The organism is Paraburkholderia sp. GAS32, from assembly GCF_050434225.1.
Lineage (GTDB): Bacteria > Pseudomonadota > Gammaproteobacteria > Burkholderiales > Burkholderiaceae > Paraburkholderia > Paraburkholderia madseniana.
On the sequence record NZ_JBNPVS010000010.1, the window covers coordinates 57,672 to 114,109 of the forward strand.

Genomic DNA, 56,438 nt, shown 5'->3' on the forward strand with positions numbered 1-56,438 from the left:
ATGCGCAGGACGCAACTCGCAACACGCCACCAGCCGCGCGTGAGTCTCTGCGCTCCGCGGATGACGCGCGCGTGTCCGCACAGAAAAATAATCCGCCGCGTGAGGCGCGCCGCGAAGCGGGCGCGCAGGCGCCGAAAGCTGCTCATGAGGGGCGGAAGCACACGCCACAGGGCGACGCTGCGCGCAGTCAGCCGACTTCCGGCGGCGCGGAGAAGCCCGCGCGCCGCGACGATGGACGCGCGCAGAACGCGCCTCGCGGCCAACGCCAGCAGCAGGGCGATGAACGGCGCGCGCAGTCCGAAAACACGCGAGCTCCAAATCAGCCGAGGCGTGGCGACGGACGTGCCAATCAGCAAAGCGGTGCGCCCGCGCAGAAATCGCCGCAAGCAGGCGATGCTCAAAACGGCCAGCCCCGTCGCGAGCCGCGGCCACCGCGCGTTCAACGCGTCGTCGAACCGAACCCGATTCCGCCGATTACTTTTCCTGAAGCGCTGCCGGTGTCCGGCCGTCGGGAAGAAATTGCGCGGGCCATCGCACAGAATCAGGTCGTGATCGTCTGCGGTGAGACCGGTTCGGGCAAGACGACCCAGTTGCCGAAAATCTGCCTCGAACTCGGGCGTGGTCTCGGCGCGGGCGGCTCCGGTTTGATCGGTCACACGCAGCCGCGCCGAATTGCGGCGTCGGCAACGGGCCGCCGCATAGCCGAAGAACTCGGCACGCCGTTTGGCGAAGTGGTCGGCTACAAGGTGCGGTTTACCGACAATCTGTCGCCGGGCGCGTCGGTCAAACTCATGACCGACGGTATTCTGCTCGCCGAAACGCAGACCGATCCGCTGCTAAAAGCCTACGACACGCTGATCATCGACGAAGCGCACGAGCGCAGCCTGAACATCGATTTTCTGCTCGGCTATCTGAAGGAAATCCTCGTCAAGCGGCCCGATCTGAAGCTGATCGTGACCTCGGCGACGATCGACGCGGACCGCTTCGCACGCCATTTCGGCCGCGACGACAAGCCTGCGCCGGTGATCGAAGTGAGCGGCCGTCTCTATCCGGTCGAGGTGCGCTACCGGCCGGTCGCTGAGGACAGCCCGGCGGTGAAGGCGGCGGAGGGCTCTTCCGCATCGTCTTCGCGTGAATCGCGTGACAGGCCGAGGACCCAGCGCGAAACGGATCGCGATCTGATGGAAGCGATTGTCGATGCGGTCGACGAACTGTGCCGCGAAGGCCCCGGCGACGTGCTGGTCTTCCTGCCCGGCGAGCGGGAAATTCGCGATGCCGCGGAGGCGCTGCGCAAGCACCACCCGCCGCACACGGAAATCTTGCCGCTGTTCGCCCGTTTGTCCGCTGCCGAACAGGAACGCGTGTTCCGCACCTCGAACGCGCGCCGTATCGTTTTGGCCACTAACGTCGCGGAAACCTCGCTGACGGTGCCCGGCATTCGCTATGTGGTCGATACGGGCTTGGCGCGCGTGAAGCGCTACTCGTATCGCAACAAGGTCGAGCAGTTGCAGGTCGAGTCGATCTCGCAGGCCGCCGCGAATCAGCGGGCAGGGCGTTGCGGCCGCGTCGCGGATGGCATCTGTATTCGTCTGTACGAGGAAAGCGACTATCAGGGCCGCGTGCGTTTTACCGACCCGGAGATTTTGCGTTCGTCGCTGGCGTCGGTGATTTTACGCATGAAGTCGCTGCATCTGACGGCGATCGAAACCTTTCCGTTCATCGAACCGCCGCCGGGCCGCGCCATCGCCGACGGCTATCAATTGCTCAACGAACTGGGCGCCGTCGACGACGACAACCAGCTCACGCCGCTCGGCCGCGAACTCGCGCGCTTGCCGCTCGACCCGCGCGTAGGCCGGATGATTCTCGCCGCGCGCGATCAGCAGGCGTTGAAGGAAGTGCTGATCATTGCCAGCGCATTGTCGGTGCAAGATCCGCGCGACCGGCCGATCGAAGCGCAGGAGCAGGCCGACCAGGCGCATCGCCGGTTCGCCGACGAGCGCTCCGAGTTCCTGCAATGGCTGAAGATCTGGAACTGGTTCGAAGAAGCGATCGCGCACAAGAAGTCGAACCGGCAATTGCAGGACGAGTGCCGCAAGAACTTCCTGTCGCAATTGCGCCTGCGTGAATGGCGCGATGTGCACTCGCAACTGCTGACCGTGGTGCGCGAGCACGGCTGGCGGCTGAACGAGGCCGAAGCGACTTTCGAGCAGATTCACCTCGCGTTGCTGACTGGCCTGCTCGGCAACATCGGCCTGAAAGCCGACGACGAACCGTATTTCCTCGGCGCGCGCAGCATCAAGTTCTACCTCTGGCCGGGCTCGGCGCTGGTGAAGAAAGCCGGGAAATGGGTGATGGCCGCCGAACTGGTTGAGACGAGCCGTTTGTACGCGCGTTGCATTGCGAAGATCGAGCCGGAGTGGATCGAAAAGATCGGTGAGCATTTGCTGAAGAAGTCGTTGTCCGAGCCGCATTGGGAGAAGCGCGCGGCGCAGGTGTCGGCGTTCGAGCGCGCGGTACTGTACGGTCTGCCGATTTACCACCGGCGGCGTGTGAGCTTCGGTAAACAGGACCCGGCGCGCGCCCGTGAACTATTCATTCGCGGCGCGCTGGTGGAAGGCGAGTTCGATACGAAGCTCGCGTTCTTCGCGCACAACCGCAAGCTGCTCGCCGACATCGAGCAACTGGAGCACAAGTCGCGCCGTCAGGACGTGCTGGTCGACGACGAACTGATTTTCGGCTTCTACGATCAGGCGCTGCCGAAAGGCATCTATACGGGCGCGTCGTTCGAGCGCTGGTATCGCGACGAGGTGAAGAAGAGCGGCCAGCCGGAAGACAAGCTGCGTCTGCTGTATCTCTCGCGCGACGATCTGATGCGGCACGAGGCTGCCGGCGTCACGACCGACCTGTTCCCGAAGCGGATGACGATGGCGGGCGTCGAGATGGCGCTCACTTACCACTTCGAGCCGGGTTCGCCGCGCGACGGCGTGACGCTCGCGGTGCCGCTGTATGCGCTGAATCAGGTCGACGCACGACGCTGCGAATGGCTTGTGACCGGCATGCTGAAAGAGAAGGCGCAACTTCTGCTGAAATCGTTACCGCAGAAGCTGCGGCGCCATTGCGTGCCGCTGCCCGAGTTCGCGGCGGGTTTCGTCGAACGGCATAGTGGTCCTCGCTTCGGCGCGGGCGGTTTGCTCGAATCGCTGATCGCCGACGTTCGCGAGCAGACTCAGGTCGCGATGAAGCAATCGGATTTCAAACTCGAAACGCTGACGCCGCATCTGTTCATGAACTTCAAGGTCGTCGACGAGCACGGGCGGCAGCTTGCGATGGGCCGGAATATGTCGCAACTGCGTGCTGAACTCGGCGGGCAGGCGCAGCAGCACTTCCAGAAGATCGCGTCGGGTGCGGCCGGGGTGGCGTTGGCGGATGCGGGCGGCGGTGGCGGCGTGGCCGCCGGCGCGCAAGCAGGCGGAGCAGTCGGCGCGGCAAACGGTGCGGCTTCGCGAGGCAAGAGCACTGCTGCGCCCGGACCGCTTGCGACGTCGCAAGAAGGCGCGCAAGGCACCGCGCTGTACGAAAAGCTGACAACGTGGAATTTCGGCAAGCTCCCCGAGTTGCTCGAAATTCGCCGTGGCGGTCAGACTTTGTTCGGTTATCCGGCGCTAGTGGATCGCGGCACGCATTGCGACGTCGAAGTGTTCGATTCACCCGATGAAGCCGCGCGCATCCATCGCGCAGGGCTGCGGCGCTTGTTCGCGTTGCAATTGAAGGAGCCGATCAAGTACCTGGAAAAGAATCTCCCGGGTTTGCGCGAAATGGCGATGCAGTTCATGCCCCGCGGCACCCAGGAAGAACTGCGCGATCAATTGATCGACACCGCGCTCGACCGCGCCTGTCTGCAAGACCCGCTGCCCGCCGATGATGTCAGTTTCCACACGCGCCGCGACGAAGGCCGCAGCCGTCTGACTTTGTTGGCTCAGGAAATCGCGCGGCTGGTAGGGCAGATTCTCAGCGAATACGCGACTGTGACGAAAAAGCTGGTGCAGGCGAAGGCGTTCACGGCCGCGCATGCGGACATGCAGAACCAACTGGATGGCCTGGTCAGCAAACGCTTCGTGGTCGATACACCGTATGCGCAGTTGGCGCACTTCCCGCGCTACCTGAAGGGCATTGCGCTGCGCATCGACAAGCTGAAGGCGGACTCCGCGCGCGACGCACGGCAGTTCGCAGAATTCCAGCCACTGTTGCAGAACTACCAGCGTGCGCTCGCGCAACGCGGCGGCGTGCTGGATCCGCGCTTGTCGGAATTCCGCTGGTTGCTCGAAGAATTGCGGATTTCGCTGTTCGCACAGGAGTTGCGTACACCGATGCCGGTCTCGGTGAAGCGTCTCTACAAAGTGTGGGAGTCGATGCAGCGTTGAGCGGTGAGAGGAGGGCGCGACGCGGCGCTGAGCGACACATGGAGTGGGGCGCCGCAGGTGCCCGCTTCGCTTGCCTAGCGCTAGCGGATTCGGTGCGGCACGTGGCGTCGAGCAAAAAAACGCGTGACACCATTCCTTTTGAGAATGACGTCACGCGTAAAGGGCGCGAGCGCTTTCGGACCCGCGCCTGCTCGCTGCCAGTACAGCAACGCGGATGACTTTGATGTGACTGGCTCAGATCGAACCGGTCATCTTTCTTGCCGACGTTTTACCAGTGCATGCCGGCGCCGATTGACGCGCCGAACTGGCCGCGCGAGTCAGAGGTGCCTTGTACCTTGTAGACCCACTTGCCGGTTTCCGACAATTGCGACACGCCGATGGCGATCGCCGACTGCCCGCCGTAGGTGCCGCCGGCCATGGCCACCATGCCGTGACCCGGCAAGACCGCTTGCGGCAAGCCTGCTGCTGCAAGTGCCGTTGCCGTGCCGCCGTAGGCATCGCGGCGGGCCGAGCGGATCTGGTCGTCGGTGTAGCTGTTAGCCTGGCCGACTGCGCCGCTCATGGATTGCTGCAACTGATTGACGTTGACTGCATCCGTGCCTTGCACGCCGGCCGCGACGTTGGTGATCTGACGCTCCTGACCTGCTGCGCCGACCGATACCGTGCTCGCGCGATCCGCGACCGAGCCTTGACCCAATGCCACCGAGTTGTCGGCGCTGGCGTTCGCCGCGGCACCGAGCGCGGTGGCGTTGTTGCCGCTTGCGACCGAGTTCGCGCCCATGGCGATGGCGTTCGTGCCGGTGGCGTTGGCGTTGGCGCCCACAGCGACCGAATGCGTGCCCGAGGCCTGTGCACCTTCTGTGCCGACATTGCCGTCGGCGCTGAAGAACGGCACGTTCGGATTCACCGTGATGTTCTGCACAGCGTTGCCGATTGCCGTGTTCAGTTGGCCGACGTTGACGGCATCGGTTGAGTCCACGCCGTCGGCGACGTTGTGGATGATCGTGCCACCACTGGATGCATCGCCGCCGAGCGTGACGCTGTTCTTGTTGACGCTGCCGTCGGCGTTCTTGTCATACATCACGGCGCCGTCGAGCTTGGCGTCGGTCTGCGACGTAACTTCTTTCAACTGGGCAACGTTGACGGCGTCGGTGTCGGCGGTGCCGGCTGCAACGTTGGTGATCTGGCGTTCTGCGCCCGCTGAACCGACCGATACGGTGTTGATGCGATCGGCGATCGAGCCGTTGCCCAGGGCGACCGAGTTGGCGGAGCTGGCATTTGCCTGATAGCCGAGGGCCGTTGAATTGTCGCCTGCTGCCGTGGCGAGGGTGCCGACGGCCGTGCTGTTGTCTCCCTGTGCCCATGAGGAGGTGCCGGCTGCAAATGACGCGTAGCCGGAAGCGTTGGCGTACGCGCCGATCGCGACCGAGTGGTCGCCGTTTGCAGTGGCGTCGTCCGAGCCGTCATTGGCCCCGCCTGCCTTGAAATAGCGCGAGGCGTCAGCGGCAGCCGCATTCAGTTGGCTCAGGTTGACGGCGTCCGTAGCTTCTGTGCCGGCTGCGACGTTGGTGATTTGACGTTCTGCACCGCTTGCACCGACAGAGACGGTGTTAGCACGATCGGCGACCGAGCCCTGGCCCAGCGCGACCGAATTGACCGCGACGGCATTCGCCTTGTAGCCGAGGGCCGTCGAGCCGTCGCCTGCTGCCGTGGCGAGGGTGCCGACGGCCGTGCTGCTGTCTCCCTGTGCCCACGAGGAGGTGCCGGCTGCAAATGACGCGTAGCCGGAAGCGTTGGCGTAGGCGCCGATCGCGACCGAGTGGTCGCCGTTTGCGGTGGCGTCGTCCGAGCCGTCATTGGCGCCGCCTGCCTTGAAATAGCGCGAGGCGTTAGCGGCGGCCGCATTCAGTTGGCTCAGGTTGACGGCGTCCGTAGCTTCAGTGCCGGCTGCGACGTTGGTGATTTGACGTTCTGCGCCGCTTGCACCGACAGAGACGGTGTTAGTACGATCGGCGATCGAACCTTGGCCCAATGCGACGGAGCCGTCGGCGCTAGCGTCGGCCATGTTGCCCAGCGCGATGCTGTTGTCGCTAGTGGCAGTGGCCTTATAGCCAATTGCAACGGAGTTGGCGCCGTCCACTTCCGAAAAGGCGCCGATGGATGTCGAGTTGATTCCCCTGACCGTGGATATGTTGCCGACGGCCGTACTGTATTCCGCCCCTGTGTCGACTAGCGCTCCATCGCCGGCAGCAAACGCTGCTTTGGCTTTAGCCTCTGCCATATAGCCGAACGCGCTGGCGCCGTTGACAGTCGCATTGGCCCCATAACCGAACGCGGAGGAGCCTGTACCCGACGCGACGGCATTCGCGCCTGCCGCGATAGCGCCTGGTTGACTAGCGCTTGCGTCGTGATCTCCAGCCGGGACTAGTGATGTGGCGTCGAAATAAATGTCAGCGTTCCCCGCATACGCTCCTGACACCCCTCCCAGCAAAACAGCACCAGCCAGCACAGCCTGTGCCAACGCCTGTTTCCGCGACGTCCCGCGTTTCGTCTTCCCCCGGGCCGTTTCCGACGTGGCCACCCACGTTCCCGTCGCTTCACACCAAACCGATTTGTAAATCTTGTTCATTATTTAAGTAACTCCGCGGTTATCGCATGCGCGGACTGCAGATGAAAGCGCGGCGATTCGAATAAGGCGTCATCGCCCTGGTATGTCGCGCACAAAATAAGAACATATAGGCCGCGGTTTCTCCGGTATCCGTTTTCCGTGTCCTGCTGATTTTTTCGCGCGTTCGAATCGCCGGCTTTACGCTCTTGAGTCCACAGGATTAAGTGCATGGGCGATGATCGGCGGGATTGTCAGGTGTGGCGGGGGAGAGGTGGAATAAGCCAATTCCTAAACGGTTGAAAATAAATAATTGTTTGTAATTTATTTTGATTAATTGATATCCAGATGTATAAAATTAGGAAATATAAAGAATCGTCTTGATTTGTCTTATTTGAATTTTAAAAATGTAAGAATGTAATGATCCATTGATTTGATTAAAATAATGGCGTTGTGAAAATCGAATGAGGATTTCCTACATGAAGCCGGCGTTATGTAGGCAGTGCGGCGGAATATGCTGACAGTGTCGTGCCCGCATCCCGCCTGGTTTCCGCTTTTCCGCGCGTCGCACCCGCATCCACGTCAACCGCTGGTCACAGCAAACGTTCTACAATGACGGTTGTTCTCCGAAGTGAGTTTTCATGCGTAAATTTTTTCTTCCCGGCTTGACTGCCACGTTCGCCGCGGGTGCAGCGCTGGTCGCCGCCGCAGGCTTTTTTTCTCCGGCGGCTCACGCCAACAACGTGATCGTGCTCAATTCCGGCGAAGCCACGCTGAGCCTGATCGACGAGACCACTCATCAAGTCGTTGGCACGGTGCCGACGGGTAAAGAACCCCACCACCTGATGGCCACGCCGGACAATTCGTCGCTGATCGTCGCCAACTCGGTGTCGAACAACCTGATGTTCGTCGATCCGAAATCGGGCCAGGTTCAGCGCTGGGTCGAGAACATCGAGGATCCGTACCAGATCGGTTTTTCGCCCGACCGCAAGTGGCTCGTCACCACCGGGCTGCGTCTGGACCGCCTCGACATCTATCATTACGACAGCCAGAAGAACCAGATGACGCTGGCCTCGCGTCTGCCGCTTGCGGTGATGCCGAGCCACATGGCGTTCACCAATGACAGCAAGACGGTTTTCGTCACGCTGCAGGTTTCGGGCGAGCTGGCCGCTATCGATCTGGCCACGCAAACCGTCAAGTGGAAGATGAAGGTCGGCAAGGTGCCGGCTGGCCTGTGGATGACACCGGGCGAGAAGTACCTGCTGATCGGCATGACCGGGGCGGACTACGTCGCCGTGGTCGACTGGCGCAATCAGAAGATCGTCAAGACGATCCCGACGGGCAAGGGCGCGCACAACTTCCGTTCGCTGGCTGACGGCAAACATGTGGCGGTGTCGAACCGCGTTGCGAGCACGATCAGCATCATCGACGAAGATACGCTCACCAACGTTGGCGACATCACCGGCTTGATGCCGGGGCCGGACGACATGGAACTGTCCGCCGACAAACGCTATCTGTGGGTGACCTTCCGTTTCGCGAAGCATATCGGCATCATCGACCTGAACACGCGTAAGCTGATCCAGACGATTGCCGTCGGCCGTTCGCCGCACGGTATCTATTTCTTCAATCGCGCGCCGGTCACGGCGCCGAACGGCGCTTGACGCTGTTATCAGCGAACCGCCAGGAATGAAGTAACAGGCCAGCACCATGTTCCATCTGATTTTTTCTTCTCTCGACAGCTTCGTCTCAACGGTGCAGACGTTGCTGTACGTCGACGTGGTGCAGCCGCTGCTGTTCCGCTTCAATCTGATGGACTACGACGAAGACACTTTCGACAGCCTGTATTGGGTGATCGTCGGCGTCTTCGAGGTGCTGGCGATGTACGCGGTGCTGCGCCCGCTCGAAGCGCTGCGCCCGGTCGAGCGGTGGGAAAACCGCAAGGCGGTGCGCGTCGACGTGATCTACACATGGATCGTCAAGCTCGGCATCCTGAACCTGTTCTTCTTCTTCGCCCTGCAGCCATTCTTCGACAACGTGCAGGCCTGGCTGCGTCTGCACAACATCGCGAATATCGAATTCGACAATCTGTGGCCAGGCGTCACTACGCAGCCGCTCGTCACGTTCGCGATGTATCTGCTCGTGCTCGATTTCGCCGGTTACTGGTACCACCGCTGGGAACATCGGTTCGGCGTCTGGTGGGAGCTGCACGCAGTGCATCACAGCCAGCAGCAGATGTCGCTATGGTCGGACGACCGTAACCATCTGCTCGACAGTTTGTTGCAGGCGTCGTTTTTCGCATCGATCGCGCTGGTGATCGGCGTGCCGCCGTCGCAATTCGTCGTGCTGGTGGCAATCACGAACCTCGCGCAGAGCGTGCAGCACGCGAACATCCGTCTGTACTTCGGCTGGCTCGGCGAGCGCCTGCTGGTCAGCCCGACCTTCCATCGCCGGCATCATGCAATCGGCTATGGCCACGAAGGGTTGAAGTACGGTTGCAACTTCGGCGTGCTGTTCCCATGGTGGGACATGCTGTTCCGAAGCGTATCGTGGAGCCGCGAAATGGAGCCCACTGGCATCCGCGATCAACTCGAAGGTCGCCGCTATGGCGATGGTTTCTGGGCGCAGCACTGGCTCGCTCTTGTGCGCATCGCCGGGCGACTTTCGCCGAAGCGCCGCGCCGAAGCCAACGACGCCGCTGCGGTCTGAGCATTCGTCTTCTTCTCATGCCGCCGGTTTCCCCGGCGGCGCGTCACGTGGTTTATCCTGTCCACGTTTGCGCGCACGTTCCTGAGTCGTTTTCCGGTCTGCATTTCGGTCTGTTCACCGGACCCTTCGCCGGTTCGCCGCGCTATTTCCTTTATTCCATCGTTTCGTTCACCGGCACTGGCTCGCATGAATGATCTGTTGCGCTCGTTCGGGCGCGCACTTGCAAGCGCGCTCCACCCGCGCATGCTCTGGCTGACTTTCCTGCCGTTTCTGGCGGCAACGGTCGGGTGGGGCGTGATCCTGTGGTTTTCCTGGCAGACGCTGATCGGCGCCACGCGCACGTGGCTCGAAAGCTGGTCGTTCACGGTCACGCTTTATCATCTGTTCGACTGGCTCGGCTTTTCGGCGCTGCACACGGCGATCGCGCCGTTCATCGTGATTGCGATGGCGATTCCGCTGATCGTCGTCACGGTGCTGCTGTTGATCGCCACGCTGTCGATGCCGGCGGTGATCCGCTTTCTGTCGGCGCGGCAATTCCCCGGCCTTGAAATGCGCCGCGGCGGAACGTGGTACGGTAGCTTGGGCCACGCATTGTGGACCACGGTGGTTTGTCTGGTGCTGCTGGTCGTCACGTTGCCACTCTGGCTGGTGCCGCCGTTCTTCGCGCTGATTCCGCCGCTGCTGTGGGGCTGGCTGACGTATCGCGTGATGAGTTACGACGCGCTCGCGCTGCATGCCACGCGTGACGAGCGGCGCGCGCTGGTGCGGCGCTTCCGGTTGCCGCTGCTATTGATCGGCATCGCGAGTGGGCTGCTGGGTTCGCTGCCGACGCTGCTGTGGGCGTCGTCGGTATGGCTGATCGTGCTGTTTCCCGTGATCACCGCGGTGACGATCTGGATCTACGCGTTCATCCTTGTATTTTCGGCGCTGTGGTTCGGCTACTACTGTCTGCGCGCACTGCAACGCATGCGCGCGGAAGAGCACGGCCCGCGGCACGCGGCGCCGGTTCCCTACTGATGAATTACTGACAAAGCGAAAGAGGCGGCAATGGCATTTGGCGTCATCATCATCGGCGACGAAATCCTGTCGGGCAGACGTATCGACAAGCATCTGCCGAAGGTCATCGAATTGCTGGGCGCGCGCGGGCTGGCGCTCGGCTGGGCGGAATACATCGGCGACGAGCCGGAGCGCATCACGGCGACGTTGCGACGCACGTTCGCCTCGGGCGACATCGTGTTCTCCACGGGCGGCATCGGCGCCACCCCGGACGACCACACCCGCCAGTGCGCGGCAGCCGCGCTCGGCGTGCCGCTCGAACTGCATCCGGAGGCCGCGAAGCTGATTCAGGAGCGCATCCGCGATATGTATCCGGCGAACGCCGCAACGCCGCTCGATCTGAATTCGGCTGAGAACCGGCATCGTCTGAACATGGGCACGTATCCGCAGGGCGCGTCGATCATTCCCAACGGCTACAACAAGATTCCTGGCTTCTCGATCAAGCAGCACTACTTCGTGCCGGGCTTTCCGGTGATGGCGTGGCCGATGATCGAGTGGGTGCTGGATACGCAGTATGCACATCTGCATCACGCGATGCCGCACGCGGAAAAGTCACTGCTGGTGTTCGAGCTGCCGGAGTCGCGGGTGACGCCGTTGATGGAAAAGATCGAACACGATTTTCCGGGTGTGCGGGTGTTCAGCCTGCCGAGCGTAGGCGATGCGGAGCGCGGCGGCGTGTATGCGCGGCATCACATTGATCTCGGTGTGAAGGGCGAACCGGAAGCGGTGGCGGCGGCTTTTGTGAAGCTGCGTGAAGGTGTGCACCTGCTGGGCGGCGATATCGTCGAGCCGGAGGCGGCTGCGGCTAAACCGCGCGCTTGAGTAGTGATTGAGCCTGGTCGTGCCGCCGTTTGATCGCCGCGCACGCCATCCTTCCTTCGGGCGCGCTTGCGCCCGTGCCTGACTGAAAACTCAACGCATCATCGGCCTGTCACATGCAGCGCGGACGATGCGTCTGATTGTCCCGCCCATCGCCCGAAGGCCCCTGCGAATCAGCAATCAGGCGCCGATCCACGGCAACCCGCGAAAGCACCAGCCCGACACCGTCTTCCGATGCCCCTGGCCGTCCTTGTCGCCTTCGAAGCCCTCCAGCAGGTCATACGCCTTGGTAAAGCCGGCTTGGGTAGCGGCGATCGCAGCGAGCTTCGAGCGCGCGGCGCTGCGACACAAAAACAGCACCGGCGTATCGGGCGAGGCGATGTGGCTCAGTTGCTGAAGGAATTCCTGGTTCGGTACGGCGCCGGGATAGCGCGTCCATTCCACGTGGGCGTATTGCCCGTCGCCGATAACCGGCCGGCCGACCCAATCGAGTTCGGCACGGGTGCGCACGTCGACGAGACGCGTGCGCGGATCGAGTTGCAGCAGTTCGAACGCCTCGGCGGGCGATATCGCGCCCGCATAGGGCAACTGGCTCTCGGTGCGGCGCTTGTCCGCCTGGGCGTACAACTGTTCGAGCGTGCTCATGAGCGCAAATCTCCGTCGGACCAAATGAACATTCTAGCGCGCGGCGTGCGACGCGCATGCGGTTCAGAGACGGCGTCCCGTCCGCACGAAGCAAGGAGACGTGCGCTCAATAGTGGTGCATATTCTCCAGAATGCACCAAAATAGAGGCGTCACCCGTTGCTGATTTTGTGAATGCACTAACTCGGTGCGTTGCGCAGTGTAAAGATTTGAGGGCTGCATGCTGTTCGGTGCGCCCATTCCCCGCAAACGCGCGCGCAGTGTGGTTCTGCGCCGGGTTGGCGCATACATGGCACAGAAGCTGCTTTATTGGTGCCGATCGATTTGTTCCAGCAGGCTTTTATGTTCATCCTCAATGATAGAGGGGTGGACGCGCCGGGACGGGTCAGCTAGATTGGGCGGCGGCTGAATCCGCCGAATTCGTTAATCAGGAGATAGGTTATGAGTAAATCCGTGGCCGACGTCGTTCAACTCGTCAAAGACGAGGACGTCAAGTTTGTCGACTTCCGCTTCACCGACACGCGCGGCAAAGAGCAACACGTTTCGGTGCCGGTGTCGGCATTCGATGAAGACAAGTTCGAAAGCGGCCATGCGTTTGACGGTTCGTCGATTGCCGGCTGGAAGGGCATCGAAGCATCGGACATGTTGCTGATCCCGGACGCGAACACCGCCTTCATCGACCCGTTCTACGAAGAGTCGACCCTCGTCCTGACCTGCGACGTCGTCGAACCGGCTGACGGCAAGGGCTATGAACGCGACCCGCGATCGCTGGCCAAGCGCGCTGAAGCGTACCTGAAGAGCACGGGCCTCGGCGACACGGCCTTCTTCGGTCCGGAACCGGAATTCTTCATTTTCGACTCGGTCAAGTGGGGCACGGACCAGTCGGGCACGTTCGTCAAGATCGGTTCGGAAGAAGCACCGTGGTCGTCGGCGATGGACTTCGAAGGCGGCAACACCGGCCACCGTCCGGGCACGAAGGGCGGCTACTTCCCGGTCGCTCCGGTCGACACGTTCCAGGACATCCGTTCGGAAATGTGTCTGTTGCTCGAACAGATCGGCATCCCGGTCGAAGTGCATCACCACGAAGTCGCGGGCCAGGGCCAGAACGAAATCGGCACGAAGTTCTCGACGCTGGTGCAACGCGCCGACTGGTTGCAGCAAATGAAGTACATCATCATGAACGTCGCGCACACGTACGGCAAGACGGCTACGTTCATGCCGAAGCCGGTGGTCGGCGATAACGGTTCGGGCATGCACGTTCACCAGTCGATCTGGAAAGACGGCACGAACCTGTTCGCAGGCAACGGTTACGCAGGTCTGTCGGAATTCGCGCTGTTCTACATCGGCGGCATCATCAAGCATGCTCGCGCGCTGAACGCGATCACGAACCCGTCGACGAACTCGTACAAGCGCCTCGTGCCGCACTTCGAAGCACCGGTGAAGCTGGCTTACTCGGCTCGCAACCGTTCGGCATCGATCCGTATTCCGCACGTGTCGAACCCGAAGGGCCGCCGTATCGAAACGCGTTTCCCGGATCCGATGGCGAATCCGTACCTGTGCTTCTCCGCGCTGATGATGGCGGGTCTGGACGGCGTGCAGAACAAGATTCACCCGGGCGAAGCGGCCGACAAGAACCTGTACGACCTGCCGCCGGAAGAGGATGCAAAGATCCCGACCGTGTGTGCCGGCCTCGACCAGGCGCTTGACGCACTCGACGCGGACCGCGAATTCCTGACGCGCGGTGGCGTGTTCACGGACTCGATGCTCGACGCGTACATCGAACTGAAGACGGGCGAGCTGCAACGCTATCGTCAGTCGGTGCACCCGATCGAATTCGAAATGTACTACTCGCTGTAAGCGGCAATGGCGCTTCGCCCTTCAAACGGCGAAGCGCTTTGCCCGACGCTCGCGATCGGTCACGAAGGGACGGCGGCGCCGTCCCTTTTTTGTTAGGCGCGAATGAGTCCATTCGCAGCGTTCGCGGCGCAGGGGCAATGAAGTAGCGCATCAGGCAGGACAATAAGCGGTACACCTGATTGATCACCATCTCCTATCGGCCAGACTGCAAGATGGTTCTGAAGAATCTGATGAAGGCAAGGAAAGGGCACGAGCAGACGCTGTCGGACGACGCTCAGCTTGTGGGTTCCGGTTTGCTGCCGGGCTTCGAGGCATTGCCGACGGTCGTGCTGGTGCTGGAGAAACGCACGTTGCGCGTGGTGTTTGCGAACCCGTCGGCGGAGTCGATGCTGGAGCTCTCGCGCAAGCAATTGACGCAGATGGCGTGGCCGGACATCTTCTCGAATGCGGACGAACTGCTCGCCACCATTTCGGCGATCGCCGCCCACCGTTTTCACGCGACGCATCTGGACGCCGTACTCGAGCGTCCGGGCCACGAGCCGCTGCATGTGCATGCGATCGTCGGCTTTCTGGAGAGCGTGCAAGACTACGTGCTGCTCGAACTGTTCGAGAACGAGCGGCATATCCGCACCGACCGCGAGGAACGCATCAACGACCTCACGGCGGTCAACAAACAACTGATCCGCAATCTCGCGCACGAGATCAAGAACCCGCTCGGCGGGATTCGCGGCGCGGCGCAACTGCTCGAATTCGAACTCGGCGAGCGTCAGCGCGACGAGTTGCGCGAGTACACGCAGGTCATCATCAAGGAATCGGACCGGCTGCAAACGCTGGTCGATCGCCTGCTGGAGCCACACCGTCATCCGCATATCGTCGGCGACGTGAATATTCATGAAGTGTGCGAGCGCGTGCGCCAGGTGATTCTCGCGGAGTTTCCGCGCGGTCTCACGATCGAGCGCGATTACGACGTGAGCGTGCCGGACCTGCGCGGCGACAAGGAGCAACTGATCCAGGCGTTGCTGAACATCGTGCGCAACGCTGCCGAAGCCTTGCGCGAACGCATCTCGCAAGGCGATGCGCGCATCGAATTGCGCACTCGCATTGCGCGCAAGATCACCGTGTCGAAACGTTTATGTAAGCTGGCACTGGACTTGCATATCACTGACAACGGGCCAGGCATTCCCGAAGAAATCCGTGACCGCATTTTCTATCCGCTCGTGTCGGGGCGCGAGGACGGCAGCGGTCTCGGCCTGACGCTCGCACAGACTTTCGTGCAACAGCACGACGGGCTGATCGAAGTGGAAAGCCGGCCGGGCCACACCGAGTTTCAGATTCTGCTGCCGCTCGACTGCTAAACATATGTATCTCAAGACTTCTGAACGACCTATATGAAGCCGATCTGGATAGTAGACGACGATCAATCGATTCGCTGGGTGCTTGAAAAAGCGCTCGCCCGCGAAAACTTCGCGACACGCAGCTTCGCGAACGTGCGCGAGGCATCGGCCGCGCTCGATCACGACAGCCCGCAGGTGCTGGTGTCCGACATCAGGATGCCTGGCGGCTCCGGCCTCGAATTGCTGCAAACCGTCCGCGACAAGGTGCCGGGCCTGCCCGTCATCATCATGACGGCGTTCTCGGACCTGGACAGTGCGGTCGCCGCATTCCAGGGCGGGGCATTCGAATACCTCGCCAAACCGTTCGACGTCGACAAGGCAGTCGAGCTGATCCGTCGCGCGGTGGACGAAAGCATGCGCGGCGAACAGACGTGGGACGACCGCGTTGCCGATGCACCGGAAATGCTCGGCCAGGCGCCGGCGATGCAGGACATGTTTCGCGCGATCGGCCGGCTGTCGCATTCCGCGGCCACCGTGCTCATTACCGGCGAATCAGGCACCGGAAAGGAACTGGTCGCGCGTGCGTTGCACCGACATAGCCCACGCGCGAACGGTCCCTTCATCGCGCTTAACACGGCGGCAATTCCGAAGGATCTGTTGGAATCCGAATTGTTCGGTCATGAGCGCGGAGCATTTACCGGCGCGCAGGCCATGCGCCAGGGGCGCTTCGAGCAGGCCGAGAACGGCACGCTGTTTCTCGATGAAATCGGCGACATGCCGTTCGATCTGCAGACGCGCCTGTTGCGGGTGCTGTCGGACGGGCAGTTCTATCGCGTCGGTGGTCACAATCCGTTGCGCGCCAATGTGCGCGTGATCGCCGCGACGCATCAGAACCTCGAATCGCGCGTGCGTCAGGGCTTGTTCCGCGAGGATTTGTATCACCGGCTCAATGTGATCCGCTTGCGTTTGCCGGCCTTGCGCGAGCGTAGCGAAGATATTCCGCTGCTTACGCGCCACTTCCTGCAAAAGAGTGCGCGCGATCTGGGCGTGGAGCCTAAGCGTGTGTCGGAAGAGGCGCTCGCTTATCTGGCATCGCTGCCGTTTCCGGGCAACGTGCGTCAACTGGAGAATCTTGCCAACTGGCTCACGGTGATGGCGCCGGCGCAGACCATCGAGATCAAGGACTTGCCGCCCGATCTGGGCCCCACGCAAGTCGGCGTGGCCGATCTCGCGGGCGGTGGCAACGGCGTGATCGGTGCGGGTGAAGCAGGGCTCGCCGGCGGCGCGCCGATCAACGGCATCAGCGCGGCCACTCATCCGGCCAGCGCTGCCGGCATGCCTGTCGCGACCACCGTCGCCGCTTGGGAAGGCGGCTTGCGCACCGAAGTCGCGCGGATGTTGCGCGAGAATGCGGCCGACGTCATGGATGAACTCGCGCGCCGCTTCGAAGCGGCGGTGATTCGCGAGGCGCTGGATTTCACGCGCGGACGCAAGGTAGAGGCGGCGGAGCGGCTCGGCATTGGCCGCAATACGATTACGCGCAAGATTCAGGAACTCAATCTCGAGCCCTGAGGTTTGCGCGGTTAGCCGGGGCGGTTTGTCAGCCGCCCCGGCAGTTGTTACTTAGGCTGCCCCGTTAGGTCGGCTCCTGGGCAATCCCGCAGGCACCGCCGCATGGACAGCTTCGTCGGCTGTACCGTCAGCCGCTCCGGCGCGCAGCGTCAAAGGCTCTCCGGCTCCCGCAAGGCATAATCGACGCTGTTTTCATTCGACAGCCGACGATGCCCGCTTCTCCCGCTCTTTTCTCCTGGCCGCTTTCTTCCGATCCCTTTCTGTCGCTCGAAGCGCTCGACGACCCTGACGCGCTCGCGTGGGTCGAATCGCAGAACGCCCGCACGCGTGCCGCGTGGTGCAGCAGCGCGGAATTCGAGTCGCTCAAACAGCGGCTTGCCGACGCTTATCTGCCGCGCGAGCGTCCGGTCGTCCCCGATCGCTGGAAGGAGTGGGCCTACGATCTGTGGCAGGACGAGCGCAATCCCAAAGGCATCTGGCGGCGCACGACGTGGGCGGCCTGGCGCAGTGGCGCACCCGTCTGGCAGAACCTGCTCGACTTCGACGCGCTTGGTGCAGCCGAAGGCACGCCATGGGTCTGCGCCGAACTCGACATTCTTTATCCGGATGGCGATCGCGCGCTGGTCACGCTGTCGCCGGGAGGCTCGGATGCGCTGGTGGTACGCGAGTTCGACATTGACGCGCGACGGTTTGTCGACGACGGCTTCGTGATTGCGAAGGCCGGCAAGCACACGGCCTCGTGGATCGATCGGGACACGCTTTATGTCGGCTGGGACAACGGCCGCAAGACGCTGACGCGCTCTGGCTATCCGCGCGAAGTGCGGCGTTGGACGCGAGGGAGCGCACTGACCGACGCGCCGGTGGTCTTCAAAGGGGCGTTTGGCGACATCGGTGTGGAGGCTCACTACGATCCGATCGAGCGGCGCCACACGGTGGTGAGCAGCGTCGATTTCTTCGATTCGTATACGTACCACCTCGATGGCACCGATGGCGCTGCGGACGCGACCCATGCCGCCGGTGTGACCCACGCGGCCAATGAGCGCAATCCCGCTAATGCGGTTAATGCAGGCAGCGTTACCAATAGCGCGAGCGCTTGGCTGCAGTACGACGTGCCGTCGCACGTCGCGGTCGGCGGCTGGCAAGGCTGGCTGCTGCTCGAGCCGCGCCTCGATTGGGACTGCAATGGCGTGCGCTATCCGGGCGGCGCGTTACTGGCGATCCGCGAAGCCGCATTCTTGCGTGGCGAGCGTGACGTGGTGCCGCTTTTCACACCGACATCGCAAACCTCCGCCTGCGAGTGGACACACACGCGCAATCACCTGATCGTGTCGTACCTGGAAGATGTGCAGAGCAAGACCTTGCTGTGGACCCCGTCGCAAGCGGCCGATCAAGCCTGGCAATGGCATCAACGCCTCTTTCCGTCGCGTGACGATGTGCAAGCCGACGTCTCACCGATCGAGCCGACGCTGAACGATGAAGTGTTTGTCGATACCGACGACTATTTGCAACCGCCTGCGTACTGGCTCACCGATCTTGCCCAGAATGACCTGACCGATTGGACGTTGCTCGACCGCTGGCCGACTCAGTTCGATGCGGCGCCGTTCGCGGTGACGCGTGGGCACGCGGTGTCCGCGGACGGCACGCGGGTGCCGTACACCGTGATCGGACCGCGGGTTGCGCAACAAACTGCGCAAGAGCAGACGACGCAGACCGCGCAGCAGACGCGCGATCAAGTGTACGAGCGGACGCATGAGCAAACGGACGAGCAAGCGCAGGAGCAAGCGCGCCCCTGCTTGCTCAACGGTTACGGCGGCTTCGCGATTCCGTTGCTGCCAGGTTATCTGACCGGGCCGGGCATCGGCTGGCTCGAGCGGGGTGGCGTGTACGTCGTGGCGCATATTCGCGGTGGCGGCGAGTTCGGTACGCAGTGGCATACGGCGGCGCAGGGCGAGCATCGGCAGCGCTCGTTCGACGATTTCATCGCGGTGGCCGAGGCGCTCATCAGCACAGGCGTGACCAGCGCCGCGCAACTCGGCATTCAGGGGGGCAGCAACGGCGGCCTGCTGGTCGCGGCGAGCATGGTGCAGCGACCCGAATTATTCGGCGCCGTGGTGTGCGAGGTGCCGCTGCTCGACATGAGCCGCTATCACCTGCTGCACGCGGGCGCGTCATGGATCGATGAATACGGCGATCCGGACGAACCCGACGCAGCACGCGTGCTGGCGGCTTACTCGCCCTATCATCGCGTGAGTGCGGACGTGGCGTATCCGCCGGTGCTGTTCACCACGTCGACTGCTGACGATCGTGTGCACCCCGGACACGCGCGCAAGATGGCCGCGCGCATGCAGGCGCTGGGCGCAGTGAAGGTCTGGTATCGGGAGAACACGGAAGGGGGCCACGGCGGCTCCGATGAGCTGGAGCAGGCCGGGCATGATGCGATGGTGTTCGAGTTCTTGTGGCGCTGTTTGAACGGGCCGGCGTAGGCTTTTGAAACAGAGGCCGGCTGCCGCTCCGCTCTGATCTTGCTGAGGCCCCGCTTGGGGCCGCGCGTTCAGTCGATCTGGGCGACCACCGGCGCGTGGTCCGACGGTTGCTCCCATTTGCGCGGCACCTTGTCGACATCGCAGGCCGAGCACGCTTCTGCAAGCGCTTTCGACAGCAGAATATGGTCGATACGCATCCCCGCGTTACGGCGGAACGCCATCATCCGGTAGTCCCACCACGAATAGATTTTCTCCGGCTGCTCGAACTGACGGAACGCATCGATGAGACCAAGTTCGACCAGCCGCACGAACTCGGCGCGCTCTTCGGGCGACACCAGATTCTGGCCTTCCCATGCTTTCGGATCGTGCACGTCGCGATCTTCCGGCGCGATGTTGTAGTCGCCGAGCAGCGCGAGTTTCGGATACACCGCCATTTCGCTCGCGATCCAGTCGTGCAGGGCGGAGAGCCAGCTCAGCTTGTAGGCGAATTTGTCGGTGCCCGGCGCCTGGCCGTTCGGGAAGTATGCGGAGATGATGCGCACGCCCTCGACGGTCGCGGCGATCACGCGTTGCTGCGGGTCCTCGAAGCCGGGGATATTGCGCACGATGCTGCTTTCGTCGACGTTCAGGCCTTCGCGCACGAGGATGCCGACGCCGTTATAGGTCTTCTGGCCCGCGAACCAGCTCCGGTAACCTTTTGCTTCGAGTTCGGCGCGAGGGAATTTGTCGTCGGTCAGCTTCAATTCCTGAAGGCACAGCACGTCCGCGTGACTGGTTTCGAGCCAGTCGGTGACGTGCTGCAGGCGGACTTTGAGGGAGTTGACGTTCCAGGTGGCTATCTTCACGAGAAATTCTCTTGCTTTTGTAATATGGGGTTTGGGCTTCTAGTGGCGGTTAATTTTGATCTAGCTACCCATTTAGCTACCCATCTTTGAGCTGGTAGGAGAGCCATGGTTCTGGGAGCAGAGTGCAGTGTGCCGCCGTTGAAACCACAGCATACTCGGCTAGGCAAATTGTTAACTTCCGGAGGTGTCCGAACTCTTGTCACGTTGCAGTCCACTCGGACTTTACCTGCCTTCGGACTGCTGGCGTCAGCCATTTTCTGTTGGCCAGATTGATAAACCGTTGGACACTCGAACTATCAGTTGCGCAGAGATCAGTGGTTAGCGACTGCGCAGCTAGCCTCTCAATGCAGTGGGGCGCTGGACGACTATTCCCGAATAGGGAAAGTATCCTAGGCGCCTGGTTATTCAGGGACACTTAGGGCATGACTCACCCCGTGGATACCGTCGCTTATGAATGATGCAGAAAAGAAATGTGCCAACGCCTGTATCAGTGTCGCTCCGTAACTTCTTCCCTGCGAGCTTTCTAGCGGGTCCTTTCTTGGAAAGCTGCCTTTTGGCCGCAGCTTTCTTGGCGGCTGGTTTTCGCGCGGCCATGGATGCTCCTTTTACGGTTTTCTCAAATTTCCTTATAGATCGGCCAAATGGTCACTATCGAATTTGATTCTTAAGACGTGGTCTACGCCCCATGCTCCAAGAGTAACCGCCATCGCGACCCATTGAAACACTTCAGCGAACTTCGCCGTGAAGAGGAGATCGACAAGCGCGAGCATTAAAGAAAACGTCCCCACTTCAAGCAAAGCGGTCGCCAATTGGTTCTGCCACCGGGTTACCTTGTACGACTGGACGTTAACCGAGCTAACGAATGCTACAAAGCTAGCGAGTACATACCACGTTGGAAGTTGCAAGCTGACACGAACTTCGCTGTCGAGCACCGCCAGTCCCGCAACGGCTGTGAAACTAAAGCCAGCCAATGAAAATATAAATGTTCGGCTAACATCTCGCTCTTGGGCAGCTTCTGAGAGTTCCGTAGACATCTGCTTGCGCCATCGTAGACAAAGCACAAGCCGGGTCAACAACGGAAAGGCAGGAAAAAAATAGCAAGACGCTCGAAAGAGAGATTCAACCATTTCTTGTTACCGGCGTGGGATTGACGCGACATTGTTGCAATAAGATAGCATGCGCCGACGCGTGCTCCTATCGTCGCGCCGATGTATTCAAAAACCGGCCGATTAATACGAGAGGTACCGTCGCTATCCGCAGCAGGAGATGCAGTAGCTCGTGCCGGGGGTCGTGCGCCTGCCGTGCGAGTCGACGAGGTGAGAGCCTACTGGGCAGTCTCGCAGCCCCGCTGGAGGGTGGGCGTGGGGAGCCAGTCGGGCGTGACGTAGAAAAGCTGCGCGTGTTGATGATGGAGGAGAGATCGAGGCGGGGGGAACTGAGCGCGGAGCGACCGTCGTTAGTATCCCAGCTACGGACCAGAAGTATCCGAACAGGATAGGCGCCCGTTAGGCGTTTCCGGCCACGAGGGCGTCGATGCTCTCGGCGGTGATGCGGCTCGCTGAGCCGACCTTCACTAGGCGAAGCTTGCCAGTGGAGACCAAGCGATACAGGGTCGCCCGACTCACGGAGAGTTGCTCCATGACATCGCTGATCCTGTACAACTTGGGGACAACCAGCGCGGCGGATTTTTTGCGCCCAGGGCTGTCTGCCCGCGCGATGCGTTCGCCTTGCGTTGTCACCCCGACAATCGATTGCAGGCGCTCGGAATCGCCGTCGCTTTCCCCGCCGCTGTCGGCTTTCTTTGCCCTGGCGGTGCCGGGGCTTTTGCGCGGCGCGCGGACTGGTGCTGGTGCGCTGCCGCCGCCGATGGACTGCATAGCAGCCTCGTTGCGAGCGTCGAGCGCGCGCAGGCATACGTGAGAGTACCGCTCGGCTGCGCGGCCCGTCCTGGGTGAGCGGTGCGTGTTGCCGGTGATCGCTGACATATCGAAGAAAAATGCAGTCATGTCCGTCCAATTCGTTAACGAAAAAAGCGCTGCTCAGGAACCCTCCTGGGACAGCGCTACGGATTGCAGATTACGCAGATTCTGCTTTAACGACAACTGGACGAAATGTGAAGCACGTTTTCGTACACCTCGATATGCGACTAAGAAGTAATAAATGTATGCGAGACACGGCAGATAATCGAATAAAGATAATTCTGCGTGAAAAGAATATCCTTGTTCAACAAGGATTTCTGGTGTGATTCTGAGTGATGCGCAGACCGCAAAGCCTTGCGGTGCAGGGATGAGCGGGAAATCTGCGCTTGCTGTAGAAGAGGGGCGCGCGCTATATTCCGGTCACCCAATGAAAAAGGCCCGCTTGCCGGCGAGCCTTTTTCGGAACCTTCGAATGCACCGAAGGGGAAAGCAAAAGTCTGTGTTCTGAGGAGTTCACGGACAGGAATATGTTAACCGCTCGCCGTATTCGTGGCAAGCAGAATTAGCGTCGTTCACGCTTCTCCAATTCGGTGCTTCCAGCCATAGGAAGTGCCATGTCTACACAGCAGTCCCCCACAGTTCTTTCGGCGGCGAATCACGCTCGCCAGTCCGCAGCATTCCGCACGTTCAAGCTCGGCGTTCCCGGCGTCATGTTCTGCACGAAGTCAGGCGCGTTCAAGGCGTCATACGTCGGCGCTGAAGGCAAGCCCGCGAAGCTCGGCTCATTCGAGTCCCTTGACGACGCCGTGACGGCTATCAGCCGCGCATACGCAGGCGGTGCAGCATGAGCAAGCTCCTTATTGAAGAGTATCCGCTGATGGTGCTGCCGTCGCTCGCGTGCAAGATCGGGCTCAACGAGGCCATTGTGTTGCAGCAAGTTCACTACTGGCTTCAGCGCAGCACTACGACCGCTGACGGCCACCGCTGGGTCTATAACTCGCTGGAGCAATGGAAGGCGCAATTCCCGTTCTGGTCCACGGATACGGTACGCCGCACAATTGCGAACCTGAAAGAGCGCGGTCTGCTGGTTGCTGAGTGCCTTAGCGGTAATCGCTTTGACAGGACGCCTTACTACCGCATCAACTCCGAAACCCTCGCCGCTCTCGAATGTGGCAGCCTGCAATCATCGGTGGCTTCCGTCGATTGCAAATTGCAATCATCGAAGACGCAAAAATCCGCCGACGTGCGTGGCAAGTTGCAAGAGTCTGACGATGGCAATTTGCAACCGTCTGACGATGGCAAATTGCCATCGACTCTAGATAAGACAGAGACTATCCAAGAGACTACTTCAGAGACCACTTCCGGCCTGCAGGGCGAAGCGTCTGAGGCAGTGGACGACTGCGTAGCGCCGCAAGCGGCGAGCGACGACGATGCAATCCAGTCCGGCCTGTTTGCTGAAGACCATAACCCCGGCGAGCAGCAGACCGGCGTGAAGACTCAGGCGGAAATCATTGGTGAGATTTTCAGCTACTGGCAGGAAAGGATGAGTAAGCCGCGCGCCAAGCTGGACGACAAGCGCCGCCGCGCTATCCGCAAAGCGATGGAGTGGGGCTATGCGCCGCGCGATCTTTGCCGCGCCATCCAGGGCTGCTCGCTGACGCCACACAACATGGGCCAGAACGAGCGCGGTGAGAAGTACGACGGCCTTGAACTGATTCTGCGCAATGCAGACCAGATCGACCGCTTCATGGCGAACGCGAGCGCGCCGCCCGTTTCGACCGTCGGCATGAGCAAGTCCGCCCTGGTGACGGCTGCTAACGCCGGGCTTGGTGCGCGCCTAGCCGCGAAGTTCGGCGAACAGCCCGAATCCGATGGCGTCGGCAATATCGCTGGCTACACGAAAGGCGGCTGGCCGATTGGGCGCGATGGTCTGCCCTTGAGCAAGGCGGAAGTCACTGCAATGAAGAACGATGCTGCCGCCGCCGAATTCGTTGCCCGCATGCACGAGAAGCACGGCACGCCCGGCGATGCTCCCGCCGCTGGCGACGTAATCGACATGGGCGCAGTTGAGGAGGTCGCACGGGAGCCCGCTGAAGCCGTCGCCGAGATTGTGGCCGCCGAGGTATCGACCGAACCCGCAGGGCCCGTCATGAGCGACGAGGAGCGCGCTGCGGCCCGCTCTACAGAGTTCGCAAAGATGCGCCAGACGCTCGGCTACGGCCCGCGCTCGTCAGAATCGCTCGCAACGGCCTAATGACCTCTCGCCGGTGCGCTTCATCGGCGAAGGTCCGCGAGCCTCTTAAATCGCCTCATACGAGGCCCTGACCTTACGGAAGAAAACATGAACACGAACGAAGCGCCGGTTAGCTTGACCGAAGTTTTGAACGCCAACGGCATCGCACTTTCCGCCGTTGCGGCAAATAAGGTTTTGGCGGCGGCTGCAATGACCGAGACCAGGTGGCGCGAATCGTCCAAGCCGGGCCGCCCAATGAAAAGCTACCGCGCGGCAACCGTGCGCGGCGAGGCGCTCGGAATCGTGAACGAGGGTAGCGCGCTCCCCACTGGCGACCCCGTTTTGGTCAAGTACGTGCCGAGCATGTTCGCCTCATTGTGGGCGTCAGACGAGGTTCAGGAGGCGCTCGCCGAGTTGCTTGAGGCCGGTGACGTGAAGTATCGCGACGGCGCTGCAGGCGGGCAGTCGGAAATATTCTGACTCATACGTCGATCTCTTTTCTGCGCGATTGGTAGAACTAAGATCGGCGGACAAAAAGAAGAGGCCGGGTTCTCCGCTAGGGGTTCCGGGTCTTTGAATTTGCAAGGTGTGACGGCGTGATTGTGCTGGCCCGACGACCAAGCACGCAACGGAAACGAGAAAAATGGAAACGCGAGTACTTGCTCATATTCCTACCAGATTCCTTTGTTGAGCCATCATTTATGACGTAGTGCGAATCGCTGAAAGATGCATCTGGCTTGGGTTTTCGGCGTTTTTGGGCTTGCGAGAGCGCCCGATATCGCGTTACAGTGCAGTCACCGCCGCATCCCGCGAGCGGACCAACGAGGAAATTCTTAATACGGCCACGGCAAAGATTTTTTTGACCTGACCTTTTAAGGATTTGTATGACTGGCAACACCTTGGCGCGCGTCGGCACGTCGAATGACTTTATGGCGGCGCTGTGCCTTAACGGCGTTTCGATTCGCCGCGACGAGGATGGCCGCTATTCCTTCAATGACTTTCATGAGGCAGCGGGCGGCGCGGCTGGCGATAGCCCTAACCACTTCCTGCGCTTGAAAAACACGCAGAAGCTGATTGCTGAGTTGGAGGAGCAAACTGCACATATCTGTGTAGTTTCGACGGAAGGCCGCAACGGCGGCACGTACGGCCACGAGAACCTTGTGATTGCGTACGCCGCATGGATTAGCGCGAAGTTCTACGCTCACGTGCTGCAAACGTTCAAAGAGGCCGCGATTGCGAAGCTCAACGCAGAGCGCCCCGCGCCGACGCCCGAGCCCCAGGTAATCGAAGACAAGACGATGGCCCGCGTGTCGAAGGCAATCATCGTGCTTGACCTGTTGGCTGGCTCGAAGTCCTACGGCTTGACGCAAGCTGAGCACCGCAACGGCGTCCATAAGCTAATTCGCTCGCACGGTCTGCCGACTGACATGCTTCCGGCCCCGACCGATGACACGTATTCCGACGAGGGCTCTGCGACGCACCTGCTGAAGAGTGCTGGCCGCTGCCTGCCGGTGCCGCGCTTTTTCAAGCTGCTCGAAGAGGCTGGCATCGTGTACCACTTCTCGCGTCCGAGCACGAAGCATAAGAACGTTCTGAAGCATTCCTGGCGCTTCACGACGGAAGGCATGCGCTACGGCTATGACGAGCGCGTGGGCCGCAGCAAGGACTATACGTGCCTCTTCTACGTCTCGAAGTTCACGGAACTGCTGCGCCTGATTTCCCCGGGCTATCACCGCCTCGTCGCGAGCGGCGAATACAAACCGAAGTGGCCGAAGGCAGAGAACGCTGAGCACGCCGAGGCTTACCGCAAAAAGATGGAGCGGGCCACGCAGCAGTGCGGCGTGCGCGACGCCGCCTACCGCATTGAAGACGTGCGCTAAGCGTTAGCAACGGCTCCCCAGCCATGTACCAAAATGGATTCTGCTTAAAAAGATTCTGCGCGTCATGCAGACTCAAAAGTGATTGGAAAATTCAATAGTGATATAGCGATATCGATTGTTGAATCTCCACTACTATTCGCCTCAACGTGCATACGTGCACACATACACACACATGGGGGTATCGATATGGTAAAGCCGATTATGGTTCGCTTGGATAAGGCGACACACACGAGCCTTCGCATTTTGGCCGTCAATCTCGAAACGTCGGCGGCAGAGCTTATCCGCGACGGCGTTGCTCACGTGCTAGAGAAGCACGGCGTCAAGCCGGAAGTCGCTCAGACGGAATCGAAGCAGAAATAACCGAAGGTCTCCCCAGCCTGGTTGCAACACAAATACAATTCGCACTACTAAAATTTTAAAGGTATTGACCATGGCTAAGACTACCAAAGCGGCAAACGCAACGAAGACGGCCGGCGCGAAGAAGGCCCCGGCAAAGAAGGCCCGTGCAAAGAAGGCCGCGCTGCCGTTGTTCGACCCGGCATCTATCCCGGTCATGCATTACGAACTTCATTCGTTCAAGACTGTTGGACGCTCGAAGCTGTATAAGCGCATCGTGGAGATTGGTGGCCTTGGCATTGGCGCTGCCGCACTCCTCACGAACGAGAAGGACGCGCCGCGCTTGCTGGCCGAAGGCAAGACGCTTGCCTATGCAGGCGAGGACTTGTGCGTTGTGACGACCGACATGGCGCTCATTGAAAGCGTTGCAAAGGAAACCATCCCCGCCGAGTTCATGCCGAACGCGATGGCGTTTTACCGCGATCATGTCGGCCGTCCGTTTCTTGCGGAGGAGCGCGAGTATGAGAACGTGAGCGGCACGCCGTACGGCCTCTATCGCGACTGCATGGACGAAGAGGACTTCGCCATTGTTAATGTGGAAATGGCCGCGAAGTATGAGCGCATTCTGGCGGCGAACGCGCACTATGCGCTCAGCCCGCTGGGCGAGCCGGGCGGGTTGTTCGATGAGCATGTTCCGGGCCGCACGCTCGAAGCCGCGATTTTGAACTTTGTGGTCGCCGCTCACGAACACGACAAATACGCGAAGGAATGGCACGACGTCGCAATCGAATTCTCGAAGGTCTGGAAGGCGAAGCACGGCCTGTCGAAGGTTGACCACGCCTGCCCGCGCTACCGCGCGTTCACCCGCGCGCCGTGGATGCAGCACAAGTATCATCGCGGCCTGGCTGCACTGGCCCGCTCGTATCTGAGTGGCGTCACTGAGCGGTATGCGCAGGCATCCGAAGTGCCGTTTTGCGCGTCCGCACACGCACTCTCTAAGAAGGTCGCGCCGCAGCCCCTAAAGCTCGTTCCCGCGAAGCTTCCGCGCCTCGAAGAAATGGACGATTCGATTCCGTTCTAACCGCTGCGCCGCAGATCGGACTTCCCCGGGCCGCGATCAACTAACGAGAATCAGTGTTATGACAGACCAAAAAATGCCGATGGCAACGACCGACGAGCAGGTGGAGTGCATTCGCCAGCTATCGCAGAAGTGCTTTGCCGACCTTACCGACGCACTCGCCGAGGAGGACCGCGTCCGCGATGCGGGCGATGCCGAGGCGGAACTTGCCGCCACTGCGCGCCGCATCGAGTTGGTCGAGTTTCTGTTCGCGTGGGTGGCTATTTTCGATAACCTGTCGAATAAGGCGAGCCCGATCATAACGCTCGAAACCCGCCTGGCGATCCTGGGGGCGGACCCGGCCCGCGCGAAAGACTTTATGCCGACGGCCACGCTTGTTCAGTTGGTCGAGGCTGGTGTCGAGTCCGAGCCCACAGCCGAGAGAGTCGGGCCGCTGCTGCAGTTGCGGGTGTTCTGCCGCAACCCAGCCGTCCACTACGCGATGCAGGTGGCGAGGGCTTCCCGCGACGAACTGCAGGCTATGCTGGCTGCCGAGGCGCGCGGCAGTGTGTTCGTGGCCGCTCCCAGCCGCCTGCAATAACGCCACATTGGCCGATATGCAGGCTGATTGCGACTGGTTTTCGACTCTGCTCGAAACGCAGACGATGACGCGAAAATCGCTTGCAGAATTGTAGATAATCTTCGAGGGAAGCAGATTATGTGCAATTAAATCAAGTACTTGAAAATGGCCCTAGAAGGCGGTATCGTTCGTCGTCGCTGAAACAAAAGCGATTCGGGTTTGGCGACCTGACATGCAATTGGCAGACGGCCGCCTCGCGGCATTTTTATGTCTGTTGCCTTTGCACGCCTATGGGTGGGCAGGGGCGGGGAGACTTTCGAGTCTGCCGGGTCCTATTGCCCTGGTTCGCCAACCCCGCTTACTGCCCGCCCACCCCGTTTGGCGACGGGGCGCGGGTCTAACCCGCAATAGGAGCCGCATCATGAACGTCACGTCAGTTCGCAATCAAACATCAATCGTCGCGCTTGTCTTGCTTGGGGCAGACAGCACGTTGCAATCGGCCATGGTTGGCTTAGACGTGCTATCGATTCTGTTCTCTCAAATCGAGCTAATCGTTACTGCGAACGATGACGTTGCTGACCTTGCGCGGATTGGTAGCCGTGCTGCCGGCGACGGGCTCGCTGATTGCCGTGATCACGCCAGCGCGAATGACGTGATTGGTGCAGTTGACTGCTTTACGCGTGCGGTTTCGGCACACAGCGCCGCAAAAAATCTGCTTCTTGGGATTGCAGAGCTGGGCGATATCAACGTCGCCGAACTCGCTCAACTCGGGGTCAACCTCGCGGTGTCGGTCCTGAATGATCTCGGGTGTGATAACGCGGGTTGAGTGCGGGTGTCGAGCGGCGCTCATGAAACACGGCGTTGCTCGGAAGTAATTCCTGGACCGCCGAAGGACTGGAATTTCACCAATGAATACGGTTTTCTTATTGATGGCGCGATACGACGCTCAAGTCATTATCCCGATTGACATCGTATGCCGTGATTTTTTTGCACCGTTGCAGTTACACAATCTAATGCGCAAGATTTCGGCCGGCGACATTGCTTTGCCGCTCATCCGTATGGAGCCGTCATCACAAAAGACCGCGAAAGGCGTGCACATCCAGGATCTTGCAAACTTCATCGACACGCGGCGCGCAGCCGCGGTGAAGGAGTGTGAACACCTATGCGGAATTCGTCGCACTTGATCATGCTGAAAACAGGCACTCCCGCGCAAAAGCACTTTTGAGATGACGAAATTTTTCTTGGATATCGATGGCGTTGCGGCGGCAGTTTCCTTGTCGACCAGGGGCGTGCAGAGGCTTGTGTGCGAGGGAAGCTTCCCAAGGCCGCGAGTGCTTTCCGCCCGGAGGGTCGGCTGGCTCGTGAGCGAGGTGGAGGCGTGGGCGAACGCGCGTCCGATCGCTGATATGCCGCCGCCGGCAAGCGCGGGGCGGGGAGACTCTTGAGATGATCGGTGGTGAGGCTCGCCTAGCGCGATGAGTTTTCGCAAGCATTCGCCGAGCGTCAAGCGATGAGCGTCGCACCGACCGGCCTCGCGCGTTGCCGGTTCGAAGGTCGCAGTTCGACCCGACTTGGCCGCTCAGCGCCCTTCATCAGAAATGACCGCTTCCGGGGTACAAGGGCCGCCGGCGCAGTTGAGTTGCCCCATGAGTACTTGGCAAACGCTGCCGCTCTACCCGGCTTCGGGCATTGCGCCCGCATACCTATTTGTAATGCGTTGGCGGGGCAGGCCAAAGTAACCTGTTATATGGACCTGCAGGTCCGACCGAGGTCGCGGGCGCCGCTAGCGTTTGACGGACGATGTGGAAAATTTAAACAAGATATCTCATACTAATAGCCGGATCGCCCGCACCTTGCGCCGGCATCACAGGCCACAGTCTGGCGTCCACACACTTCATACGGGGCATCAATGGCGACGCAAAAGATAGCGGAAATAAAAATATTCGGATTGTTTGGTTATCTGGATCATGTGATCCCCCTTCATCCTGACGGGATTACCTTCATACATGGCCCGAATGGTTGCGGAAAGACTACTGTACTAAAGTTGGTAGCCGCTGTTTTCTCTTGGGACCCGTATGTTTTCGTTGATGAGGATTTTACAAAAATAGAGGTTTTCAAGGACGACGGGTCCGTACTTGTAGTGGAAAAAAACCAAACACCGGATCCTGAAACTCCGGAAAAACTCATCCCAACGCTAGTATTTTCAACAAATATCGAAGGGTGCGATCCCTTCACGATTTCCCGCGATTATTCGACAATTCGCATTGCCCCCCCGGAAATAGAAGAATACGTCCCGACGCTATCGCGAGTCGCGCCGCGCGAGTGGGTCGACAGAAAAACGGGAAGACGATATGACTATCAAGAGGTTATATATCGATTCGCGGATCGCATGCCACACTTTTCGGGAAACAAAAAACCCGAGTGGCTGGAAAAATATATTTCCTCTATAAGTCTTCATTTCATCAAGACGCAGCGCCTTCTAAGTTTCGATATCTCATCTCAGCGACGCGCTCGGTCTGATGAGCAAAGTGTCACTGATGTTATTCAAATTTATTCGAATGAAATAAAAGATTTAATTTCGAATAAATTGGCCGAGCAAGCTGCCGTGTCGCAGTTGCATGATCGCTCATTCCCAGAGCGCCTACTCTCTTTGCCGGATGAGAAATCCGACACAGAGGAAGAGATTCGATCGATGTATGCTGACACAGAGCAAAAAATTCAGCAACTCGTAGGCGCCGGCCTGATTGATCAACAAAAAAACATCGCGCTGCCAGATAAAAAACTGGAGGAAACAGAAAAGAAGGTCCTTTCGTTGTATTTAAGTGATGTGAATAAAAAATTGAGCGTGTTTGATGATTTGCAAGGAAAAATCCAGATTTTCTTGGACATCGTAGCGCCGAAACTCAGAACAAAAAAATTTACGGTTAGCAGACAACATGGATTCTCTATTGAGTCCGTGAGGCGCCCCGGATACCAGCTCGCCCCGAGTCAGCTTTCTTCGGGCGAACAGCATCAAATTGTCCTTTTCTACGAGCTTATTTTTCGGGCTGAACGTAACGCTTTCTTCCTTGTTGACGAGCCGGAAATATCATTGCACGTGGATTGGCAACGAAGTTTTATATCGGACATTCACAAGATTTCTTCCCTTGGTGACCGTAGCTTTCTGGTCGCTACCCACTCCCCACAGATCATTGGGAGCCATAGAGACCTTGCTGTACCTCTTGAGGAAGGGATTTTGGAAAAATGACCAGCATACAATCGACTCCGGCGGAAATCGTCACGGAAATTGTCATGTCGAGAGACGCCCGTCCGTGGCTCGCGGTTGAAGGTTTTTCTGATGAAATTTTACTGCGATCCCGAAATTTCAATCGGCCCGTAAAGATTGTCGTGGGTTACGGATGGGAAGGTGTACGGGATATTATTTTGGAGCATTCCAAAGAGAAGTCGGATGCGATCGTGATGGGGTTGGTGGATCGAGATTATCGTGATCATCGTGGTTGTCAGGTCAACAGCGAAAAACTCGTTCTTACTGACTTGCGAGACATCGAGAATATGATGTTCAGTTCGTCGGCACTCGGTCGTGTAATTTCCGAGTATGCGTCAATAAACAAAATACCGATCGATGGCAACGGTCATCCTGACATAATTAAGATTCGGGGGGAGATATACTCGGTCGCCGTGCAACTCGGAAAGCTACGGATTTACTGCGAAACGGATGGACTGGAAATCAGTTTTAAAGAGATTGAACACAAAAAATTTATTTGCGACAAGACTCTTTCTATAAACGTGCCGGCGTTGCTTGGCCATGTCAACGGGAAGAACCCCGGAAAACCGCCGTTGAATCAAAGCAATTGGGAAGCAGCGCAAGCCCTCTCGTGGCCAGGAAATCTGGGGCGACCAGAGTTCGTCGCAAACGGCCACGACATTATGGCCGTTATAAGCGTTGCGCTTCGGCGAATGTGGGGCACGCGGGGCGGCAGTATCGATGCGGCTTTCGTGGAGGGGATTTTTCGCGTCGGATACTCGGATGCGGACTTGGAGAGCACGCAGATGTGGTGCGAGTTGAACCAATGTATCCAAATTGCCACTTAGGCATAACGTGATGCTCGGCCGGCCGGGAACCTTCGGTTCCTCGGCCGGCACCCCAGCATGGTTGGAAATATTCCACCATGACGAGTGGCGCGCGCAGCCATTTATTGAATGGATGGCTAAGGGCAAAGGGAATGCGGTGGTTTTTCGGGCGACTGTTCGAAGAATCCGCTCCGCGTCGAAAGTATCCATCCACCCAAATGAAGCAGACGTTCGCCGGTCTTCATCAGTGCGCGTCTGGTCCGCAACCTTAGGCGGGCTTTCCATCGTCGATATTCGAACGACGTCCGGGGCGGGCGGGCCGACGGCGGAGTCGTGCGATGAATGGCCGGTCTCAAGGCGAAGCTGCCGCCTGAGTGCCACGGCAGCCGGTCCGACGAATGTCCCTTGGTGGCCGAACTGGGCCGCATGACGTCCGGCTCAGTTCGACCCGAAACGGTCCTTTCCCTTAGCGACACCTTGACGGCGCTTTCACAACGAACAACGGCCGTTCGCGTCGCATCAGCAGCCATACTGGCCGTTCGCCAAGATCTGGATGCGATCGTTACACGTGCAAGGGACGTACGGCGTCCCGTTCACAGCCCCCCAGCGCGAGAAAGGGTTCGACACGGTGCCACCGCTTCATTTGGATTTATGCCGCGCAAGCACCTCTCGGCGGAGGCGCGCGGTCAAAACGTAGTGCGCTCAGTTGCCTTGCTGAGTTCGTTTCGACTCTTGCCCTTTTTGCGACGGCGGTGAGTTTTCGCCCGTGCAAGGACTGATCGGCGAAGCTAAGAGCAGAGCCTCATTTTTGTTTTCCGGTAGGAATACCCCGTCCATACTTCCTGTCCAATTGGTCACCGTTATGATTTGCCATGCAGTTTTAAAACAATCTTCTTCACCAATTAATGTGATATTCGGATCCGACGAAAAATGTCTTTTTTGAAGAATAATGTAACTAGGAGAATCCATTAAATATTGACCTGAATTGCCTGAATAAATTCTTGCGGAAAAATTCTCTCCGGTATCCTTATTTACAGTCTTGACATATAGCAGCGCATAGTCGGATGCGCAACCGCTCAAAATCACTTGAGCGGTTGCTAGACAAAGGACGATTGCTTTCGCGCTCATCGAGCTTTTAACTTTCATTTGGCTCTTGGGGGGGCAGCGCGTTCCGTTTGGCGGCTCGAATGGCCTCACGGTATTGACGGTTTATGCTAATAATGATTTCCTCTGCAGCTTCAAAAGCGAGCATCCGCTTATAGTCTTGATCTCTGATTTTCCTTAATGCCTTGGGAAACGCCTTCGGTGGAAATACTTCATCGCCCTGCCACGGCAGCGATTCGATTGGATCTGGCGACTTAGGCAGCATAATTCCAGAGCGCGCAATGATCTGAGGTTGTGCAATTTTAAAGGTGAATCCATCAAAATCTGCGTGATAGTAATGGGTTTGCGTAGACTCAGAGTAGTGACCTGATACGGAAAATGGCCCATATCCGACTGATACCCCTCCACTGACTTGGCTCGCGTAATCGTCCTGTACCTTTTTTGAAAAATTTGATGTCAACTCTACGTTCCGTACCACGATTAGATATTGCGGCAACACGGGCATGCGACCTACTGGGCGCTGCGGCGGGGTGGTGTTGAGATTGCCACCATCACTGAGAAACTGGAATCCATACTCCTTCCGCCACGTCCAAAAGCGATATGCGAAGACATCGGGCACGAGCCATGGGCGAATAATGCGTACTCTCATGTAGTCGAATTTCAGTGTCACGCTTGTTTCCTCAGAGTCTTGATGTGTATATTGAGTTGAACCGCTTGCCTCGCCGCCGACGCTCCACAAGCCCCAACCCGCAGAAACTCCGCCTGACCAGGATGTTTCATGCGAGTACTGATATTGGTCCTGCTCAGAGATTGTTTGCTGAAAGGATGCCCATTCACCTTTATCCCATTGTGAGAGGGGGGGCGACAGAAATGTGCTAAAGTATTCGCCTTTGTTCGGAGCCTGTTCTCTACTTGACTCCATATTTGTAATGAAGTTTGCCCAAAGCGTTTCGGGGCTCTCTGCGCTTAGATAAATGATTCGAGCTTTTTTGGCTTCGTACAAATTCTTCTTGCCAAGAGTTTCCCAATCTGAATAGGCGCGCTTTCGGGCGTCAGCCAGCCTTCGAAGCCTATCGGAGTTTGGATTCTGCTTGGCTCGTTCAGTATCGTATGCAGATGTTGCGTCGTCATAGAATCCACTGTATTGATCGTAAATTGGTTTGTTGGCCATTAACCATGTTGTCAACGCGTCAATTTCTTTCTGCGCACTTCCTAGGTCTCGGTGTGGAAGCGCTGCATGGTTAAGTACGTCGTGGTAAACCTGATTAACACTACCTACTAGCTCTTTGCTGGTGCCAGATTCAACGCTATTTCTATTATTAACGTAGGATGTATCTATTAACACGTTGCATATCTCTGTCTGCACTGCCATGGCGTCGGTTCCCGGTTGTTCGCCGCTCTTCGTGTCCACAAATTGACCTGGTGCCATGAAAGAGACGAACTCCCCTTTCAGCAAGGGGTCGCCTAGAAATAAGGCATCCTGCATTGCAGCAAATAGATTTTTTATTAACATCGCATTGTCGGCCGCCATAATGCCCTCCAATATTGATATTTGATTAAAATGAACTTGATTTGTCTTTTGAAAAAATATGATGCTCAGAGTCGTTAAACGAATCTGAAAATTCAACCCGACGATACCCATCCGCCGTCTGAATTCAAATTGGCAGCGAACGTTGTGCCAATCTTGACGGGCGCGTCTTTGCCAGCGACAGCGATGGTAATGTCAACTTGTTCGCCAACCTTGAATTTGAGGTAAAGCAGCTCGATGCCATTTGGAAAGAATAGGCGCTTGTCTTGCGGCTCTTGCAGATTTTTATAAGATGATTCATTCGCCTTGGCAATTCGCTCGATTATATTTCCAAAAGTTTTTTCTGCTTCCGCAGCAATTACTTGGGTGTCATTTGCAGGGTCCATGGTGCCTCCGCTTGAGATGCCACTGATCGGTGGCTACATTCCCGATCAAGTTGATTCACCGGCCCCACCTATTAGTTGAGTGGCACGTTCCTAGTGACAGCGCATGTTGACATCAGGCCGAAGATGCGTACATTGCCTGCCAGGCATGCTCGATACATTGCGTGTCTTGGCTTAGTAGCGCGTAAGTCTTTGGTGTATCAACTTGGCGGGTGTAGCGCGTGCAATCACTGTAGGCGATGGAAAAGGAGCGCAAAGATCAGACAACACCGAAGTGTGCGGTAGCGCTCATATCGCCCACTCGTCCTGTTCCAAATTCTCTGTAAGTCTCTGATTTCAATAGGACGTGGGGGCGTTTTTCCGCCCTCTTGGCCTGTGAGACTCCTGTAACCTTGCAACCGGACGATCGAATGGCCGCGTGCGAACGGGGTTGACTGTCGGCAGTTGGCCGAACCCGGTCCCATGATGATTGGCTCGCCGCCACCACGCCCCTTGCGCAAAGGGGGGCGCGCGATCATTCCTTTCTACGTCGCAAGCACCGCGCAAACGGCCACGGTGCTGGGGCATTTTGCTTCACCCCGTCACGCCCGAGGGCGTACATATCCGAAAGTCGGACACCTAAATCCGAGCCCGCCAAGCCGTCCCGGACGCCGACCATCCCGAGGATTCGCCATAGAGCGCCAGCCGCTCACGCGCGATTCGCGCAAGCGCCGGGGGCCTCTCCAGATTTGGATACCCCCCTCACGGATATCCGTGATGCCCGCGTTACCCGGATTCCAGCGTCGCCCCTGCCGCCAACTTTTGCCACATTCGAACTGGGGTGTACGGCCTGTGTACGGCTGTGTACGCCGCTCGGTCGGGACGGTCCAATGGTGTCATTGAACAGCAGGGCGGAACCGCCATGTCACAGCAGAAAATCACCGATGTACAGTGGGCGGACGCTCGGAAGCGCTACGAATCCGAACCCGGTCTCGGTTTGGGGAAAATCGCGCAACTGCTTGATTGTTCTAAGAGTTTGGTCGCGCGCAAGGCGCGTGACGGGAAGTGGCAGAAGGATATCGGGGTGCCGACGCAGGTGCATCCGACTGCTCGCGAGCGTGAGGCTAAAGTAACAGAAAGTGCCGTGCCGAGCCCGACCCACGCCGTACACGTGAACGCCGCCGAGCCGGCCGTTTCGCCCTCGCGCGTGGTGGCGGATGTCTTCGTGCCGCCCGGTGCCGGGAGGGGGGTAGGATCGGAATCAACCCCCTCGCAATCGACCGCGTACAGCGACGAAATGCAGGTGCCTGACGGTCTGGACGAATGGGAGCGCGAGGAGTTCGTTAAGGCCGCCATCGTCGCTCGCCAGCGGTCGATCAATGCCCGCCACCTGAAGGAACTGAACGCGGCCCGCAGCAAGCTCTATGAGTCGCTGAAGGCTGCCGGGTCGAAAGAGGGTCCGGGTTCGGCGCTCGCGAGTCAGCGGAACATTACCGCGTTGCTGGCATTGCAGGCAGGTGAGCTTGAGACTGAACTGCAGCGGGTCCGCCTGGAGGTTCAAGAGTTCATTGGCAAGCCCGTGAAGCCGACGCCGTGCCGGATCGTGGTCCACTGCCAATCCGGCGAGAGTTTGCTTTCCGCTGTCGCCGCGTACGGCCCGAACGCAATCGCAGGAACCGACGTACAGGAGATCCCGCATGCTTAGGTCACATGCCGAAATCAACGAGTGGATTCGCAGCCAGCAGAGCCGCCTAGGGATTGCTTCAAAAAATACTGAAGCAAAGCGCTCGACGGTTACCGTAATGCTGCCGTCCATGGCTGTCGTCGCGCGCCTGGCTCACGCCGCGGCCGATGCGAGGATCGCCGCCGATCCGGCTTATGACGCCATGTGCGCCCGGCTCGATGCTGAGCTTGCGGAGATCCTCTCGGGCGGCTCCACGCGTGCTCCATCGCTCCCGGATACTCTCACCATTGAGTGACCTGCCGATTCGTACGGTGGCGCATGACGACTGAAAGATTAGGGGAGGCCAGGGGCTGTACGAAAACGTCCTATCCGCAATGTACAGTTGCGGTCGGGCGAGATTGCACGGTAGTATCGAATCCGTGTTCGGGCTGCAATGCGCGTAAGCGCGCGGCGAGGCAAGGCAAGGGCGGCGCAGAGGATCGCGACCGCGTGAGCGGAACGGAAGTGCGCCCCGAACAGCGCTCCCGTCGCTCCTTTCTCAATCCATCGAAAAGGAGTTCAAGTCATGCGTTCACTGCAATTTATTGATGATATGGTCCAGAAGGCTACCGGACTGTATCTCCAGCGCTGCAAGCGGGACGGCTACGTATTCGACCAGCCGAGCAGCTACGGGTCGGACATTGAGGAGGTAGGCGACAAGCAATACGTCGTTCTCCGCAACTGCAACGGCCCGCTGGCGGTCTACAGCTTCGATCCGGACACTGAGCGCATGCGCTTTGTGCCCGAGGACAAGGTGCCGAAGGAAGTCGTCGCGTAGTAAAGAGAACGGACCTTCGGGTCCGTTTTTCTTTGGCGGCCCCGCACGTGGAAATCGCTATCGCGCATGCATCGAACTCGGAATTGATATCAATACGACAGAGTACGTCGGGACCGATCCTTTGTGGTGTCTGAGAACAAGCATCGCCGCCATATGACTACGATGCAACTCGCGGTTGCCGTGGCGCTCGTGCTGGATTGGGCTGAAGCTGCGCACCATGGAACAAACCAGCATTCGGGAGGAGTGTTCGTGAAGGACACTCCTCCAGTTACCATAGCCGACCGTGCCGCTCAATCTGGCGCGAGCCCGTCAACGCAGCGCCGGGCTGACACATTGGCGAAGCCTGATCCGGAACTCGCGAGAGAGCCACTTTTAATCGTGGCTCTTTAATATTACTGGTGATACCGGGCTTTGAACGCCTGCGTCAACTTCTTGTCAGCGTCGCACACTTTCATGGGCTTTAGCTGGCCGCCGGTGATACTGGTGAATGCGTGCGTTTTCGGATCGGTCGCGCCACTAATGCATCCACACTGCTCGCCGCGACTGGTATCCGGCATTTTGTCGGGTACGCCGTTCGCATCAAGTTGCCACGCTGCGTCCCGATCATCCAGCGTCAACTCGCCCCCGGGAAGCGAGTTGGTGATGATGCCGCAACGCATCTCTGCGTGAGCGGTGATCGATAGCGTCGCGAGCAGGACTGCTGTCACAAGTGTTCGTTTCATTATGGTCTGGTTTTCTTTAAACGTGGTGCTGTGAATGGGACCTTCTGAAAAGCCGACGCCGCGCCGCAATTTTTGCGGCTTGATGTCCGATCTCGACGTCGTTATCGGCATTTCATTGCGAAAGGTTTAGGGCTAGACCGGTTCGGTACGCGGCCGCTTACCGATGTTCGGCTCCCGGATATTCTCACCAATGACCGACCGTTTGCGCGACGCCGCTGAAGCTATGCCACGGGAAGTGCTCGCAGGCGGCGTGCCCGACGAACAAGCCGCGGTGGTCTAGCTCAGTTTTCTGCCAAAATGTCTCCCGGCGATGATCCAGTAGATTAGTCCCGCTACACATCCTACGGTTATCAGCCGCACCTTATACCAGTGCACCGTGTCGAGTCGCACAGAGGCGGATTGAAATTCAGGCATGCTCACTGCGACCGCGACCGCGAGCAGTCCAAGCAGGCCACCTACAACAACATAAAACAGAGGGTTTCGAATTCGAAAGCGGGCTGCCAGCAGATGCAGAAGAACGCACGGCAACGCCGAAATGAAAAAACCTGCTACCCAAACGAGCATGAAATAAAAACCTATGCCAAAGATCATTCTGGGCAGGCTCATTGGTAGGGGAATCAAGAAGCCAGGCGTTGTATGCTGTGCGTGGACGACCACCGCCGCGAACAGGTATGCGGCCGGAAACAGGGCAACGCATATGATGTAGGCGATCGTAGAACGAAAGGCAGAGGGTGCAGTGTTTGGCGTCATCGGTAGCGACTTGTCGTGAAAAGGGCTGTTGCGCAATTGATTGCACAGCTACCGCGCCGGATGACTGGTTAGCCAGGCCTCAGCCCCTGCCAGCAATGCCTTAACCTTGCCCTGTAAATCATGGTGGTTTTTCTTGAGGGCGTCCGCATAGGCCACTAGCGCCCTTTCCCGGTTCGCGATCCGTTGGACCTGGTTGGGAACATCAGAGGACGAATGCATCTGTTCCAGCTCAGCCATCATCTGGTTATTGACAAAGATTGAGTTGAAATGACCAGTGAGTCCCACGTACGCCGTAACAATTAGTTTGCGTAATTCGTCGTCGTCTATTCTGCCCACTCGCGCGGGAGAGCCCTGGTAAATGATCAGCCCGTCTGAGAGGCCCGGCACAAACACATCGTAGTAGTGTCCCGCTTGGGTTGCCAGCAGCAAAGCGCCGGTTTGTTCTGAATAGTCGTTCCAGACGGTTTCGACCTCATCGCGGATTGCCTGCACAAATGCACGGGTTTCGTTTTCGTCGTCGGCTTTCTTGTCTTGATATTGCTTCGCATAGATCCCGATGGCGGCGATGATCGCGAACAGTGAGCCTACGCCCTGTACCCAGGCGGCGATATCGGCTGCGCTTTGCATCGGTTTGGCGTTGAACGCCGCGAACAGGATGACTACGACCAGCGCGGCTAATGGCGCTTGCCAACCGTCTTTCATAACGGCCCCTCATTTGTTGCTGGTGACGTGATTACCTTTGCGATCCATGTTCAACACAGGGCATCAACGAATGTCGGCCGCCGTGTGCATGATCGCGGACAGGCGCTGGTCAGCGTCAGCCTTTGCCTTTGCGGCGCTGGCGAGCGCGGCGTCCACCGGTCCCAGCACGCCACGGTACGAGGCATAAGCGCGGGAAAGGGCTTTGCACGGGCCCATGTCGGGAATGGTCGCGCCAACCTTCACTGTGGACGTGTCACCCAAGCAGATCCCGTTGAAGCGATCGACCCGGGCGTTCAGTGCCGCCTCACGCTTCGCCAACTCTTTCTGTGCATCGGCGATGGCGCTGCCCGTGATTTCGATTTGGGAGCGGTCCACTCCCATTTGCCCTACCTCGACTTGGGCCTGACCAATCTGAACGTTGTTGCCGGTTGCCGCCAGCCGTTTGGCATGGGCTAGTTTCGTTTGCTCGACCGTTACCGCCTGAGCGTAGAACGCAATCATCGGCGGGGTATGGTCCTGAACTTGGTGTGCACGCGCGACGAAAGTATCGAGGTCTCCTGCGAGTGCTTCCGCGTCCCGGTTCAGCGACGCCACCTGCCGCTCACGCTGACGCTGATTTGCGATGGCGGTGCCAGCCTCCGACAGCTTGGCGACCATGGCGTCGTAATCCTGAACGGTGCCACGGTCGAAGTGCGAGACCTTGGCTTGGGCCGAGCCACCGGTGTTTGGTACTGTGAAATCCAGGCCGCTCCCCGTCACAATTCCGCCGAAATTCTGCCCGAGCGGCAAAGGCGTCGAGAAGATCGTTAGGGTGAGATTGTCGCCGTCCACAACGCCTGACACGTTCACCGTCGAGGTGCTGACGTTGCCATCGTTCATTAGCGTGGCGTATTGGATCGTGCCGGTTAGGTGGTGGTCGGGCGTCTGCGTGAGGTGCATCAGCTCAGCGCCAGACGCCTGGTGCGACACGTAGGTGCCAGAGAGCGAACGATCCCCGCAGCCGCCTAGCAAAAGCGCCGTTGTAAGCGTGATCAAGACCTTGGTCTTGTTCTTCATGTTGGCCTCTCGCCACTTCTCATCGAACAGCATTCATCCGAGCGCCCCTAAGTGCGCTGGCCGGACAACACGCCTCCCACGCTCCGCTCAATTTCGCTGATGCCGACAGAGCTATCACTACTACCAAGCCCAGCAAATTCGGGCCAATGCATGCCATGCAGTCGATCTTGGCAGCGGCACGGTCAGGATGATTTCTGTCGTTAACGGAGGGGCCTCAAATTTGACCGATAACGCGAGCCTTGATCGTCTCGTATTCGGAATCGCTAATCAAACCTTTGTTAAGCATTTCTTTGGCGCGCTCCAAGCGCGCCAAAGAATCATCGGGTGACGCATCGTTCGACGAACCGGCTCCTGGTCCTAATGATCCTTGGAACCCGCCAGATTTGGCGCGCAATTCCTCTAACTCGCGAAGCCTGCGCTTTTCGCGCCACGCTTGTTCCTGAGCCTGGCAGATACGATATACCGCTTGGGCGTCCGCCTTTCTGAGGCCTGTAAATGCCACTGCCCGTACTTCGCCGCCGCTTGCTAGATCGGGCTGAGTCAGCGCGGTTACCTTCAAATCGCAGCCAAAAATCCCAGCGCGAATATGAGCGGACTTGATGTCTTGCCACCGAAGGTCAACAGGCGTGAATCCTCCGATCAAGCCACGGGTCATGCCAATTAGCCGTCCGGATGTCGCCGATACAAGTTCGCGACGGTGGAGTAACGCGAACAGCCTGCGCTGGACCGCATAGCAATGTAAGGTCTCATTCTGGACCAGCATGGACTCTAGATACGATATCGCCTTGCGCAGGCCTCGTTCCGTCCGAACCGCTTGGTTTTCACTCATCGCTATCCCCGATTGATATTCGTCGTTTTATGTGGCGACCAGTCCGCATATTACTCGAACTCATGGTCTGGGGGCGCGGCCGAGTGCCTTTAAAGAAGCCCGATAACCAAGGTGATAAAAATTTCTGAAGTTTCTGTTCCGCCTGCCGTTAACCACGGTAATGCGTTGTCTCAAAAGGCGACACAGCGCATCCACCAAAAATAGGAGCAACTATATGGAAGAGCGGATCTTTTTGGACGAAGCCGGTGTGAAGGTTACGAATGCGCGCGTGTTGGTCGGCTCGCAAACATATGCAATGAGCGGCGTGACGTCGGTTCGACATGCCAAGAAGCCGGCGAACCGTACGTTTCAGGTGCTGTGCTTCATCGTGGCGGCGGGGACGTTGTACTTCGATCATCAGAACTCCCAAGCCGTGTTCTTTGCTATTGGGGCGGTTGTCGTAGGGATCCTCACTTGGGTGTTATTGAAGGACAAGCACTTCGTGATATTGCACAGCTCATCGGGCGAATCGAGGGCTGTCGAACACACGGATCGCGGATTTATTAACCGTGTCATTGGATCGATTAACGAGGCGATTGTTTCGCGCGGTTGAACTCCAACGATCTGCTGTGCAGCTTGTTCCTACCAGGGATGTTCTTGCCAAGGAGCGAAGCTCTTGTTGCGGGACCCTTCGGCATCGCGGACCAATTAAGTCACTTGGCGCCGAAGGGACAGGCACCTGAGGCCGTTCGGCATAGTGCCAGCGAACTCCTTGAGACATCGCGAAAAACGATAGCTTTGTGGTGACTGTCGAGTGGATTGACGAATACGCTACCCCTAATGGTGCGTGGACGCAATCGCAGTTGGATCAGATTGGTGTCACGTGGCCGCCGCCGAGGGGATGGAAGCGCAGTGCAGTAGGCCGCGTGACTAATGCCCAGCAGAAAGCTATCTTTGAGCAACGGATATACAAAGAAGATGCATAGCCGGCATGAGCCTACCGCTGTACTGATTGCTATACCGGGCTGACCGGTAAGCCATCGCGACTCACGACGCGCGGGAAGGGCCATAGGCGCGGCACAGGACGGGCAAGCGGATCTGCATGTGACGAACGAGGCCAACAAGGCATCCGCATGATTGCGTGTCGCCGCGCGTCAGGCTGTAGCCGACTATCACGTCGCTATTGCCGCAGTCACAAGCGCAGTTCCAAGTCGCATACCTGCGCTCATTGCGACCGGCTCGCGATAAGACGCGCAAACGCCCAAACGTGCGCCCGGCGAGGTCATTGGCTGGCCTCATGCCGGCGTCGCCTAGCTGCTGTACGCCAGACCGGCGAGGCCGATGGCGAAGCGCATGGCATCGTCGCCTTCTACGGTCGCGTAGTGGGTCGCTTGTGCCGCGATCCACTGCATGGCCCCGAGCGGGAAAAGATGGCCCGTGCTGCGCTCGATGGCGCGCGCTTGGTGCTTGGCGCGAATGTGGATGGTTCCGATGATGGCGTTCATGGCGAGGCTCGTTGTGTTGGTGGTGCGATTAGATCGTCACGTTTTCGTGTGCGCGCCATATGGGCGACACGGGCCGCCCATCGGTGCCGAGCACGCGCGGGAAACACCAAGCGAACGGCTTCGGTTCGGGCTTCGGCGCGGCCTGCCAAGCGGCTGCATAGTCCCTTGTGGTCGGCACGGGGACGCCCATGCGATAGACGCGGCCCGGGATTGCAGGCTTCGGCGCGGGCTTCGCGTCGCATCCGCACGTGGTCCGCTCGTCACGCTGCACCTGCTTCAGGTAGTACGTGCCGCGATGGCCGCAATCGCAGGCAAAGCGCCAGCGGGCTCCCTCTACGCCGTGCGCGACATACTTCAGCGCTACCAGGTTGCCCCAGCGCTGCCCGGTCCAATCTTTCGTCTTGCGTCGTTCCGCCTTGGTGCTCATTTGCCAGCCTGCGCGCCCATTGAATCGAAGATCGCCAGTGCGCGCGATGCGATTGCAGTGGCCTTCGCCTTCGTCGCTGGCATGTGCTTTGCGGTCTGCTCCGCGGCACGCAATTGCTTTTTGGCGATCTTTGTCTCAAGCCGGGCGTATTCGCGGCGTTCCTTGCGGGTGAGCGGGCGCACCTCTTCAGTGGCCTCAAGTTTGCTGATGGCTTCGGCGATGGGGTCGCGTACGGGCGCGCTGACGGGTTCGTGCGCCGTGTTCGGTGCGACGGCATCGGCGACGGGCGCGGACGGCTCTGCAGGCTTGTTATCGAACGCAGCGCGAGCAGCAGCCGCATCCTCAATCGTGTCGAAGTAGCCAAGATGGACGGCGTGGCCTGCTTGGTAGCCGCGCGCATACCACTTATTCCTTTTCACTGCCCAATGAACACCGTTGATACAGGATGTGTTGCGGGTGTGCAGCACCGAGCCATTTGGATCGAGCGGAAATTCGACGGCTCCACGCGTCCTCAGACGGTAATGCGCCAGTGCGGCAGAGATGCCGTGCGCTTTTGCGAGCCCGGATAGCGACGGCTTAGCCTCGCTACCGACCTCGATAACCGGCACGGGCCAGCCGTCAGTGAGCCATTCGACAAACTCAGCCAGGCCGTCGGCGGTAAGGTCCCAGTACGCCGCGATTGATTCCGGATCAAGCGCGGGCTCCTCGAATGACTGGCGATAGGCTTCGTCGTCCTCTTCGGACATAGGTGGCAACCATCCGCAGCGGCGCGCTTGACGGCTACTATCGGCGTCGCTTTCATCGGATTCAACCGGCTTGCCGAGCTTGTAGAGCGGCGTATCCCAATCGTCCCAATCTACAGGTGATGCAACAGCGTTAGTTTTCTTGCTGGTGCGCGGTGTGCCGCGATGAATGTATGTGCGTTTCGGCTTACTAGGCTTCTCGTCGCGGACCATGCCGGGTTCCCACGGCGAGAACGGCAATGGCGTCCACAACGAAAACTGCGAAATGATCTCGCCGCCGATAGCAGTCTCGATGAGCGTTGCGCCGGGATGCGCACGCTCAGCGTACCGCGCGCATTCGAGATAGTCTTGGCGCAGGCCGATGTCCAGCGTCTTCCGCTTGCCAGCCGCGTCCTCGATGGTGATCGTGGCTTCTTGCAGGTGCGCCCACTTGCGCGGTACGCCGCCCTTCGAATTGCCGCCGCAACCGGCGCGGAACTTCTCTATTTCGCGCTGCCTGTTGAAGCACGACACGCATAGCGTTGCCGATCTCACGAGGCGCATGCGGCCAATGAGGCGCGCGTTGGTGCGGGCGCTCTTTTCGCAACGGACGCACGAAAGACCCATTGCCAATTCTGACGCGGTGTGGATGCCGGGTTCATTGCGATAGCGCTGGCCGCCTGCGTGAGCAACCCCAATCGGGCAGCCCTTGCATGAGATCGGCGCGTCTGTGCGCGTGTAGTTTGCGGCGCAGGCTTCTTTCGTCAGGACGCAACTGAGGCGATCGCACGTGAAGACTTGGAGCGATGCGAAATCGGCGTGCGGGTGAAAGTGGACCGATGCGAGGTCCTGCGTGAAGGTGGGAAGGATGGTGGCGCGGCGGATTTGCTCTGGATGATACGTGGCGTGCCTCATGCACCCTCTCCCGTTTGATTCGATAGGGCTCAGGTTCGCGTCACTACTTTTTCCCTCAAAGGGGTCAAGAAATCCTTTTTTAACCGTGGTTTTCGTGCGACACGCTGGCATGAAAGAGCCCCTTCGGATAGGGGCTTTTATGATTCTTAGGCAGTGCAGATTACTCGCCGCGCAATTTCGCCATGAGTTCGCGCGGCACAGCGCCAACGCCGCCAAGCGCGAGGCTGTTGGCGATCACCTGGGCGGATTGTGCATCGATGGCCCCATGTGCAAGCGCAGCGCCTGCGGCTGCCTCTACTTGTGGCGTGGTGTATCGCGGCATTGCCGAGCGCAGGCCGCCCATGTTGCCGCCGCTGATCGACTTTGCCAGTTGCTCGTTGCCGAGCTTGCGAGCGATGGACTGCATTTTCTGATTCAGGTTACGCATGGGACTGACCCCGAGAGTGGTTTGCACGCGTTGGCGTGCGGTTTCAATTGATTTGCTGAGTGCTGCGATGGTCGGCTTAGCGACTGCCGAGCGACCGGCGACGTGCGCAACGTGGGCGGTGGGCATGCCGTAACGCGTGGCGAAGTCGTCCGTATGATCGCTCGACTGCGCTTTCATGAACGAGTGAAGCCCCAGCCGCAAACGGCTGAAAGCGCCTGCGTGGAGACTCTTACTCAATGAGCACGGCGAGACAGGCACGCCGTCGATCATTTCCTCGTCGTCTTCGTCGTTGATGCCGCCATTGGTGCGCGCTTCAGACATGCGGCGAAGTTGCTCGGCATCCTGGCGGCCAGTCCCGCGCTTGGCGCGTTGGCGCTGCAGTGCCGTCATGCGTTCGCCATACTTGCGCTCGGCCTCGCGGTCGATATCAGAGACGGCGCTGCGCTGAATTACGCGCTGCGGATTTGCGGGCGCATGCGATGCAGCGTGCGTGTTACCTGCTGTGCGCAACGTGCTGTGAAGCAAACTTGCATGGGCTTGGCTCTTGCCCATTTGCTCTTGCACGGCATAGCCAAGCTGGGCCATGAGCCGAAGATGCGACGGACTGCTCTCGCTGAATTGCTGATACATAGGTTAGGTTCCTTTGCGGCGTCCCGCGTTGGTTTTGACGACGTTCGTCAGTGTCTATTGGGCTGTCCCGACCGGCTGAAAAGGTGGGATTTGCCACCATTTGCGCGAAGGCCGCGCATGTCCACCTAATGCACTTGATCGTATTGACGCGTAACAGCGCAAACGACGCTTCTTTGCACGTATGCCGCCGTTGTCCGAGTCGTGATGAAAAGATACGTCCATGGCAACGAAACGTTAGGGGATGTAATGACGAACCCAATCGAAGCCGGCGACCCAATGATTAGCCTTGAGGACGTCTCCGCGATGCTGGCAGTGAGCAAGCGGACCATTTCGCGGCTCATCAAAGAGGGTGACTTCCCTGAGCCCTACCGCATTTCGGCGGCTGTGCTCAGGTGGAAAAAGTCGGTAGTACTGGAATGGCTTAAGACGCGGCAACAAGCGCCGCAGGGAGCAAAAGAATGACGATCAAACCGACTACCAAACGCGCCCCGGAGGCCGCAATGTCGAAAGAAGACCTGAGCAAGCGCATCGCTGCTGCAAAGCTCGAACTGAATACCGCTCTGTTGACCGGCGAGCCGACTACGGCTGCACGTGCCGCACTGCGCACACTCGAAGCAGAGTGCGCCGCGATTGAGCAGCAGGAAGCCGATCAGATCGCCGCACAGCAGGCTCTGAAGCAAATCGAAGCCGACGGCATCAACCGTGCTGCGCAAGAGCTTCTGGCGGCCCGTAACGCGCGCATCGCAGCAATCACCACGCGCTACCCGATTCCGGATACGCGTACGACTTTCCACGCTTAACAAGTACACCGAATCAAAGGAGTTTTGACAATGTCCCAAGCCGCACAAATTCTCGCCGCAGCCCGCGCAAATCTCGTTACCGCAACGGAGCGCGCAGAAGCCGCTCACGCAGCCCAATCGAAGCTGCTCGTACGCAAGTCCGAATGCGAAGCCGCAGCCGCCACCGCGCTCGCCGATTTCCGTGCAGGCAAGATTGATGAGGCAACCGCGTCGCTGCGCAAGGCATCCGCCGACGCTGACGCCAAGGACATCGCCGGGCTGATCGATCAAGGTGCTGCGCACCTCGCGACACTCAATCGTGATGTGATTGCCCGCAAGGGCGACGCCGCGCAGGCGGAAAACGAATTTAAGCGCGAAGAGTGGACCATTGAAACCGCCGTACTCGACAGGCAGATCGCGCAACTCGAAGCGACGTTCCTGGCCGCAATGGCAGAGCGCTACCGCCTGCACATGCAGATCAACGGCAGTCGCGGCAGTCAGAGCACGTTCGGTTTCTACGAGCCGAGTCGCGCCATGAAGGAATTGATCACGCGCAACGTGCCGCCGTCGGTCTAAGCGACCCGCAACGCAGCGCGAAAGGCCCTCACGCAGGGCCCTTTTTCATTGGTCCGCGCCCTCTGTAGTGACGCCACGATAAGGCTATCTAACACGCATTCGGAATCCTTAAAATGGTAGATCAAGTCAAGATCGGAGTCGGCGCAAACGTCAGTGGCGTTGATGCGGCCATCCAGAAAATCACTGCGTCCATGAATAAGCTGGGCGCGGCGGTCGCAAAAAATCAGGGCCTCAAATTCGAGCCAACGGACATGAAGCTGATGGCGCGCGATCTCTCGCTCATCAATACGCAGATGAAGCAGGTAATTTCGTTGTCGCCACAGCTACGCAATGCGCTCAAAGCCACGGGACAATCTGGCGCGCATCTATCGCAGATCGACTTTTCGAAGCTCTCCACGAACCCCGCGACGGCGCAGCGCATGCGTGATCGTGCCTTCATGGCCGCCGTCCGTGGGTCCAGTTTGGACCCCACGCTGGCGAACGATGTGGATGCGAACGGCAACGCCGTTGCGCCCGGTGCTGGCGGGGGTGGTGCTGGCGGCTCCGCAGGCGGCTCAGGTGGCGCTGGTGGCGGTGGTAGTGGTGGCGGGCGTCGTCCTCGCCGTGCCGCTGGCGGCGGTTATGGTGGCTCCGGTGGCGACGAGGAAGGCACTGGCTCCTGGTGGAAGCGCCGCCCTAACGGCGGATGGGGAACGGCGACCGCACTGGCTGTCGGCAACGGCATCGGCGGTACTGCTGGCAACATGATTACGGCGGGCCTTGGTGGTGGCGGCCTTCCAGGTATGGCCATGTCCTTGCTCACGTCAGGTATTGGCAAGGGCGCACAGTTCGTGTCCGAAGGCGTGGGCTTGTCCAATAGCCGCGCGATGGACCTCGATACGCTGAAGCGCTCGATGGGCGATCTCGGTGTGTCGTTCGATGCGCTGACGGCGGGCACTGAGAAGTTCAACCAGGGGCTCGGCGTGTCCTCTGTTGAATTCGCCAAGCTGGAGAATCAGGCGAATCAGGCGAGCGGCGGCATGTACCGCACGCCTGACGAAGTCGCTGCGGCCACGCGCCAAGGCGCGGACCTCGGGCGCGCGTACGGTATCGATCCGTCGCAGGGCGTCGGCTTCATGTCTGGCATGCAGCGGCTCAACTCGCGCCAGAACAACAAGGAACTCGCGACCCAGCTTGCAGAAGCCATCGTTACCGCGCAGGGTAAGGCGGCCCCAGGCGAAGTCATGCAGGCCATGCAGAGCTTCGCTGCTTCGCAGAATCGGTTCAACGCAGTCAACCCGAACCTGAGCATGTTCGGCAACGCCTACGGCTCGATGCTGACCGGCGATATGACGGCGGACCATGCCTCTTCGATCCTCGGCACAGCCAACTCTGCCATGCAGCGCATGGGCGGAACTGAGGCGACGCGCAACTTCCTGACGCAGCAATTCGGCATGGACCCGATCCGCGCGCAGCTTCGCGCAGAGGGCGGCCTGTTCTCGAACGGTCTGGACAACCAGGACGTTGCTGGCTTCATGTCGCGCCGCGGCATCAAAAACTGGAATGAGCAATACAGCGGGCCCGCTGGTTCGAACCTCGCCGTAACCATGCAGGGCCTCGACAAGGCTTACTCCGGTCGCGGCCAGTACGGCTACGAAATGGAGCTTGACGCCGTCAAAAATATGTTTGGCCTGAAGTCGCTCGGCGACGCTGCTAGCCTCGCGAACGCCAGCACGTCGGACCACAACGGCATCGCCACGATTCTGAAGAACGCAGGTGTCGGCCTTAGCGACTTGCGCGAGGGCGGCCTGCAGGCTATCGCCGGTATCTCGAAGGCCGGTTCGTTTGACGATCTCGAAAAGCTCTACCGCAGCGGCCCGGACTCGATTCGCAACCGCAAGGATATGAGCCCCGACGACCTCGCTGCGATGGATAGCGCCGAGAAAAGCGGCAACTTCCAGCAGTTGCAAAACGAACTGGTGCGCGTGCTCGCCGGCAAAGGGCAAGAGGACACGCAGGGCTCGCTCGCGCGCCAGGCTGCTGCAGACCTCAATGACATCAAGACGAACATCGGCACTTATGTCGCGCCCGGCATTACCCGCATGGAAAGCTGGGTTGAAGGCATCGCTAAAAAGATGCTCGGCATTGGTGGCGACATGGGGCCGCCCGCGCCGAGCAAGACTGCGACTGGCTTCGATAGCAGTGTCGGCGATCCGAGCGCCACTATGCCAGGTATTGGCGCGAATGCGAGGCCGGGCGCTGCTGGCACTGGTGGCATTGGCAAGAGCGGCACTGCCACTGCCGCGGCTCTGAAGGCGCAACTTATCGCGGCTGGCGTTCCTGAAGCGCAGGCGGACGGGATGCTCGGCAACGCCATGCGCGAAAGTTCACTCGATCCGAGCGCATCTAACGCAGGACATTACGGGCTGCTTCAGTGGGATGCGGGGCGTCAGAAGGACTTTGCAAAATGGGCCGGGCACGACATTCACAAATCCACGGCTGCGGAACAAATGGCCTTCGCGCTAAGTGAAATCAGCAAGGGTGGCAGCCAGTACGGAAAAGCGGGGCGCTTTTGGGCTGCGCAAAACGCTGGCACTGCTGGCGTTATGTTCGGCCAGGACATTGAGCGCCCGGGTGACTACTCGCACGAAAACCCGATCCGCTACGACCTGAGCAACCAGATGGCGAAGATTCCTGCGGCTGACTTGGCGAAGGCAAAGGGCGGCAGCGATCACTTGCCGGGGCAGGCTCCGATGGTCATTGTGCAGCTTGAACAGAATAACTCAACCACGGTGAACGGCTCCACGAAGACGAAGAAGCTGTCCACCACGATCAATCCGCCGACCTCTTCTGGAATGACGCAACGTGTTTCGTTGCCCGGGAACAGCGTGAGCAACTGATCTACGCCCCGGTTAGCCGGGGTTTGTTGGTATATGGCGGCCTCGTTTGCGCATCGTGTCGTGATGGATAGAATGAGGCTCATTGTTTGAGGTCATCCGCCTCGCGCTGTAGCAGCGCTTAAGCCCGCTCTCGTAGCGGTTTTTTTTTCGTACGCTCGCCGCGAAGTAGTGACCCCATCCTGAGTGCTACTAATCACTCAGGAATCGCCATGTCCGCAAGCGTTCGTACCGTCGTTAAAGACGCCAACGGTATCACCTTCGATCCGTCCTCGCTGCCGCACGAGTTCACGTATGACGCGAACAACAACATGCTCACGGACACTTGCTTTGAGCAGAGCGCCGTAGTGCGCCAGAAGACGTTCACGTACCTGGAGGGCGCGAACGGCGTGTGGCTCGTTAAGGCTGAGTCCGCATGGATCAACGTCACTGAAACGTGGCGGGGCTAGAGCGCGTAGGACGGCCTCGGCGGGATGCGCTGGTCTCTGCGCCTACGCCGAGCGCCGGGAGGCCGCTCAGGGATTCGTGAGCTTGTCGCAGATATCGCCGAGCACGACGGCGAGCTTCGATAGGGTTATGTCCTCGTCGGCTCCCCCTTCGATAATCTCCAAGGCTGTGATCGTTTCCGCGCCGACCCGCATCAACAGGCCGGGCCCCACGCCCCAAATCAGACTTTCGTCCGGAAGCAGTTTCATCCAAAGAACGGATTGGGCTGGCGTTAGGCAAAGGAAGGGGCTCATTTGCTCGGCGTGTTTGCGGATGGTCTCCACTACATCCCCCTGCAGTTCCCCGGCCATCCAAATGCCCCGCACTTGGCACGTATAGGCGCTGAAGCCGAAGACCAGCGCCTTCGCGGAATCTAAGTCGTCCATCGCTGCTGCCCGAGTTTACAAAACTCAATTTTGAGGTTTGCTTTGAAATCAATGAGTTATAGATTTTGCGGCTTCAACGATTTGCGCGCGCCCATTGCTCGGGAATGCCAAGCCATGCCTCGCGATTGATTCCCCGGTTGATCGGACTCGGGTGCATGGACTTTGCGGCTAGGGGCGGTTACGAGGTGATCTTAGCCGGCAACCGACCCTCGCGATCAATGATGGCGTATTCAAGAACCATAATCGACTGCGCGAGTATCCTATCGATTTCGATGTCCTCGCCAAGCAGCGCGGCGTGTGCTCGGCGCATGTCGCTTAACCAATCGTTAAGCGTGAGATCCGGACGAGGCGAATACCAATTCCGGTAAATGCCGCGCAAGAATTTCCAAGTGGACGGGTGAATTGTTGGCTGCATGGCAATCTCCCTTGATTGATTGGTTGCTGCAGGCTATTTCAGTCTTTCATCCCACCATAGCGCATGTCGGAGCCGGTCGTCCACGCTGCCCGCGCGTGCAACCGTCGGGAACCGGCTTGGGCGCCTGATGTTGGGCGCCGTTGGGAGTATATTTGCCTGATTTCTTCATGGAAATAGCCAACATGAACTATCGATATCCGGGGTTAGTCATTCGGCGCGGTGGGTCAGGTTCGAAGGACTGTGACGAAGACTTCAGGATTGCCGTTCTCAATGGAACCCTCGTGGTCTATATCGACGAATGGAGCAACCATCGAACGATGGAGGCGCGCGCCTACGGTTTGATCCCGGGCGACAAACCCGTAGTTATCGGTTATCAACTTGACGGCGGTCAGGGTATTCCGCCAGCGCAAATGTGGAAGACGATCGACGATATCGATGGGCTGCTTATCGGCGAAAAGCCGGACGCGTTCGCCGACAGGACGATCCCGGCGCAGCATGCCAGCAAGCTAATCAAGATTTTCGCTCTGGCACCGGAGACGGGCGTGGATTTGTCGCCGCATGAGGCTGCGGGGTATTGAAGGGTGCATGCCGTTAGTTACTGCCGAGGGAAAAATGAGTGAAGAAGCCGCAAAGAATGTTGAAAGCAATGAGACTGGCAATACTCTCGAAGACGTAAAGCACCGCAACGCGGAATTGCTGCGTGAATATATAGACGCGAAGCCGGTTGAGTTCGTAAAATTTGTTTGCGAATCGGTCTTAGGGATACCCGGAAATGGGGGTAACCCATTCATGGCAAAGCGAGACAATGGCTCTTCTGAGGCCGAGAACAGTATCTTCAGGAATTCGAGAAAATACCACGGCAGTTTTGCGCAGCTCATGCTGGACAAGATTCGCGATGACGACGGTGAAAAGTCTGACTCGGACTCAGAATACATTTCCTTCTTCGAAATCACTAGAAATTGGTTCCATGGGACTTTCAAATGGCTGAAAGCTGATGACTTGGGCGATATGCTAGACATCCTTTCGATACAGTTTGCCGTTTTTGAGAAATACAGCGGAGATCTGGGTTCTGCGATCGATTCAGCCGCTCATCTCATCTACGAGGGTGTTCCGCTGTACAAGATGGCTGCAGATGGCAACATGAGCAGGCTCTCTTTTGACGACCCCCTTTACATTTACGTTTTCAAAAAAGGGGAGTACTGGGATACCGGAAAGGTCACGTCGCTTCCAGAGTGGGCGGACGGTCTGTACATAAAGCGCAGCGACCTTGATGTGCACGACGCATACTTTTCTGGCAGCGGCGAACTGACGGATGAGGCGCGTGCCATGAGGCGTGAGGCAATGTGGCAAAAACTGGGCTTGAGAAACGAGCACAAGCCGAAATCAGAAGCGCCGCAACGCCGCGAACACAAGACCAAGCTTTTAGATGCAGCGCGCGCGGTTATCGATAGATATTACGGTGCTCAATATAACGAGAATGACTCGCTTACGATCACTTCTCAAAAAGTCGTTATCGAATGGCTGCAGACGACATATGGAATGTCTGAGCGCGAAGCTCAGTCGATCGATATCGTTACCCGACCAGATAGTGCCCGCAGGCGATAAATGAACGATGAGGATACCCTCAGGGTACCCTAAGCCCAACCTCAGGGTCGCGGATATTGCCCTCAGCCCGCCCTGAGGTCTTTAAATCAAGCCATACCAACGTTACCCAAAAGGGCGGCCGCCATTGCTATCAAGCGTGCGTTTGCTCGCGCCGTTGCCGCGCACCGACCAGCGCGAGGCCTAATCCGACCACGCGGCAAGGAGCGCGAGAATGCAAGTCATTCCGATGGAAAAGTTGTCAACATGAGCAACCTGGGCGACATCGTCAAGGTGAAGGACGGTTTCGCACGTAACTTCCTGATCCGAGCAAATGCACCTGCCGGTAGGCCCGCTGCAGATGGACGTCGACCACGCGATGCAAATCGCGCTGCACACCGACGTTCTCGTCGATGACGGCCACGGTGGACAAGTTTACTGGCTCAGGCGGGCTTCTGGACGGGCACATGGCTGCAGTGCAGCGCGGCAAGATGTGACTACTATCACTCAGTCCAAGTGGCGGAGTGTAAATCTAGCCGAATTTTGTAGTAGTGTTGTCCGTGGCTGAGTGAAGGTCGAAATACAGTGCGCGGTGTTTTTCGCGTGCTCAGGACTCATGTTTTGCGGGAGCATAATTGCCGCAAAGATGAATTTACCGCCGCGCAATCGGCAAAGGACTCAGCGAGATGGATTTTGAGCAGTGTTATCGCTCAAAAGGAAACGACGCGAGTGATCGCGCCGTTTCGAATGGGGAAGGGGCTTCGCCTACGTCCGTAGGAAGATTCGGGCGGGCCCCTTCGAATCACGTACCTCTACAGGAAAAGTACATGAGTACAGCAAACCTGTGTTACCTGCTTTTAGCAGCGCATTATTTCAGCATTGCAGCGGTCTATGTTTTTGCCGCATTAACGGGGCATACATGAGACGCAAGGTCAGACATACGTGTCTAGATTAGCATACTGATGCGACAGGTGCGAACGGCGGTCGAAAAGGCTGCACCGCGATTCGATGCCGAACGCCGAGCCGAAATTCATAGCCCACCTGTTTTGTGGGCTTTTTTATGGAACTGGCGGCCTGACAGGACACACATCCGCGATTGGTCAGCGCGGCTCGAAAACTTAGCGAAACGCTATGTTTGTCCGCAATTGCGCCAGTGGGAAGGGGGTGCCCCCGTGATGCGTCTAGATCTTCGGCTGCCTTCCATGCACCCACCTTGCGGTCAGAACTGAACGCATGCGTGTCCCGCGAGCCGGCTTACGCCGCGGCGTTGATCGAAACGACATTCCACGGCCGACCTTCGGTGCACGATACGATCAACGCAGCCCATAGTTCTAGTGCTTCTCGACGTTCGGGGATGTCTTCACGCACATCGTAAATCCGCTCCATGCCCTTGAGCTTGTGATTGAGCGCGAGTTCCGTGATCTCATTGGGAATTTTCATGTTGCGCATGTGGCCCTTGGCGGTGCTTCGCGTGTCGTGTGGCGTGAAGCGGCGAATGTCCAATCCTCCGCGCGTGAATGCGCGATTAATCGAAGCCCATAAAGTCGTGTTTCCGACGTGAGTGTCGCCGTGGTTTTTCCGACGTACAGCAGTGCGCGCAGGAAGCACCCATTCGGAGTCACCGGCAATCGCCTTCAGGCACTCGAACCAATGTCGCACGGTGGGGGTAATCGGCACGAGGAAGCCTGCTCGCGTTTTGACAGATTCGTCGGGTACGAGCCATGTGTTCCTTTCGAAGTCGATATGCTCCCATCGTGCTTTTGCCAACTCGATCGAGCGAACGCAAGTGGCGAACAGGATGCGCAGCGCAAGGCCATTCTCGCGTCCGATCGTATCGTCGATTCCGACAAGCAATGCGCGCATCTCATTTTCGGTCAACATCACACGCGGCTTCACCGGAGGCCGCGGACCCATAAGCGCCTTGAGTGTGATTCCGACGCAAGGGTTGACATCGATCATGCGCTTGCCACAGGCGTGCGCGAACAACTGCGTGGTTGTTGTGAGGAGGCGCTTGCAGACTGTCCATGAGCGCCCGCTCTTTTCGATCATGTGTACGACATCGGCCGGCGCTACCTTGCGCACTTCAAGCGGACCTAACTTTGGCCGCACGATGTTTTCGAGATCCCACTTGCGATAGTAGATAGTGCCATCGGCCAACGGTGGCTTCAGCATCTTTTCCACGAAGTCGTCGGCCAGATCCTTGACCGTCCACGCGGACACGGCGCGCGCGCGCTCAGTGCGCTTCTCGGTAGCCGGATCTGCGCCACTGTCGATCGCTGCTCGGTGGGTGCGTGCCAATCTGCGTGCGGCAGCTAGAGCCACATCGGGATAGTTGCCGAGCGTCAATTCCTTCCGTCGGCCGCCGCCGACTCGATACCGCAGGACCCAACTGGCCGTACCGGCTGCCGAAAGAGTGAACGTCAGGCCATCGCCATCGGATTTTGCAACGGGCTCGCCTTTCGCAATCCAGCGTCTGATTTGAAGATCATCAAGCTTGTGTGTTTGCTTTGGCATGGGCGTCCGGGTGGGTAGCTAGGAACAGTCATTATAGCTGGCTACCCACCTAGCTACCCAACGGATGTGAGCCAAGCTGAAACAATTTGAGACATCTGGAGCTTGCCGCGTGAGGGAAATCAGGGGTTTGGTGGGGCGGGTAAGACATCCTGAAGCGGGGTGAGACATCAATGAAGATTGCAGGTGGCGATTTTCATAAAGTTCTCACATTCTTGCTGGGCAAGGCTTTGTGGGGCACTGACCCCGCGT

52 protein-coding genes and 2 pseudogenes (1 of these 54 only partly in view) are annotated in these 56,438 nt (G+C 58.9%); 33 read left to right on the forward strand and 21 right to left on the reverse strand.

The window, feature by feature from the left end; genetic code table 11:
* Positions 1-4,421: the 3' portion of an ATP-dependent RNA helicase HrpA gene (gene hrpA / locus P3T25_RS14590; RefSeq protein WP_171925458.1), read on the forward strand. 91 nt of this gene lie to the left of the window's left edge; 4,421 of the gene's 4,512 nt are visible here — the last part of the coding sequence; its start codon lies beyond the left edge, outside the window; it ends in the stop codon at positions 4,419-4,421.
* 268 nt (positions 4,422-4,689) lie between these two features.
* Here the strand turns inward: hrpA and P3T25_RS14595 are convergent, their stop codons facing one another.
* A complete protein-coding gene (locus tag P3T25_RS14595; protein ID WP_429358335.1) occupies positions 4,690-6,930 on the reverse strand; it encodes a YadA family autotransporter adhesin in 2,241 nt (746 codons plus the stop codon).
* Positions 6,922-7,050: pseudogene (locus P3T25_RS14600) on the reverse strand (ESPR domain-containing protein); the annotation flags it as partial. The pseudogene P3T25_RS14600 and the gene P3T25_RS14595, both read right to left, overlap by 9 nt.
* A gap of 617 nt (positions 7,051-7,667) precedes the next feature.
* On the opposite strand from P3T25_RS14600, the gene P3T25_RS14605 reads away from it, so the two are divergent.
* The 4 genes from P3T25_RS14605 (at position 7,668) to P3T25_RS14620 (ending at position 11,610) form a co-directional block, all read left to right on the forward strand.
* The gene (locus tag P3T25_RS14605; RefSeq protein WP_154566134.1) at positions 7,668-8,687 is read left to right on the forward strand and encodes a beta-propeller fold lactonase family protein; all 1,020 of its coding nucleotides are present in this window, start codon (positions 7,668-7,670) and stop codon (positions 8,685-8,687) included.
* Between the two features lie 46 nt (positions 8,688-8,733).
* Positions 8,734-9,732, forward strand: coding sequence for a sterol desaturase family protein (locus P3T25_RS14610; protein ID WP_154566135.1), 999 nt, complete (start codon positions 8,734-8,736; stop codon positions 9,730-9,732).
* Between the two features lie 186 nt (positions 9,733-9,918).
* The gene (locus P3T25_RS14615) at positions 9,919-10,749 is read left to right on the forward strand and encodes an EI24 domain-containing protein (protein ID WP_154566136.1); all 831 of its coding nucleotides are present in this window, start codon (positions 9,919-9,921) and stop codon (positions 10,747-10,749) included.
* Positions 10,750-10,779: 30 nt separating this feature from the next.
* Positions 10,780-11,610 carry a competence/damage-inducible protein A gene (locus P3T25_RS14620; protein ID WP_154566137.1) on the forward strand — a complete coding sequence of 277 codons (831 nt, stop codon included), beginning with the start codon at positions 10,780-10,782 and terminating at the stop codon, positions 11,608-11,610.
* A 177-nt stretch (positions 11,611-11,787) separates the two neighbouring features.
* Here the strand turns inward: P3T25_RS14620 and P3T25_RS14625 are convergent, their stop codons facing one another.
* Positions 11,788-12,252 (reverse strand): rhodanese-like domain-containing protein, encoded by a 465-nt coding sequence (locus P3T25_RS14625; protein WP_154566138.1) that lies wholly within the window; start codon positions 12,250-12,252, stop codon positions 11,788-11,790.
* A gap of 439 nt (positions 12,253-12,691) precedes the next feature.
* Between P3T25_RS14625 and glnA the strand changes: the two genes are divergently transcribed.
* From glnA to P3T25_RS14645, 4 genes are all read left to right on the forward strand, one after another.
* The gene (glnA, locus tag P3T25_RS14630) at positions 12,692-14,107 is read left to right on the forward strand and encodes a type I glutamate--ammonia ligase (protein ID WP_154566139.1); all 1,416 of its coding nucleotides are present in this window, start codon (positions 12,692-12,694) and stop codon (positions 14,105-14,107) included.
* 212 nt (positions 14,108-14,319) lie between these two features.
* The gene (gene glnL / locus P3T25_RS14635) at positions 14,320-15,462 is read left to right on the forward strand and encodes a nitrogen regulation protein NR(II) (protein WP_154566140.1); all 1,143 of its coding nucleotides are present in this window, start codon (positions 14,320-14,322) and stop codon (positions 15,460-15,462) included.
* A 33-nt stretch (positions 15,463-15,495) separates the two neighbouring features.
* Entirely contained in the window at positions 15,496-17,013 is a 1,518-nt protein-coding gene (gene ntrC / locus P3T25_RS14640; protein ID WP_154566141.1) for a nitrogen regulation protein NR(I), read from the forward strand.
* A gap of 209 nt (positions 17,014-17,222) precedes the next feature.
* Complete coding sequence (locus P3T25_RS14645; protein ID WP_429358277.1) at positions 17,223-19,496, forward strand: prolyl oligopeptidase family serine peptidase; 2,274 nt, start codon at positions 17,223-17,225, stop codon at positions 19,494-19,496.
* 68 nt (positions 19,497-19,564) lie between these two features.
* On the opposite strand, the gene xth is transcribed toward P3T25_RS14645, so the two are convergent.
* The 3 genes from xth to P3T25_RS14660 all read right to left on the reverse strand — a co-directional run bounded on the left by xth (position 19,565) and on the right by P3T25_RS14660 (position 22,347).
* Positions 19,565-20,341 carry an exodeoxyribonuclease III gene (xth, locus tag P3T25_RS14650; RefSeq protein ID WP_154566143.1) on the reverse strand — a complete coding sequence of 259 codons (777 nt, stop codon included), beginning with the start codon at positions 20,339-20,341 and terminating at the stop codon, positions 19,565-19,567.
* A 626-nt stretch (positions 20,342-20,967) separates the two neighbouring features.
* Positions 20,968-21,375 carry a hypothetical protein gene (locus tag P3T25_RS14655; RefSeq protein ID WP_429358278.1) on the reverse strand — a complete coding sequence of 136 codons (408 nt, stop codon included), beginning with the start codon at positions 21,373-21,375 and terminating at the stop codon, positions 20,968-20,970.
* A 471-nt stretch (positions 21,376-21,846) separates the two neighbouring features.
* On the reverse strand, positions 21,847-22,347 hold the full coding sequence (locus tag P3T25_RS14660; protein WP_429358279.1) for a helix-turn-helix domain-containing protein: 501 nt from the start codon (positions 22,345-22,347) through the stop codon (positions 21,847-21,849).
* Between the two features lie 527 nt (positions 22,348-22,874).
* Between P3T25_RS14660 and P3T25_RS14665 the strand changes: the two genes are divergently transcribed.
* The 12 genes from P3T25_RS14665 (at position 22,875) to P3T25_RS14720 (ending at position 32,438) form a co-directional block, all read left to right on the forward strand.
* Positions 22,875-23,108 (forward strand): hypothetical protein, encoded by a 234-nt coding sequence (locus P3T25_RS14665; RefSeq protein WP_429358280.1) that lies wholly within the window; start codon positions 22,875-22,877, stop codon positions 23,106-23,108.
* Positions 23,105-24,514 (forward strand): hypothetical protein, encoded by a 1,410-nt coding sequence (locus P3T25_RS14670; protein WP_429358281.1) that lies wholly within the window; start codon positions 23,105-23,107, stop codon positions 24,512-24,514. The genes P3T25_RS14665 and P3T25_RS14670 overlap by 4 nt, the downstream gene beginning before the upstream one ends.
* An 87-nt stretch (positions 24,515-24,601) precedes the next feature.
* On the forward strand, positions 24,602-24,973 hold the full coding sequence (locus P3T25_RS14675) for a hypothetical protein (protein ID WP_429358282.1): 372 nt from the start codon (positions 24,602-24,604) through the stop codon (positions 24,971-24,973).
* Between the two features lie 404 nt (positions 24,974-25,377).
* Complete coding sequence (locus tag P3T25_RS14680; protein WP_429358283.1) at positions 25,378-26,373, forward strand: KilA-N domain-containing protein; 996 nt, start codon at positions 25,378-25,380, stop codon at positions 26,371-26,373.
* Between the two features lie 186 nt (positions 26,374-26,559).
* Positions 26,560-26,733: a hypothetical protein gene (locus P3T25_RS14685; RefSeq protein ID WP_429358284.1), complete on the forward strand. Its 174-nt coding sequence runs from the start codon at positions 26,560-26,562 to the stop codon at positions 26,731-26,733.
* 70 nt (positions 26,734-26,803) lie between these two features.
* A complete protein-coding gene (locus P3T25_RS14690) occupies positions 26,804-27,790 on the forward strand; it encodes a hypothetical protein (RefSeq protein ID WP_429358285.1) in 987 nt (328 codons plus the stop codon).
* Between the two features lie 58 nt (positions 27,791-27,848).
* Complete coding sequence (locus P3T25_RS14695) at positions 27,849-28,367, forward strand: hypothetical protein (RefSeq protein ID WP_429358286.1); 519 nt, start codon at positions 27,849-27,851, stop codon at positions 28,365-28,367.
* A gap of 400 nt (positions 28,368-28,767) precedes the next feature.
* The gene (locus P3T25_RS14700) at positions 28,768-29,172 is read left to right on the forward strand and encodes a hypothetical protein (protein ID WP_429358287.1); all 405 of its coding nucleotides are present in this window, start codon (positions 28,768-28,770) and stop codon (positions 29,170-29,172) included.
* 82 nt (positions 29,173-29,254) lie between these two features.
* Positions 29,255-29,530, forward strand: coding sequence for a pyocin activator PrtN family protein (locus P3T25_RS14705; RefSeq protein ID WP_429358288.1), 276 nt, complete (start codon positions 29,255-29,257; stop codon positions 29,528-29,530).
* A gap of 42 nt (positions 29,531-29,572) precedes the next feature.
* Positions 29,573-29,791 (forward strand): helix-turn-helix transcriptional regulator, encoded by a 219-nt coding sequence (locus P3T25_RS14710; RefSeq protein ID WP_429358289.1) that lies wholly within the window; start codon positions 29,573-29,575, stop codon positions 29,789-29,791.
* Between the two features lie 464 nt (positions 29,792-30,255).
* Entirely contained in the window at positions 30,256-31,593 is a 1,338-nt protein-coding gene (locus tag P3T25_RS14715; protein ID WP_429358290.1) for an AAA family ATPase, read from the forward strand.
* Entirely contained in the window at positions 31,590-32,438 is an 849-nt protein-coding gene (locus tag P3T25_RS14720; protein WP_429358291.1) for a DUF4435 domain-containing protein, read from the forward strand. Before P3T25_RS14715 ends, P3T25_RS14720 begins: the two co-directional genes overlap by 4 nt.
* Positions 32,439-33,119: 681 nt before the next feature.
* On the opposite strand, the gene P3T25_RS14725 is transcribed toward P3T25_RS14720, so the two are convergent.
* From P3T25_RS14725 to P3T25_RS14735, 3 genes are all read right to left on the reverse strand, one after another.
* Positions 33,120-33,563 carry a hypothetical protein gene (locus P3T25_RS14725; RefSeq protein ID WP_429358292.1) on the reverse strand — a complete coding sequence of 148 codons (444 nt, stop codon included), beginning with the start codon at positions 33,561-33,563 and terminating at the stop codon, positions 33,120-33,122.
* Positions 33,553-35,052, reverse strand: a complete 1,500-nt coding sequence (locus P3T25_RS14730; RefSeq protein WP_429358293.1) for a hypothetical protein — start codon at positions 35,050-35,052, stop codon at positions 33,553-33,555. The genes P3T25_RS14725 and P3T25_RS14730 overlap by 11 nt, the downstream gene beginning before the upstream one ends.
* Before the next feature lie 92 nt (positions 35,053-35,144).
* Positions 35,145-35,435, reverse strand: coding sequence for a hypothetical protein (locus P3T25_RS14735; protein WP_429358294.1), 291 nt, complete (start codon positions 35,433-35,435; stop codon positions 35,145-35,147).
* Between the two features lie 898 nt (positions 35,436-36,333).
* Here P3T25_RS14735 and P3T25_RS14740 point away from each other — a divergent pair.
* From P3T25_RS14740 to P3T25_RS14750, 3 genes are all read left to right on the forward strand, one after another.
* Positions 36,334-37,116 (forward strand): hypothetical protein, encoded by a 783-nt coding sequence (locus P3T25_RS14740; protein ID WP_429358295.1) that lies wholly within the window; start codon positions 36,334-36,336, stop codon positions 37,114-37,116.
* Positions 37,109-37,390, forward strand: coding sequence for a hypothetical protein (locus P3T25_RS14745; protein WP_429358296.1), 282 nt, complete (start codon positions 37,109-37,111; stop codon positions 37,388-37,390). Before P3T25_RS14740 ends, P3T25_RS14745 begins: the two co-directional genes overlap by 8 nt.
* Positions 37,391-37,660: 270 nt before the next feature.
* A complete protein-coding gene (locus P3T25_RS14750) occupies positions 37,661-37,912 on the forward strand; it encodes a hypothetical protein (RefSeq protein WP_429358297.1) in 252 nt (83 codons plus the stop codon).
* A gap of 392 nt (positions 37,913-38,304) precedes the next feature.
* Here P3T25_RS14750 and P3T25_RS14755 read toward each other — a convergent pair whose 3' ends face one another.
* The 5 genes from P3T25_RS14755 to P3T25_RS14775 form a co-directional block, all read right to left on the reverse strand.
* Positions 38,305-38,745: a hypothetical protein gene (locus P3T25_RS14755; protein ID WP_429358298.1), complete on the reverse strand. Its 441-nt coding sequence runs from the start codon at positions 38,743-38,745 to the stop codon at positions 38,305-38,307.
* A 165-nt stretch (positions 38,746-38,910) separates the two neighbouring features.
* Positions 38,911-39,384: a hypothetical protein gene (locus P3T25_RS14760; protein WP_429358299.1), complete on the reverse strand. Its 474-nt coding sequence runs from the start codon at positions 39,382-39,384 to the stop codon at positions 38,911-38,913.
* Positions 39,385-39,432: 48 nt separating this feature from the next.
* A complete protein-coding gene (locus P3T25_RS14765) occupies positions 39,433-40,086 on the reverse strand; it encodes a hypothetical protein (RefSeq protein WP_429358300.1) in 654 nt (217 codons plus the stop codon).
* 63 nt (positions 40,087-40,149) lie between these two features.
* Positions 40,150-41,142, reverse strand: coding sequence for a hypothetical protein (locus tag P3T25_RS14770; protein WP_429358301.1), 993 nt, complete (start codon positions 41,140-41,142; stop codon positions 40,150-40,152).
* A gap of 214 nt (positions 41,143-41,356) precedes the next feature.
* Positions 41,357-41,971, reverse strand: coding sequence for a hypothetical protein (locus P3T25_RS14775; RefSeq protein ID WP_429358302.1), 615 nt, complete (start codon positions 41,969-41,971; stop codon positions 41,357-41,359).
* Positions 41,972-42,185: 214 nt separating this feature from the next.
* On the opposite strand from P3T25_RS14775, the gene P3T25_RS14780 reads away from it, so the two are divergent.
* On the forward strand, positions 42,186-42,563 hold the full coding sequence (locus P3T25_RS14780) for a DUF6232 family protein (protein ID WP_429358303.1): 378 nt from the start codon (positions 42,186-42,188) through the stop codon (positions 42,561-42,563).
* A gap of 697 nt (positions 42,564-43,260) precedes the next feature.
* Here P3T25_RS14780 and P3T25_RS14785 read toward each other — a convergent pair.
* The 4 genes from P3T25_RS14785 to P3T25_RS14800 are packed head-to-tail and all read right to left on the reverse strand — an operon-like array spanning position 43,261 to position 46,576.
* Complete coding sequence (locus P3T25_RS14785) at positions 43,261-43,455, reverse strand: hypothetical protein (protein WP_429358304.1); 195 nt, start codon at positions 43,453-43,455, stop codon at positions 43,261-43,263.
* Positions 43,456-43,483: 28 nt separating this feature from the next.
* Positions 43,484-43,882: a hypothetical protein gene (locus P3T25_RS14790; protein WP_429358305.1), complete on the reverse strand. Its 399-nt coding sequence runs from the start codon at positions 43,880-43,882 to the stop codon at positions 43,484-43,486.
* Positions 43,879-45,735, reverse strand: coding sequence for a hypothetical protein (locus P3T25_RS14795; protein ID WP_429358306.1), 1,857 nt, complete (start codon positions 45,733-45,735; stop codon positions 43,879-43,881). Before P3T25_RS14795 ends, P3T25_RS14790 begins: the two co-directional genes overlap by 4 nt.
* Complete coding sequence (locus P3T25_RS14800) at positions 45,680-46,576, reverse strand: hypothetical protein (protein WP_429358307.1); 897 nt, start codon at positions 46,574-46,576, stop codon at positions 45,680-45,682. The genes P3T25_RS14795 and P3T25_RS14800 overlap by 56 nt, the downstream gene beginning before the upstream one ends.
* Before the next feature lie 246 nt (positions 46,577-46,822).
* On the opposite strand from P3T25_RS14800, the gene P3T25_RS14805 reads away from it, so the two are divergent.
* The 5 genes from P3T25_RS14805 to P3T25_RS14825 all read left to right on the forward strand — a co-directional run bounded on the left by P3T25_RS14805 (position 46,823) and on the right by P3T25_RS14825 (position 51,256).
* Complete coding sequence (locus P3T25_RS14805) at positions 46,823-47,038, forward strand: helix-turn-helix transcriptional regulator (protein WP_429358308.1); 216 nt, start codon at positions 46,823-46,825, stop codon at positions 47,036-47,038.
* Positions 47,035-47,376, forward strand: a complete 342-nt coding sequence (locus tag P3T25_RS14810; RefSeq protein WP_429358309.1) for a hypothetical protein — start codon at positions 47,035-47,037, stop codon at positions 47,374-47,376. The genes P3T25_RS14805 and P3T25_RS14810 overlap by 4 nt, the downstream gene beginning before the upstream one ends.
* A gap of 30 nt (positions 47,377-47,406) precedes the next feature.
* Entirely contained in the window at positions 47,407-47,931 is a 525-nt protein-coding gene (locus P3T25_RS14815; RefSeq protein ID WP_429358310.1) for a hypothetical protein, read from the forward strand.
* A gap of 113 nt (positions 47,932-48,044) precedes the next feature.
* Complete coding sequence (locus P3T25_RS14820) at positions 48,045-50,810, forward strand: phage tail tip lysozyme (RefSeq protein WP_429358311.1); 2,766 nt, start codon at positions 48,045-48,047, stop codon at positions 50,808-50,810.
* 209 nt (positions 50,811-51,019) lie between these two features.
* The gene (locus P3T25_RS14825; protein WP_429358312.1) at positions 51,020-51,256 is read left to right on the forward strand and encodes a hypothetical protein; all 237 of its coding nucleotides are present in this window, start codon (positions 51,020-51,022) and stop codon (positions 51,254-51,256) included.
* 66 nt (positions 51,257-51,322) lie between these two features.
* Here the strand turns inward: P3T25_RS14825 and P3T25_RS14830 are convergent, their stop codons facing one another.
* On the reverse strand, positions 51,323-51,679 hold the full coding sequence (locus tag P3T25_RS14830; RefSeq protein WP_429358313.1) for a hypothetical protein: 357 nt from the start codon (positions 51,677-51,679) through the stop codon (positions 51,323-51,325).
* A gap of 178 nt (positions 51,680-51,857) precedes the next feature.
* Positions 51,858-52,094 (reverse strand): hypothetical protein, encoded by a 237-nt coding sequence (locus P3T25_RS14835; RefSeq protein ID WP_429358314.1) that lies wholly within the window; start codon positions 52,092-52,094, stop codon positions 51,858-51,860.
* Between the two features lie 152 nt (positions 52,095-52,246).
* On the opposite strand from P3T25_RS14835, the gene P3T25_RS14840 reads away from it, so the two are divergent.
* The 3 genes and pseudogenes from P3T25_RS14840 to P3T25_RS14850 form a co-directional block, all read left to right on the forward strand.
* The gene (locus P3T25_RS14840; RefSeq protein WP_408414662.1) at positions 52,247-52,672 is read left to right on the forward strand and encodes a hypothetical protein; all 426 of its coding nucleotides are present in this window, start codon (positions 52,247-52,249) and stop codon (positions 52,670-52,672) included.
* A 34-nt stretch (positions 52,673-52,706) separates the two neighbouring features.
* Positions 52,707-53,699 carry a hypothetical protein gene (locus P3T25_RS14845; protein ID WP_429358315.1) on the forward strand — a complete coding sequence of 331 codons (993 nt, stop codon included), beginning with the start codon at positions 52,707-52,709 and terminating at the stop codon, positions 53,697-53,699.
* Between the two features lie 243 nt (positions 53,700-53,942).
* Positions 53,943-54,012: pseudogene (locus P3T25_RS14850) on the forward strand (hypothetical protein); the annotation flags it as partial.
* A 917-nt stretch (positions 54,013-54,929) separates the two neighbouring features.
* Here P3T25_RS14850 and P3T25_RS14855 read toward each other — a convergent pair.
* Entirely contained in the window at positions 54,930-56,189 is a 1,260-nt protein-coding gene (locus P3T25_RS14855; protein ID WP_429358316.1) for a tyrosine-type recombinase/integrase, read from the reverse strand.
* Positions 56,190-56,438 lie beyond the last annotated feature (249 nt).

What these genes read in the sequence shown, in the direction of transcription:
- P3T25_RS14675 (WP_429358282.1), top strand. Translation starts at nt 24,602, where the DNA reads ATGAACACGAACGAAGCGCCGGTTAGCTTGACCGAAGTTTTGAACGCC.
- P3T25_RS14805 (WP_429358308.1), top strand. Translation starts at nt 46,823, where the DNA reads ATGACGAACCCAATCGAAGCCGGCGACCCAATGATTAGCCTTGAGGAC.
- P3T25_RS14735 (WP_429358294.1), bottom strand. Translation starts at nt 35,435, where the DNA reads ATGGACCCTGCAAATGACACCCAAGTAATTGCTGCGGAAGCAGAAAAA.
- P3T25_RS14660 (WP_429358279.1), bottom strand. Translation starts at nt 22,347, where the DNA reads ATGACTGCATTTTTCTTCGATATGTCAGCGATCACCGGCAACACGCAC.
- glnL (WP_154566140.1), top strand. Translation starts at nt 14,320, where the DNA reads ATGGTTCTGAAGAATCTGATGAAGGCAAGGAAAGGGCACGAGCAGACG.
- P3T25_RS14695 (WP_429358286.1), top strand. Translation starts at nt 27,849, where the DNA reads ATGACAGACCAAAAAATGCCGATGGCAACGACCGACGAGCAGGTGGAG.
- P3T25_RS14760 (WP_429358299.1), bottom strand. Translation starts at nt 39,384, where the DNA reads ATGACGCCAAACACTGCACCCTCTGCCTTTCGTTCTACGATCGCCTAC.
- P3T25_RS14835 (WP_429358314.1), bottom strand. Translation starts at nt 52,094, where the DNA reads ATGCAGCCAACAATTCACCCGTCCACTTGGAAATTCTTGCGCGGCATT.
- P3T25_RS14690 (WP_429358285.1), top strand. Translation starts at nt 26,804, where the DNA reads ATGGCTAAGACTACCAAAGCGGCAAACGCAACGAAGACGGCCGGCGCG.
- P3T25_RS14790 (WP_429358305.1), bottom strand. Translation starts at nt 43,882, where the DNA reads ATGAGCACCAAGGCGGAACGACGCAAGACGAAAGATTGGACCGGGCAG.
- P3T25_RS14845 (WP_429358315.1), top strand. Translation starts at nt 52,707, where the DNA reads ATGAGTGAAGAAGCCGCAAAGAATGTTGAAAGCAATGAGACTGGCAAT.
- P3T25_RS14685 (WP_429358284.1), top strand. Translation starts at nt 26,560, where the DNA reads ATGGTAAAGCCGATTATGGTTCGCTTGGATAAGGCGACACACACGAGC.
- P3T25_RS14700 (WP_429358287.1), top strand. Translation starts at nt 28,768, where the DNA reads ATGAACGTCACGTCAGTTCGCAATCAAACATCAATCGTCGCGCTTGTC.
- P3T25_RS14825 (WP_429358312.1), top strand. Translation starts at nt 51,020, where the DNA reads ATGTCCGCAAGCGTTCGTACCGTCGTTAAAGACGCCAACGGTATCACC.
- P3T25_RS14720 (WP_429358291.1), top strand. Translation starts at nt 31,590, where the DNA reads ATGACCAGCATACAATCGACTCCGGCGGAAATCGTCACGGAAATTGTC.
- P3T25_RS14755 (WP_429358298.1), bottom strand. Translation starts at nt 38,745, where the DNA reads ATGCCGATAACGACGTCGAGATCGGACATCAAGCCGCAAAAATTGCGG.
- P3T25_RS14765 (WP_429358300.1), bottom strand. Translation starts at nt 40,086, where the DNA reads ATGAAAGACGGTTGGCAAGCGCCATTAGCCGCGCTGGTCGTAGTCATC.
- P3T25_RS14830 (WP_429358313.1), bottom strand. Translation starts at nt 51,679, where the DNA reads ATGGACGACTTAGATTCCGCGAAGGCGCTGGTCTTCGGCTTCAGCGCC.
- P3T25_RS14730 (WP_429358293.1), bottom strand. Translation starts at nt 35,052, where the DNA reads ATGGCGGCCGACAATGCGATGTTAATAAAAAATCTATTTGCTGCAATG.
- P3T25_RS14710 (WP_429358289.1), top strand. Translation starts at nt 29,573, where the DNA reads ATGACGAAATTTTTCTTGGATATCGATGGCGTTGCGGCGGCAGTTTCC.
- P3T25_RS14645 (WP_429358277.1), top strand. Translation starts at nt 17,223, where the DNA reads ATGCCCGCTTCTCCCGCTCTTTTCTCCTGGCCGCTTTCTTCCGATCCC.
- P3T25_RS14615 (WP_154566136.1), top strand. Translation starts at nt 9,919, where the DNA reads ATGAATGATCTGTTGCGCTCGTTCGGGCGCGCACTTGCAAGCGCGCTC.
- P3T25_RS14810 (WP_429358309.1), top strand. Translation starts at nt 47,035, where the DNA reads ATGACGATCAAACCGACTACCAAACGCGCCCCGGAGGCCGCAATGTCG.
- P3T25_RS14665 (WP_429358280.1), top strand. Translation starts at nt 22,875, where the DNA reads ATGTCTACACAGCAGTCCCCCACAGTTCTTTCGGCGGCGAATCACGCT.
- P3T25_RS14775 (WP_429358302.1), bottom strand. Translation starts at nt 41,971, where the DNA reads ATGAGTGAAAACCAAGCGGTTCGGACGGAACGAGGCCTGCGCAAGGCG.
- P3T25_RS14605 (WP_154566134.1), top strand. Translation starts at nt 7,668, where the DNA reads ATGCGTAAATTTTTTCTTCCCGGCTTGACTGCCACGTTCGCCGCGGGT.
- P3T25_RS14820 (WP_429358311.1), top strand. Translation starts at nt 48,045, where the DNA reads ATGGTAGATCAAGTCAAGATCGGAGTCGGCGCAAACGTCAGTGGCGTT.
- P3T25_RS14780 (WP_429358303.1), top strand. Translation starts at nt 42,186, where the DNA reads ATGGAAGAGCGGATCTTTTTGGACGAAGCCGGTGTGAAGGTTACGAAT.
- P3T25_RS14770 (WP_429358301.1), bottom strand. Translation starts at nt 41,142, where the DNA reads ATGAAGAACAAGACCAAGGTCTTGATCACGCTTACAACGGCGCTTTTG.
- P3T25_RS14815 (WP_429358310.1), top strand. Translation starts at nt 47,407, where the DNA reads ATGTCCCAAGCCGCACAAATTCTCGCCGCAGCCCGCGCAAATCTCGTT.
- P3T25_RS14620 (WP_154566137.1), top strand. Translation starts at nt 10,780, where the DNA reads ATGGCATTTGGCGTCATCATCATCGGCGACGAAATCCTGTCGGGCAGA.
- P3T25_RS14750 (WP_429358297.1), top strand. Translation starts at nt 37,661, where the DNA reads ATGCGTTCACTGCAATTTATTGATGATATGGTCCAGAAGGCTACCGGA.
- P3T25_RS14670 (WP_429358281.1), top strand. Translation starts at nt 23,105, where the DNA reads ATGAGCAAGCTCCTTATTGAAGAGTATCCGCTGATGGTGCTGCCGTCG.
- P3T25_RS14715 (WP_429358290.1), top strand. Translation starts at nt 30,256, where the DNA reads ATGGCGACGCAAAAGATAGCGGAAATAAAAATATTCGGATTGTTTGGT.
- P3T25_RS14610 (WP_154566135.1), top strand. Translation starts at nt 8,734, where the DNA reads ATGTTCCATCTGATTTTTTCTTCTCTCGACAGCTTCGTCTCAACGGTG.
- P3T25_RS14705 (WP_429358288.1), top strand. Translation starts at nt 29,255, where the DNA reads ATGAATACGGTTTTCTTATTGATGGCGCGATACGACGCTCAAGTCATT.
- P3T25_RS14745 (WP_429358296.1), top strand. Translation starts at nt 37,109, where the DNA reads ATGCTTAGGTCACATGCCGAAATCAACGAGTGGATTCGCAGCCAGCAG.
- P3T25_RS14800 (WP_429358307.1), bottom strand. Translation starts at nt 46,576, where the DNA reads ATGTATCAGCAATTCAGCGAGAGCAGTCCGTCGCATCTTCGGCTCATG.
- P3T25_RS14655 (WP_429358278.1), bottom strand. Translation starts at nt 21,375, where the DNA reads ATGTCTACGGAACTCTCAGAAGCTGCCCAAGAGCGAGATGTTAGCCGA.
- P3T25_RS14680 (WP_429358283.1), top strand. Translation starts at nt 25,378, where the DNA reads ATGACTGGCAACACCTTGGCGCGCGTCGGCACGTCGAATGACTTTATG.
- P3T25_RS14855 (WP_429358316.1), bottom strand. Translation starts at nt 56,189, where the DNA reads ATGCCAAAGCAAACACACAAGCTTGATGATCTTCAAATCAGACGCTGG.
- P3T25_RS14625 (WP_154566138.1), bottom strand. Translation starts at nt 12,252, where the DNA reads ATGAGCACGCTCGAACAGTTGTACGCCCAGGCGGACAAGCGCCGCACC.
- P3T25_RS14740 (WP_429358295.1), top strand. Translation starts at nt 36,334, where the DNA reads ATGTCACAGCAGAAAATCACCGATGTACAGTGGGCGGACGCTCGGAAG.
- glnA (WP_154566139.1), top strand. Translation starts at nt 12,692, where the DNA reads ATGAGTAAATCCGTGGCCGACGTCGTTCAACTCGTCAAAGACGAGGAC.
- P3T25_RS14725 (WP_429358292.1), bottom strand. Translation starts at nt 33,563, where the DNA reads ATGAAAGTTAAAAGCTCGATGAGCGCGAAAGCAATCGTCCTTTGTCTA.
- P3T25_RS14785 (WP_429358304.1), bottom strand. Translation starts at nt 43,455, where the DNA reads ATGAACGCCATCATCGGAACCATCCACATTCGCGCCAAGCACCAAGCG.
- ntrC (WP_154566141.1), top strand. Translation starts at nt 15,496, where the DNA reads ATGAAGCCGATCTGGATAGTAGACGACGATCAATCGATTCGCTGGGTG.